This is a genomic window from Curtobacterium sp. MCBA15_016, assembly GCF_001865105.1.
GTDB lineage: Bacteria > Actinomycetota > Actinomycetes > Actinomycetales > Microbacteriaceae > Curtobacterium.
Genome location: NZ_MJGR01000020.1, coordinates 153,067 through 200,809, shown reverse-complemented (window position 1 = coordinate 200,809; position 47,743 = coordinate 153,067). Strand labels below are relative to the sequence as shown.

At 72.8% G+C, this 47,743-nt stretch carries 45 protein-coding genes; 21 read left to right on the top strand and 24 right to left on the bottom strand.

The features are described 5' to 3' along the window. Nucleotides 1-314 precede the first annotated feature (314 nt). The 3 genes from rlmN to BIV03_RS09540 all read right to left on the bottom strand — a co-directional run bounded on the left by rlmN (nt 315) and on the right by BIV03_RS09540 (nt 3,434). Complete coding sequence (rlmN, locus tag BIV03_RS09550; RefSeq protein WP_070416448.1) at nt 315-1,547, bottom strand: 23S rRNA (adenine(2503)-C(2))-methyltransferase RlmN; 1,233 nt, start codon at nt 1,545-1,547, stop codon at nt 315-317. 40 nt (nt 1,548-1,587) lie between these two features. Further along, nucleotides 1,588-2,502, bottom strand: a complete 915-nt coding sequence (locus tag BIV03_RS09545) for a C40 family peptidase (protein WP_071295487.1) — start codon at nt 2,500-2,502, stop codon at nt 1,588-1,590. Between the two features lie 179 nt (nt 2,503-2,681). Beyond that, the gene (locus tag BIV03_RS09540; RefSeq protein ID WP_071295486.1) at nt 2,682-3,434 is read right to left on the bottom strand and encodes a pyridoxamine 5'-phosphate oxidase family protein; all 753 of its coding nucleotides are present in this window, start codon (nt 3,432-3,434) and stop codon (nt 2,682-2,684) included. 58 nt (nt 3,435-3,492) lie between these two features. Between BIV03_RS09540 and BIV03_RS09535 the strand changes: the two genes are divergently transcribed. After that, a complete protein-coding gene (locus BIV03_RS09535) occupies nt 3,493-4,899 on the top strand; it encodes a PLP-dependent aminotransferase family protein (protein ID WP_175475785.1) in 1,407 nt (468 codons plus the stop codon). Here BIV03_RS09535 and BIV03_RS09530 read toward each other — a convergent pair. Genes BIV03_RS09530 through BIV03_RS09520 form a run of 3 tightly spaced genes read right to left on the bottom strand, consistent with a single transcriptional unit; the run spans nt 4,886 to nt 6,950 of the window. Then, a complete protein-coding gene (locus BIV03_RS09530) occupies nt 4,886-5,764 on the bottom strand; it encodes an alpha/beta fold hydrolase (RefSeq protein ID WP_071295485.1) in 879 nt (292 codons plus the stop codon). The genes BIV03_RS09535 and BIV03_RS09530 overlap by 14 nt on opposite strands. Continuing rightward, complete coding sequence (locus BIV03_RS09525) at nt 5,764-6,774, bottom strand: helix-turn-helix domain-containing protein (RefSeq protein WP_071295484.1); 1,011 nt, start codon at nt 6,772-6,774, stop codon at nt 5,764-5,766. Before BIV03_RS09525 ends, BIV03_RS09530 begins: the two co-directional genes overlap by 1 nt. Next, the gene (locus BIV03_RS09520) at nt 6,771-6,950 is read right to left on the bottom strand and encodes a hypothetical protein (protein WP_070416453.1); all 180 of its coding nucleotides are present in this window, start codon (nt 6,948-6,950) and stop codon (nt 6,771-6,773) included. The genes BIV03_RS09525 and BIV03_RS09520 overlap by 4 nt, the downstream gene beginning before the upstream one ends. 235 nt (nt 6,951-7,185) lie before the next feature. On the opposite strand from BIV03_RS09520, the gene BIV03_RS09515 reads away from it, so the two are divergent. Together BIV03_RS09515 and BIV03_RS09510 are read left to right on the top strand one after the other, a co-directional pair. After that, complete coding sequence (locus tag BIV03_RS09515; RefSeq protein WP_070416454.1) at nt 7,186-7,536, top strand: GntR family transcriptional regulator; 351 nt, start codon at nt 7,186-7,188, stop codon at nt 7,534-7,536. Continuing rightward, on the top strand, nt 7,533-8,501 hold the full coding sequence (locus BIV03_RS09510; RefSeq protein ID WP_071295483.1) for a DUF1648 domain-containing protein: 969 nt from the start codon (nt 7,533-7,535) through the stop codon (nt 8,499-8,501). The genes BIV03_RS09515 and BIV03_RS09510 overlap by 4 nt, the downstream gene beginning before the upstream one ends. A 140-nt stretch (nt 8,502-8,641) precedes the next feature. Here BIV03_RS09510 and BIV03_RS09505 read toward each other — a convergent pair whose 3' ends face one another. Continuing rightward, nucleotides 8,642-9,418: an SDR family NAD(P)-dependent oxidoreductase gene (locus BIV03_RS09505; protein WP_071295482.1), complete on the bottom strand. Its 777-nt coding sequence runs from the start codon at nt 9,416-9,418 to the stop codon at nt 8,642-8,644. A gap of 102 nt (nt 9,419-9,520) precedes the next feature. Here BIV03_RS09505 and BIV03_RS09500 point away from each other — a divergent pair, with 102 nt between their 5' ends. After that, the gene (locus BIV03_RS09500; RefSeq protein ID WP_071295481.1) at nt 9,521-11,146 is read left to right on the top strand and encodes a hypothetical protein; all 1,626 of its coding nucleotides are present in this window, start codon (nt 9,521-9,523) and stop codon (nt 11,144-11,146) included. Here the strand turns inward: BIV03_RS09500 and BIV03_RS09495 are convergent, their stop codons facing one another. From BIV03_RS09495 to BIV03_RS09470, 6 genes are read right to left on the bottom strand one after another with little or no spacing between them, the layout of a single operon-like run. Further along, nucleotides 11,147-12,064: a phosphogluconate dehydrogenase C-terminal domain-containing protein gene (locus BIV03_RS09495; RefSeq protein WP_071295480.1), complete on the bottom strand. Its 918-nt coding sequence runs from the start codon at nt 12,062-12,064 to the stop codon at nt 11,147-11,149. Continuing rightward, nucleotides 12,061-12,894 (bottom strand): sugar phosphate isomerase/epimerase family protein, encoded by an 834-nt coding sequence (locus tag BIV03_RS09490; RefSeq protein ID WP_071295479.1) that lies wholly within the window; start codon nt 12,892-12,894, stop codon nt 12,061-12,063. Before BIV03_RS09490 ends, BIV03_RS09495 begins: the two co-directional genes overlap by 4 nt. Continuing rightward, nucleotides 12,891-13,682, bottom strand: a complete 792-nt coding sequence (locus BIV03_RS09485) for a triose-phosphate isomerase family protein (protein ID WP_071295478.1) — start codon at nt 13,680-13,682, stop codon at nt 12,891-12,893. The genes BIV03_RS09490 and BIV03_RS09485 overlap by 4 nt, the downstream gene beginning before the upstream one ends. Then, nucleotides 13,682-14,167, bottom strand: coding sequence for a ribose-5-phosphate isomerase (locus BIV03_RS09480; RefSeq protein ID WP_071295477.1), 486 nt, complete (start codon nt 14,165-14,167; stop codon nt 13,682-13,684). The genes BIV03_RS09485 and BIV03_RS09480 overlap by 1 nt, the downstream gene beginning before the upstream one ends. A gap of 10 nt (nt 14,168-14,177) precedes the next feature. After that, nucleotides 14,178-15,896, bottom strand: a complete 1,719-nt coding sequence (locus tag BIV03_RS09475) for a dihydroxyacetone kinase family protein (RefSeq protein ID WP_071295476.1) — start codon at nt 15,894-15,896, stop codon at nt 14,178-14,180. Next, nucleotides 15,893-17,287, bottom strand: a complete 1,395-nt coding sequence (locus tag BIV03_RS09470) for an MFS transporter (protein WP_071295475.1) — start codon at nt 17,285-17,287, stop codon at nt 15,893-15,895. Before BIV03_RS09470 ends, BIV03_RS09475 begins: the two co-directional genes overlap by 4 nt. A 188-nt stretch (nt 17,288-17,475) precedes the next feature. On the opposite strand from BIV03_RS09470, the gene BIV03_RS09465 reads away from it, so the two are divergent. Further along, nucleotides 17,476-18,216 carry a FadR/GntR family transcriptional regulator gene (locus tag BIV03_RS09465; RefSeq protein WP_070416464.1) on the top strand — a complete coding sequence of 247 codons (741 nt, stop codon included), beginning with the start codon at nt 17,476-17,478 and terminating at the stop codon, nt 18,214-18,216. Nucleotides 18,217-18,414: 198 nt separating this feature from the next. Next, on the top strand, nt 18,415-19,101 hold the full coding sequence (locus BIV03_RS09460; protein WP_071295511.1) for a bifunctional 2-polyprenyl-6-hydroxyphenol methylase/3-demethylubiquinol 3-O-methyltransferase UbiG: 687 nt from the start codon (nt 18,415-18,417) through the stop codon (nt 19,099-19,101). Here the strand turns inward: BIV03_RS09460 and BIV03_RS09455 are convergent. The 4 genes from BIV03_RS09455 to BIV03_RS09440 form a co-directional block, all read right to left on the bottom strand. Beyond that, nucleotides 19,061-19,981: a sugar phosphate isomerase/epimerase gene (locus tag BIV03_RS09455; protein WP_175475783.1), complete on the bottom strand. Its 921-nt coding sequence runs from the start codon at nt 19,979-19,981 to the stop codon at nt 19,061-19,063. The two genes, BIV03_RS09460 and BIV03_RS09455, sit on opposite strands and share 41 nt — an antisense overlap. Next, on the bottom strand, nt 19,978-21,189 hold the full coding sequence (locus tag BIV03_RS09450) for a DUF993 family protein (RefSeq protein WP_071295473.1): 1,212 nt from the start codon (nt 21,187-21,189) through the stop codon (nt 19,978-19,980). The genes BIV03_RS09455 and BIV03_RS09450 overlap by 4 nt, the downstream gene beginning before the upstream one ends. Continuing rightward, nucleotides 21,186-22,496, bottom strand: coding sequence for a Gfo/Idh/MocA family protein (locus tag BIV03_RS09445; protein ID WP_254790841.1), 1,311 nt, complete (start codon nt 22,494-22,496; stop codon nt 21,186-21,188). The genes BIV03_RS09450 and BIV03_RS09445 overlap by 4 nt, the downstream gene beginning before the upstream one ends. 350 nt (nt 22,497-22,846) lie before the next feature. Beyond that, nucleotides 22,847-23,887 (bottom strand): LacI family DNA-binding transcriptional regulator, encoded by a 1,041-nt coding sequence (locus BIV03_RS09440; protein WP_071295472.1) that lies wholly within the window; start codon nt 23,885-23,887, stop codon nt 22,847-22,849. A gap of 248 nt (nt 23,888-24,135) precedes the next feature. On the opposite strand from BIV03_RS09440, the gene BIV03_RS09435 reads away from it, so the two are divergent. From BIV03_RS09435 to BIV03_RS09410, 6 genes are all read left to right on the top strand, one after another. Next, a complete protein-coding gene (locus BIV03_RS09435) occupies nt 24,136-25,419 on the top strand; it encodes an extracellular solute-binding protein (protein ID WP_071295471.1) in 1,284 nt (427 codons plus the stop codon). Nucleotides 25,420-25,497: 78 nt separating this feature from the next. Then, nucleotides 25,498-26,472, top strand: a complete 975-nt coding sequence (locus BIV03_RS09430) for a carbohydrate ABC transporter permease (protein WP_217637366.1) — start codon at nt 25,498-25,500, stop codon at nt 26,470-26,472. Further along, complete coding sequence (locus BIV03_RS09425; protein ID WP_254790837.1) at nt 26,469-27,383, top strand: carbohydrate ABC transporter permease; 915 nt, start codon at nt 26,469-26,471, stop codon at nt 27,381-27,383. Before BIV03_RS09430 ends, BIV03_RS09425 begins: the two co-directional genes overlap by 4 nt. After that, complete coding sequence (locus BIV03_RS09420; RefSeq protein WP_071295470.1) at nt 27,383-29,074, top strand: hypothetical protein; 1,692 nt, start codon at nt 27,383-27,385, stop codon at nt 29,072-29,074. The genes BIV03_RS09425 and BIV03_RS09420 overlap by 1 nt, the downstream gene beginning before the upstream one ends. After that, nucleotides 29,071-31,068 (top strand): DUF6807 family protein, encoded by a 1,998-nt coding sequence (locus BIV03_RS09415; RefSeq protein ID WP_071295469.1) that lies wholly within the window; start codon nt 29,071-29,073, stop codon nt 31,066-31,068. The genes BIV03_RS09420 and BIV03_RS09415 overlap by 4 nt, the downstream gene beginning before the upstream one ends. Then, nucleotides 31,065-31,550, top strand: a complete 486-nt coding sequence (locus tag BIV03_RS09410; protein WP_070416470.1) for a tetratricopeptide repeat protein — start codon at nt 31,065-31,067, stop codon at nt 31,548-31,550. Before BIV03_RS09415 ends, BIV03_RS09410 begins: the two co-directional genes overlap by 4 nt. Nucleotides 31,551-31,563: 13 nt before the next feature. Here BIV03_RS09410 and BIV03_RS19120 read toward each other — a convergent pair whose 3' ends face one another. Together BIV03_RS19120 and BIV03_RS09400 are read right to left on the bottom strand one after the other, a co-directional pair. Then, nucleotides 31,564-32,952: a serine/threonine-protein kinase gene (locus BIV03_RS19120; protein WP_071295468.1), complete on the bottom strand. Its 1,389-nt coding sequence runs from the start codon at nt 32,950-32,952 to the stop codon at nt 31,564-31,566. A 76-nt stretch (nt 32,953-33,028) separates the two neighbouring features. Next, entirely contained in the window at nt 33,029-34,909 is a 1,881-nt protein-coding gene (locus BIV03_RS09400) for a family 43 glycosylhydrolase (RefSeq protein WP_083403326.1), read from the bottom strand. Between the two features lie 89 nt (nt 34,910-34,998). Between BIV03_RS09400 and BIV03_RS09395 the strand changes: the two genes are divergently transcribed. Beyond that, nucleotides 34,999-35,601: a dihydrofolate reductase family protein gene (locus BIV03_RS09395; RefSeq protein ID WP_071295467.1), complete on the top strand. Its 603-nt coding sequence runs from the start codon at nt 34,999-35,001 to the stop codon at nt 35,599-35,601. On the opposite strand, the gene BIV03_RS09390 is transcribed toward BIV03_RS09395, so the two are convergent. The 3 genes from BIV03_RS09390 to BIV03_RS09380 form a co-directional block, all read right to left on the bottom strand. Further along, complete coding sequence (locus tag BIV03_RS09390; protein ID WP_071295466.1) at nt 35,602-36,084, bottom strand: hypothetical protein; 483 nt, start codon at nt 36,082-36,084, stop codon at nt 35,602-35,604. 70 nt (nt 36,085-36,154) lie between these two features. Next, nucleotides 36,155-37,000 carry an ABC transporter permease gene (locus tag BIV03_RS09385; protein WP_071295465.1) on the bottom strand — a complete coding sequence of 282 codons (846 nt, stop codon included), beginning with the start codon at nt 36,998-37,000 and terminating at the stop codon, nt 36,155-36,157. Beyond that, nucleotides 36,997-37,914 carry an ABC transporter ATP-binding protein gene (locus tag BIV03_RS09380; protein ID WP_071295508.1) on the bottom strand — a complete coding sequence of 306 codons (918 nt, stop codon included), beginning with the start codon at nt 37,912-37,914 and terminating at the stop codon, nt 36,997-36,999. The genes BIV03_RS09385 and BIV03_RS09380 overlap by 4 nt, the downstream gene beginning before the upstream one ends. Before the next feature lie 155 nt (nt 37,915-38,069). Between BIV03_RS09380 and BIV03_RS09375 the strand changes: the two genes are divergently transcribed. The 3 genes from BIV03_RS09375 to arr are packed head-to-tail and all read left to right on the top strand — an operon-like array spanning nt 38,070 to nt 40,275. Further along, complete coding sequence (locus tag BIV03_RS09375; protein WP_083403332.1) at nt 38,070-38,606, top strand: helix-turn-helix domain-containing protein; 537 nt, start codon at nt 38,070-38,072, stop codon at nt 38,604-38,606. Further along, nucleotides 38,603-39,826, top strand: coding sequence for an MFS transporter (locus BIV03_RS09370; protein WP_071295463.1), 1,224 nt, complete (start codon nt 38,603-38,605; stop codon nt 39,824-39,826). Before BIV03_RS09375 ends, BIV03_RS09370 begins: the two co-directional genes overlap by 4 nt. Nucleotides 39,827-39,864: 38 nt before the next feature. Beyond that, nucleotides 39,865-40,275 (top strand): NAD(+)--rifampin ADP-ribosyltransferase, encoded by a 411-nt coding sequence (gene arr / locus BIV03_RS09365; protein ID WP_071295462.1) that lies wholly within the window; start codon nt 39,865-39,867, stop codon nt 40,273-40,275. A 106-nt stretch (nt 40,276-40,381) separates the two neighbouring features. Here arr and BIV03_RS09360 read toward each other — a convergent pair whose 3' ends face one another. Continuing rightward, complete coding sequence (locus BIV03_RS09360) at nt 40,382-41,206, bottom strand: helix-turn-helix domain-containing protein (protein WP_083403325.1); 825 nt, start codon at nt 41,204-41,206, stop codon at nt 40,382-40,384. Between the two features lie 144 nt (nt 41,207-41,350). Here BIV03_RS09360 and melA point away from each other — a divergent pair, with 144 nt between their 5' ends. The 4 genes from melA (at nt 41,351) to BIV03_RS09340 (ending at nt 46,028) form a co-directional block, all read left to right on the top strand. Then, entirely contained in the window at nt 41,351-42,775 is a 1,425-nt protein-coding gene (gene melA, locus BIV03_RS09355; protein WP_071295461.1) for an alpha-galactosidase, read from the top strand. 127 nt (nt 42,776-42,902) lie between these two features. Then, complete coding sequence (locus BIV03_RS09350; RefSeq protein WP_071295460.1) at nt 42,903-44,207, top strand: sugar ABC transporter substrate-binding protein; 1,305 nt, start codon at nt 42,903-42,905, stop codon at nt 44,205-44,207. Beyond that, nucleotides 44,191-45,150, top strand: a complete 960-nt coding sequence (locus tag BIV03_RS09345; RefSeq protein WP_083403324.1) for a carbohydrate ABC transporter permease — start codon at nt 44,191-44,193, stop codon at nt 45,148-45,150. Before BIV03_RS09350 ends, BIV03_RS09345 begins: the two co-directional genes overlap by 17 nt. Continuing rightward, the gene (locus BIV03_RS09340) at nt 45,150-46,028 is read left to right on the top strand and encodes a carbohydrate ABC transporter permease (RefSeq protein WP_254790829.1); all 879 of its coding nucleotides are present in this window, start codon (nt 45,150-45,152) and stop codon (nt 46,026-46,028) included. The genes BIV03_RS09345 and BIV03_RS09340 overlap by 1 nt, the downstream gene beginning before the upstream one ends. 42 nt (nt 46,029-46,070) lie before the next feature. Here the strand turns inward: BIV03_RS09340 and BIV03_RS09335 are convergent, their stop codons facing one another. Further along, nucleotides 46,071-46,703, bottom strand: coding sequence for a TetR/AcrR family transcriptional regulator (locus tag BIV03_RS09335; RefSeq protein WP_071295458.1), 633 nt, complete (start codon nt 46,701-46,703; stop codon nt 46,071-46,073). A gap of 49 nt (nt 46,704-46,752) precedes the next feature. Between BIV03_RS09335 and BIV03_RS09330 the strand changes: the two genes are divergently transcribed. Further along, nucleotides 46,753-47,709 carry a zinc-binding dehydrogenase gene (locus tag BIV03_RS09330; RefSeq protein ID WP_071295457.1) on the top strand — a complete coding sequence of 319 codons (957 nt, stop codon included), beginning with the start codon at nt 46,753-46,755 and terminating at the stop codon, nt 47,707-47,709. Nucleotides 47,710-47,743: the final 34 nt, after the last annotated feature.

The window sequence follows — 47,743 nt, the reverse complement described above, 5'->3', positions numbered from 1 at the left end:
GGTTCCGCCAGAGAGGCTTTTGGCTTTCGTTGCCCGGGGAAGAACCGTGGTGGACAAGATCTCCGGGTCTGTGACCAGGTGACCGTCTCGGCCGTTCCGTTCTCCGCCTCAGCGGCAACGAGTGATTACTTTACGCAGAGGTGAACGGCAGCACCAACCCGGGCCACATCCCGGGCGTGTCGGGTCTGCGAGGCCCGGAAACACGCGGATCGCGCGGTGCGGGCCGAGCCGACCTGCGCCGGGAACGACGGAAGGCACGGTGCGAACCCGCACCGTGCCTCCCGAACGAACGAACCGAACCGAACCGGACCGACCTACTCGGCCGCAGCCAACTGCCCGCACGCACCGTCGATCTCCTTGCCGCGGGTGTCGCGCAGGGTCGTCGGGATGCCCGCGGCGTTGAGTCGGCGGACGAACTCGTCCTGCACGTGCACCTCGGACGAGGTCCAGACCGAGCCGGGCGTCGGGTTGAGCGGGATCGGGTTCACGTGCACCCACCCCTTGCCGCGCTTGTTCAGCTTCTCGGCGAGCAGGTCGGCACGCCACGCGTGGTCGTTCATGTCCTTGATGAGCGCGTACTCGATCGAGACACGTCGGCCCGTCTTGACGAAGTAGTTGTGGGCGGCGTCGATAGCCTCGTCCGCCTTCCACTTCGAGTTCACCGGGATGAGCTCGTCGCGGAGTTCGTCGTCGGGCGCGTGCAGGGAGAGCGCGAAGGTGACGGGGATGTCCTCGTCGGCGAGCTTGTTGATCGCGGGGACGAGCCCCACGGTCGACACGGTGATGCCGCGGGCGCTCATGCCGAGGCCGTTCGGTTGCGGCGCGACCATGATCCGGACGGCGTCCATCACGCGCTTGTAGTTCGCGAGCGGCTCCCCCATGCCCATGAACACGATGTTCGTCACGCGCTCGGCGTCGACGCGGTCCTTCCCGCCCTTGCGGGGATCACCGCCGAGCTCCCCCGCCGCGATGGCGGCGTTGGCACGGACGATCTGCTCGATGATCTCGGCCGTGGACATGTTCCGGGTCAGCCCGGCCTGCCCGGTCGCGCAGAACGGGCAGTTCATCCCGCACCCCGCCTGGGACGAGACGCAGAGCGTGATGCGCCCCGGGTACCGCATGAGCACCGACTCGACCAGCGCCCCGTCGTGGAGCTTCCAGAGGAACTTGATCGTGTCGCCCTTGTCGGTCGCCAGACGACGGGTCTCGGTGAGGAGGGGCGGGAGCATGCCCGCCACGAGTTCCTCGCGCTGGGCGGCCGGCAGGTCGGTCATCTGCGCGGGGTCGGACGTGTAGTGCGTGAAGTAGTGGGTCGAGAGCTGCTTGGCGCGGAACTTCGGCAGCCCCAGCTCGACGACCTTTGCCTCGCGCTCGGCGACCGTCATGTCGGCGAGGTGTACGGGCGGCTTGCCACGCTTCGGGGACGCGAACTGCAGCAGCGGCCGGCCGTCGGTCCCGGTGGCCTGCGTCCAGCCCTCGGTGCGCGGACGCACCTGCGGACGAGCAGAGCGCTGCTCTTCGAAGGGGGTGCGGGTCTCGGAGGCCATCACTCCAGTTTACGGGACGACGACGCCCCGCGGGTGCCGGTCAGCTGCCGGCGGGGAGCACCCGGGCGAAGTGGTGCGCCGCGGAGTACATCGGCACGATGTCGACGACCGCGCCGGGGTGCGGCGCCTGGAGCACCAGTCCGTCGCCGAGGAAGATGCCGACGTGGTCCTCGTTGTCGTACACGACGAGGTCGCCGGGCTGCGCCTCGGACTCCGGGATCGTCGTCGCGGCGGCGTCCTGCGTCGGGACGTAGTGCACGAGCGGGATCCCGACGGCCGCGTACGCGACCATCGTCAAGCCGGAGCAGTCGATGCCCTCGTGGCTCGCGCCGCCCTCGACGTACGGGTCGCCCATGTACTGCAGGGCGGTGGAGACCACGGTCGCCCGGTCGCCACCGGCGGAGAGGATCTTCGAGATCGCGTCCTCCGCCTGCTGGGTGCTGACGCCGAACTTCGTCACGATCGTCGGGTAGGACACCACGGTCGTGGTCGTCGTCATGCCGTCCGTCGACACCACCGGGACCTCGACGTCCCGGGCGACGGTGTAGGTCTGCGTGTGCTGCGAGGTGGTCGTCCCGTGGTGCGCGTCGGTCGACGGGGTCGCGGCGTTCGCCGGGACCGCGAGCGTCAGGCTCGAGGTGATGGCCAGTGCGGGCGCGAGGAGCACCGCTGCGCGCTTCGCGTTGGCAGCCCGGCGGACGTGCCGCGGGTCGACCGCCCGTTCGGCTCGGAGCGCCGCGGACCGGGACAGCACGGCCGCTCCGGCGACGGCCGTCGAGGCGACCGGGCGGGTGTTCGACAGGGACACGCTGCGCGCCGGCTTCTCGTGCTCCACGAAGGTCGAGCGGGCCACGGCGGGGCCGAACGCGGAACGACGTCCGCGGGGACGGCGCAGTTCGACGGCTTCGGTGGTGGCCGCGCCGTCGGGGGCTGCGGGCAGTGCGTGGCGTCCCATGGTTCCTTCCGGGTCGGACGAGCCGGCCCGAGCAGATGACGAGGCGACTCGGGAAGATAACGTATTGGTCACGAACCTGGGCCCCGCTGGGCACTCGCCGCGGGTTCCTGCGGTTCGTCACAGGCTCGGGCGTTCCTCGCAGCCCGTTCAGAACCGGCCCGCACCGCTCCGGACGCGGCTCAGGCGGGGGTGGGCCGCACGACGGCGGCGATCCGCGCCTCCCGAGCCCGTGCCAGGTCGTCGAGGCGGGCCGCCAGGGCGCGCACCGACTCGTCGACCGGCGCGTCCCCCGAGATGTCCCCCGGGAGCGGCGCCCCCGCGGTGACCGCGAGCGGAAGGACGCCCGCCCAGACCGCGTGGTCCTCGGCGTCGTCGACAGCCTCGCCGACGCCGGCGGCGCGGATCTTCACGCTCGCGTGCTCGAGGGGCAGCTGGAGGACCTGGGTGGCACGGACCTCCTTGGCGGTCATCTCGCGGACCTCGTCGCGGCGTCCGGGCATGAGGTGGTCGGCGACCTGCCGGAGCGCCTCGGTCCGCAGGTCGTCCGGCACCACGGTGGCGTTGCCGACGACCACGGCGCTGCGGTAGTTCGCGGAGCTGTCGAAGGTCGAGCGTGCGAACACCAGGCCGTCGACGTGGGTCACCGTGGCGCTGACGGGGACACCCGCGGTGCCGGCGTCGAGGAAGAGACCGCCGCCGGTCGAGCCGTGCAGGAGCAGGACGGGGCCGGCGCCGAGGTCGCCGACGCCGCAGAGGAACGGCAGGACGAGCGGGTGTCCGTCGCGGACGAAGCCGACGTGCGCGACGATCGCCTCGGCGAGGATCGCGTCGAGGTCGGCGGGGTCGTGGGACTGGCGGTCGCGGAGGCGGCGGACGGCAAGCGACGGTACGGCGGGGTCGGCGGGGTCGGACGGGAGGCTCGTGGTGCGCATGCGGGCAACGCTAGGGTCAGGACCGGTCCGGTTCGTGGACCAGATCGGGTGTGCTCAGGTGGACCAGTTCGGGAAGACCGCCGGGGTCGTCGCGCGCGTCCGGGCGATGGTGCAGGACGGGACGCTGGTGGCCGGGGACGCAGTGCCGTCGACCCGCGTCCTCGCGGCGGAGCTGGGGGTGGCCCGGCGGACGGTGGTCGCGGCGTACGAGCAACTCGACGGCGAGGGGTGGATCCGGACGCGGCAGGGTGCGGTGGCGCGGGTGGCGGCGGGGGTCGGTGCGGGCCACTGGCCCACCGAGCACACGGCGCGGGACGCAACGGGGCGCACGGACGGGCACGCCGACAGCGCGGCGGGTACCGGCGCGGACCTCCTCGACGCCCGCCCCGGGATCCCCGCGGTGACGGCGATCGCCGCCCGCGACTGGCGGGCCGCCTGGCGCGCCGCTGCGGACGCCCCGCTCCGCAACGCACTGTCCGACCCGGCCGGCCTCCCGGAGCTCCGCGCGCAGATCGCTGCCCAGCTCGGCCTCGCTCGCGGGTTCGCCCCGGAGATCGGCCGGGTCGTGGTCACCGCCGGCACGGCCGAGGCGCTCTCGCTCGTCACCGAGGGACTCCGGAACCGCCTGGGTCGGGCGCCGGTCGTCGCCGTCGAGGATCCCGGCTACCGCTCCGGACGTCGGGCGATGACGAGCGCCGGGGCCACCCTCGTGGGTGTCCCGGTGGACGGCGACGGCGTCAACGTGGACGTCCTCGGCCGCATCGGCCCGGTGGACGCGGTCGTCGTCACGCCGACGCACCAGTACCCGCTCGGCTCGGTGATGCCGGTGGCACGACGGCTCCGCCTGCTCGACTGGGCGACGCGCACCGGGGCGGTCGTGGTCGAGGACGACTACGACTCGGAGTTCCGGCACCGCGGCTCCCCCGTCCCGGCACTGGCGGCACTCGACGCGACGGGCGTCGTGGTGCACGTCGGCGGGTTCTCGAAGACCCTCGATCCACGGCTGCGCTGCAGCTACGTGGTCCTGCCACCGGGGCCGGTGCACGAGGCCGTCGCCGCCTCGCGCCTCGCTCGCGGACCCGTGGTGGCGGAACCCGTGCAGATCGCGCTCGCGCACCTCCTCCGCACGGGCGCCCTCCGCCGTCACCTCGGCCGCGTGCGCCGGGACTACACGCACCGGCGCGAGCGGGTCGCGACGCGCGTCGCAGCGGTCGCGGGCCTGGAGGCGCGTGCCCTGGACGGCGGGCTGCACGCGGTCCTGACATGGTCGGGTCGGGCGGCGGGGCGCGACGTGGTCGCCCGGATGGCGCGGTCCGGTGTGCTGGTGAGCGCGGTGGAGGAGTACGAGGTGTCGCCGGGGAGCGCACCGGCGGGGATCGTCCTGGGCTACGGCGCGCTGACGCTGCCGCAGCTCGATCGCGCACTCGACGTCCTGCTCGAGGTCCTGCGGGTCACGGGCGGCTGAGCCGCAGGTGGGCCCGCACCCGCTCCTGCACGGCGCTGGCGTCCGGGTGGTCCCAGAGCGCGAAGTGGGTGCCGCCGGGCAGGACGAGGAGCTCCGCTCCCGGCACCTCGTCCGCCGCCCGGAGGCTGTTGGACGGCGGGACGTCGACGTCCGCGTCACCGTGCAGCAGCAGCGTCGGGGCCCGGACGGCTCCGAGATCGAGGTCGGTGACCGCGCCGAGGTTCCGGACGTCGGCCTCCCACCCGGCACGGTGCGGGCCCGCGGTGTTGCCGGTGCGGGCGAGGTCGAGCAGGAACGTGCGACGCTCCGGGTCGCGCAGGATCCCGCGGACGTGCTCGCGGAGCCGTCGACCGCGCAGGGAGCTCACGCCCGAGACCGCGAGGCGCACGACGACGCCGGGCACCAGTCGCGCGGCGGCACGGGCGAGCGCGGCGCCGAGGAGGGTGCCGCCGACCAGGCGCTCCGGTGCGGAGACCTCCGGGGGCGTCCAGGGACCGGTCAGTCCGGCCGCCACGACGAGGGAGCGGACCCGCTCGGGGTGGCGGACGGCGAACCGGTAGGCGGCAGGGGCCCCGCCCGACCAGGCGAGCACCGCCACGCGGTCGATGTCCAGCGCGTCGAGGACCTCGGCGTACCGATCGGCCTCGTCGTCGAGCGAGTCGTGGCCCGGTCGGACCCGGGTGCCGAGGTACCCGGGACGTGAGAGCGTGACGACACGGAAGTCGGCGGACGGCAGGAACCGCGCCATGATCTCGGCGACGTCGATCCCGCCGGGGGTGCCGTGCACGACGAGGACGGGAGCGCCCGCGCCGCGGACGGCGAACTCGGTGTCGTCGGTGACGACGGGACGCGTCTCTGGTGGCATCACCCGACGATATCCGCGGCGGCGATGAGTCGTCTCCGACCGCGGAGGGTGTCCCCCGGGTACTCGCCGTACATCGAGAAGTACGACCCCGAGAAGCGCCCCATGTGCCGGAAGCCGCAGGAGTGCGCGACGGTGGCCACGGAGGTCTCGCGGGGGTCCGCGAGCTGCAGGCCGAGGCGGGCCTTCTCGAGGCGCAGGTCGCGGAGGTACGCCATCGGGGTGCTGCCCTCGCGCCGTTGGAACCCCTCCTGCAGGGTCCGGACGCTGACCTCGGCCGCGGCGGCGATGTCGGTGGCGGCGATGGTCCGGTCGAAGTGCGCGTACATGAACGCCTTCGCACGTTCGACCGTCCCGCCGGGCGCAGCGGTCCCCCGGCGGTCGGCATCGGAGCGGAAGGCGCCGAGCACCGCCTCGGCGAGCCGCAGGTCGAGCGCGGCCCGGTCGGCGTCGACCACGGCGACGTCGAGCAGCGGACGGGCGACCTCGCGCAGCACGGCCTGCAGCGGCGCGAGGCGTTCGGCGGACACGGTCACGGGGAAGGCGAGGGGGACGGGGGCGGCGTCGGTGCCCACGACCGCGACGGCCTCGAGGAAGTCCGCGTCGAAGTGTACGAGGTGCTTCGTCCCCGCCGGTGCCGAGACGTGGAAGGGGCGTCCGGCCGGGTACATCACGGGCACGCCGGCGCGGAGGAGCACGTCGTCGTCCACCACGATGCCGCCCTCGACCGACCACGCCAGCAGGTACTGCCGTTCGGGTGCGAGGAATCCGGACCGAGCGGCGGACACCGACGACGTCCGGAGACTCAGGCGACCGTCCCCGGTGGCGCGGTACCGGAAGCCGAACGGCGACGAGGAGGGGGCGAAGGCCATGTCGTGGCCGTCGTACACGCCGCGGTAGAACTCGAGTGCTTCATCGGGGTCGGTGCCGCTCTGGAGGACTTCCCGGACAGAGGTCCGACGGACCTCCGCGGTCGAGGACTCCGCCGGCGGCCGGTCCGCCGCGGGGATCACCGTCGCTCCGGACCACCAGGCGATCGCTCCCCGACGAGGTCGGCGAGCGACGGCTCGGACTCGACGGGGACGGCCCAACCGCGGCGTGTGGCCCGTCGGAGGTGTCGGTACGTGGTCACCCGCACCGGCTGGACGTCGGCGTTCGACTCGTAGCTGCTCAGTTCCTGGCTGCTCATGGCGTGCTCCCTGCTCGCGAGCCCGGCTCCGCCTCGGCCTCGTGGATGCCGACGTCCAGAACGGCCTCAGGGTCAAGGAGGTGCCATCGGAGCGTCGGGAGGACGCGGATCGATGCCGTCTTCTCTAGCGACGGTACGCGCGTGCCGGACAGCCCACGTGGACCGGACACCCAGCCCGCGCTATCCGGACGGACCGCTGTCGGCACGGACTGGATTGTTCGCATACAATGCAAACATGTTGATCACCGTCGACCCCGGAGCGCGGGCATCGCTCGCGGACCAGGTGGCCGCCCAGATCCGGCACGCGATCGCCCGCGGCGAGTTCCGGAACGGCGAGCGGCTGCCGTCCGCGCGCGAACTCGCGGCCGCCGTCGACGTCAACATGCACACGGTGCTGCGGGCCTACGCCCAGCTGCAGGACGACGGGCTCATCGAGCTGCGCCGGGGCCGCGGTGCCACGGTGCTGCGGTCGGGCAACGCGTCGTTCGACCGGCTGCGGTCGTTGGTGGTGGAACTCCGTGAGCAGGCGGAGACCCTCGGGGTCCCGCTCGACGACCTGTACGCGATGATCAAGGGGGCACGATGACGACTCGGACGATGGGGACCGGCGCACGACTGGCCGTGGTGGGACCGAGCGCGGCGGTGGCCGTCGCGCTGGTCGTCACGGCACTCGTGCTCGGACCCGCGCTGCCGACACGGGTGGCGACGCACTTCGGCGCGGACGGTGTCGCCGACGCCTGGGGGTCGCCGTGGCCGTTCTTCTGGGGGTCCCTCGTGCTGGCCCTGGTCGCCGCAGGACTCGCGGTGGTGGCGCTCGGACGCAGCGACCGCCGGACGTGGGCGACCCTGCTGCTGGTGGCGAACCTCCTGAGCGGGTCCGTCGCGACCGCGTGGATCGCCGAGGCGATCGTGAACCGCGTCGACGACCCGACGTTCCCGGTGTGGTGGGCCGTCCTCACGCTCGCGGTCGGTGTCGCCGTGGCGGTGCCGCCGACGATCGCGCTCGTCCGGACGGCAGCGCCGGTCCCCGCGCACGACGTCCCTCCGTTGGACGTCCCGACGGACGCCCGGGTCGCCTGGCGTGCACGGGTCGGCAGCCCCTGGTTCGCGGGGCTCGGCGTGGTCCTCGTCGTCGGCGGCGTCGTCGCGGCCTGGGCCACCACGTCGGCGTCCGCGTCCGCCGACATCGGCGCGGCCGCGGTGTCGGGCGGGCTGCTCGTCCTCGCCGGGATCGCGGTGGCGGTGCTCGCGCGGGTCGAGTGCACGGTCGATCGACGCGGCCTCCGGCTGACCTCGACGTGGACGCGGATCCCCCTCGTGCGGGTCCCGCTCGACCGCATCGAGTCGTGCGGGTGGGAGCAGGTGTCGCCCGGGCAGTGGGGCGGGTGGGGCTACCGAGTCTCCGGCCGGGGTGTGGCGTACGTGGTCCGTTCGGGGCCGGGGCTCGTCGTCCGGCTCCGGGGCGGCGGAGCGCGGGTGGTCACGGTCGCCGATGCCGAGCGCGGTGCGGCGGCGCTCGGCGCGCTGCTCGCGGCACGCGGGCACGCCTGACCCCCGGGCGCGTGCGCTCTTCGTGAGCAGGAGTGGTCGGGTCGGTCGAGCGGACCCGACCATTTCTGCTCACCATCGAGCGGCCGGGGGCGCGGGCGGACGGGGGCGCGGGCGCGCGGCGCGGGCGGCGCGGCGCGGCGCTACAGGCTCGTCATGCCGCCGTCGACGCGGAAGAGCGCGCCGGTGGCGTAGGACGACTCGTCGCTCGCGAGGTACACCATGATCCCGGTGACGTCGTCCGGGGTCCCCGCCCGGCCGAGCGGCGTCCGGGACACGATCGCCGCGCGGGACTCGGGGTCGCCCGAGATCGCCTGGACGAGCGCCGTCTCGGTGTAGCCCGGCACGACGGTGTTGGCGCGGATGCCGTCACGGGCGTAGGCCATCGCGGTCGCCCGGACGAGCGCGTGGACGCCGCCCTTCGTGGACGAGTAGGCGGCGAAGTCGGCGCCCTCGCCGTTCAGGCCGGTCGGCGACCCCGTCACGATGACGGACCCGCCACCACCGGCCGCGAGCATCGCCCGGACGGCGTGCTTCACGGTGAGGAAGGTGCCCGTCAGGTTCACCGCGAGCGTGCGGTTCCAGGTCTCGAGCGAGACGTCGGCGACCTTGGCGTCGTGGCCGAAGAGCTGCACGCCGGCGTTGGCGACGACGACGTCCGGCACGGCGCCGCGGGCGACCAGGGTGGCGAAGCCGGCCGCGACGCTCGACTCGTCCGCGATGTCCACGGTGAGCGCGATCGCCGAGTCGGCAGCGGCAGCAGCGGAAGCAGATGCGGCAGCAGCAGTGGCAGCCGCGGCGTCGCGGTCCGCGTACACGACCCGCGCCCCCTCCGCCACGAACCGGTCCGCGATGGCCCGCCCGATCCCCGATCCGGCCCCGGTCACCAGGGCGGTCTTCCCGGTCAGTCGTCCGGCCATGCGTGTACTCCGTCCTCGGGGCGGCAGTGCCCCGTCCTCGGAGCGACGTCGCTCCTGGACACATCATTGCGCAACCGGTTGACCGACTGGTAGCAAAGGGACATGACCGACGACGGTGCGTGGGCGGACTCGACCGCCGAGGACGTGCTCGTCGTCGGACCGTGGCGTGTGACCCTCCGTGGCGCCGAGCTCGCCGACGTCCGCCACGACGGGGTGCCGGTGCTGCGCGGCATCCGGTTCGTCACCCGCGACCAGGACTGGCGCACCGCGGACGACACCGTCACCCGCCGGACGACCGACGCCGCCGCCGAGGCCGAAGCCGAAGCCGACGCCGACGCCGACGCGACCGACGAACGCGGGCACGCGCGGGCCCGCGCCCGCGCCCGCATCGAGGTGACGAGCGCCTTCGACGACGCCGAGGTCCTCCGCACCACCCTCGACCTCACGATCGACGACGACACCCTGCACGTCGACGCGACCGCCACCACGACGGCGCCGTTCCGCCGCAACCGCATCGGCCTGGTCGTCCTGCACCCGCCGACCCTCGCCGGCACCCCGTTCACGGTCCGCCACCCGGCAGCGCCCGCCACGGCGCACACGTTCCCGCTGTGGATCGCCCCGCACCAACCCGCGACCGACGTCGCCGGGTACGCCTGGACGACCGGCGGCACGGACTGCACGCTCGACCTCACCGGCGACGTGTTCGAGATGGAGGACCAGCGCAACTGGACCGACGCCTCGTTCAAGACCTACTCGACGCCGCTGGCCGAGCCCTTCCCCGTCGCGCTCGACGCCGGTGCCGTCGTCCACCAGGCGCTCACGCTGCGCGCGGTGCGACGACCGGGAGGCGCGCCCTCCCCCGCCCCGGACCTCGCCGCGCTCGACGGGCCGGCCCCGACCTCCGTGGTCACCCCGCCCCCGACCCTCCAGCTGCTGGCCGCCTCCGCCCCGGCCGCTGCGCGCCCGGACGACGCGGCACTCCCCGGCGGCGTGCCGATCCTCGTCGAGCCCGTCCTCGGCGACCCCGACGTCGCCGCGGTGCTCGCCTCCGCCCGGCGGGACGCCCGAGGCGCGCCGCTCGACGTGCGGTTCGTCACCGACGACCCGGCCCTGCTGCGCGCCGCGGTCGACGAGGTCCTGGAGTCCGGGCCGGTGGTGCGCATCGGCGCGTTCGACCCGTCGTCGCACGTGACGACCACTGCGCTGCAGCGGGCGCTCCGGGAGGCGGAGGCCGCACACGAGGGACTCGACGTCGTGGCCGGGACACGCGCGCACTTCACCGAGCTGAACCGCACGATCGAGCTGTTCGGCGACTGGGACGGCCCGCTCACGTTCAGCGTGACGCCGCAGATGCACGACCGCAGTCGTGCCCAGGTGACCGAGTCGATCCGGATGCAGCGCTGGGTGGCGATGAGCGCCTCCAGGCTGGCCGGCGGCAGGCCGCTCCACGTCGGGCCGGTGACGCTGCGCCCGCGGTTCAACGCGGTGGCGACGTCACCGCGTCGGGCCGTGACCGACGCGTCGGTCGAGGCCGGCCACGGGCCGCAGTCCGTGCCGGACGCGACGGATCCGCAGCAGCACTCCGCCGCCGCCGCCGCGTGGTTCGCCGCGGCCGTGCAGGCGCTCACGGTGCCGGGAGTCGCCTCGATCACGCTCGCCGAGGTGTGGGGGCCGAGGGGAACGCCCCGCCGGAAGGGGGTCGGCGGGGCGTTCCGGTCTCAGGGGTGATCAGCGCTTGACGGCGTCGATCTTGAGCATCTTGGCGATGACGCTGTCGAGTTCGCTGTCGTCGAAGACCTGCTTCCAGTCCTCCTTGATGAGCTTCTCGCGGCCGTAGCCCATCGCGATGTGGCAGGCGTCCGAGAACGGGTTCGAGCCGCGCAGGCCGTTGGTCAACGCGATCCAGGTGTGGCCGTAGAGCATGGCGCGGGCGGCCTCGCGGGGCACGCCGACACCGGTGACGGTCTCCTCGAGGGCGTCGTTGAGGAAGTCGCCGATCATGCAGGCGATGGTCTCGACGAGCGTCGGCTCGAGGACGGCGAGCTGCTTCACCGTGACCCAGTGCACCTGGATGACGGGCGCGTACATGGTCGTGATGACGGCCTCGGCGACGGCCTTGGCGGCGTCACCCTCGTCGCCGAGCGACTCCGACGCGTCGAAGGCGGCGATGACCTCCTGCGGGGCGGCGATGCCACCGAAGGTGTCGTCCCACTCCTCCTTGGTGGTGCGCTCGAGGAACACCGACGGGTGGCACGGGTGCGCGACGGCGTAGTGGATGTCCTCGCGCTTCGCGAGCAGCCCGGCGTAGGCGGCGGCCGGGTCGAGGGTCAGGATGCTGGCACCCGACTTCATGACGGGGACGAGCTGCTCGGAGATGCTGCCGAGCAGGACGTCCGGCACGGCGAGGATCACGACGTCGGCGACCTTGGCGGCCTCGACGCTGTCGGTGAGCGACCGGCCGAGGGCCTCGATGCGCTCCTGGCCGGCGGGCGAGGCCTCGCTGTAGAGCGTCGTGTACTCGCTCTTGGTGAAGTTGTTCGAGACGCGGGTGCCCATCTTGCCGCCGGCACCGATCACGGCGACGGTGACGTCGGCCGTACCGGATCCGGCAGCGACGGTGTGGGGGGTGGTGACGGTGTCGGTCATGATTCCTTGCTCCTGATGTACTCGATGGTGTGTTCGGTCCACGCCGCCTCGATGCGGGTGGTGGTCTGTGCCGGGTCGCCCGTGGTGCCGAGGGCCTCGTCCTGCCAGGGCAGCCAGAACTCGATCACACGGTTGATGCCCCGTGCGTCGGGGTGGATCGCGGCGCGGACGGCGTCGTAGTCGAGGAGACCGGTGCCGGTGCGGACGCCGGTGTACTGGAACCCGACCCAGCCCGGTGAGCGGGTGAACCCGGAGTCCTTGACGTGCCAGTTGCGGGTGTACGGGGCGGCTGCGGCGACCACGTCGGCGGGGTGCTCCAGCCGCGCGACGGTGTTCGCCGGGTCGAGGCAGATCCCGAGGTGGTCGGAGCCGACGGCCCGGACGACGGCGACGAGGTCCTCGGTGGCGACGACCTCGTAGGTCTCGAGCGCGAGCGTCACCCCGGCTGCCTCGTACGCGGGGAGCGCCCGGCGCAGTCGACGTTCGGTCTCGAGGGCGTCGGGCTGGTCGTCGCCGCTCGTCCACATGCTCCGCACGAGGGTCGCGCCGAGCGCCTGCGCGACGTGCAGGTACCGCGCGAGGTGCTCCGGGTGGGTCCCACGGGTGCCGACCTCGAGCGCGAGGCCGAGCTCGTCGGCCAGTGCCCGGATCGCGGCCAGTCGGTCGTCCGAGGCGGTGTCGAGCGGCAGGTGGTCGCAGATCTGGAAGAGGTCGACGCCGTCGTGCGCCGCCGCGTCCCGCATCGCGTCATCGAGCGACATCGGGTCCGGCACGCGGTCGGACATCCGCCAGAAGTAGGCGTAGGTGGAGAGGCCGAGCAGGGAGGTCATGCGGTCGCCCCCAGCTGCGCGGCTTCGTCGAGGATGGTCCGGATCGCGGCGGGGTCGTGGGCGAACCGTCCGAGGAACAGCCCGCCGATGCGCCCCTGCCCACGGGTGAGCAGGCCGGGTCCGGCGCTGCCGCCGTAGATCGCGACGGAGCCGGCGAGCTCCGGTCGGGAGGCGAGGTGCTCCTCGATCCCGGCGAGGACCGCGACGATGTGCTCGTCGGGCGCGGGCGCCGGGGCGCCGATCGCCCACACGGGTTCGTACGCCGCGATGACCGGCCCGGCGAGGCCGTCCGCGGTCGCGGTCGCCAGGAACCGGTCGAGCTGCGCGGTCACGTCCGCCACGGCGGTCTCACTGGAGGCGCGGGTGGTCTCCCCGACGCAGATCAGGGGCCGCAGGCGGTTGCGGAAGGCGGCGTGCACCTTCCCGGCGATCTCCTCGTCCGTCTCGTGGAACAGGGAGCGCCGCTCCGCGTGCGCGATCTCGACGAGCGCGACGCCGATCTCGCGCAGCTCCGCACCGGACACCTCGCCGGTGAAGGCGCCGGTGTCCGCCCAAGCCAGGTCCTGCGCGCCGAGCGTCACGGGGGCGTCCCCGATCACCTCGCGCACCGGGACGAGCGCGGGGAACGTCGGGATGACGAAGAGCTCGACGGCGCCGGACTGCACCGTGGGGTGGGTCCGGGCGATGTCGGCCACGGCGGCTGCCCACTCGAGCGTCCGGGCGTGGGAGAAGTACATCTTCAGCGACACCCCGATCGTGAGCGGGGCGGCTGCCGTGGACGCGGGCATCAGGCGTCGGTCCCGACCGGGGCCGACCCGTCGTACTGGCAAATTGCCTGCACCTTCTCCGCGCTCGCGGACGACGTGTCGAAGGTGTAGCCGAGCCACTCGCGCGCCATGCGCCGGGCGACCTCGACGCCGACGACGCGCTGGCCCATGCAGAGGACCTGGGCGTCGTTCGACAGGATCGAGCGCTCGACGCTGAACGAGTCGTGCGCGGTGACGGCCCGGATGCCGGGGACCTTGTTCGCGGCGATCGCGACGCCGAGTCCGGTGCCGCAGATCAGGATCGCCCGGTCCGCCTCGCCGTTCGCGACCATGCGTGCTGCGTCGACGGCGACGTGCGGGTAGGCGGTGTGCCCGTCCGCGTCGACGCCCACGTCGGTGACGCTGACCACGCGCGGGTCCGTGGCGAGGTCGGCCTTGATGATCTCCTTGTAGTCGAACCCGGCGTCGTCGGAGCCGACGACGATGCGGAACTGCTGCTCGGTCATGGGGTCTTCCTTACTTCTCGGAGAGCGTCGCGAGGACCGCGGCGGTGATGAGGGCGAACGAGATCGCACCGGCGTCGGGGGTGCCGACCGCGTCCTCGCCGTGGGTCCGGGCGCGGCCCATCCGCGGCAGCAGGTCGGCGGTGGCGTCGGCCGCGGTCGTGGCGGCGGCGGACGCGGCGGACCAGGCGTTGACCAGGTCGTCGCCGGCCGCGATGCGGGCGGTGAGGACCTCGTCGAACGGGACGAGCGCGTCGACCATGGTCTTGTCGCCCGGGACGGCCCCGAACGCGAGGACGGCCTCGGCGGCCGCGTGCACGGCGCCGGCGACGGTGGTGGCCGTCGGGCGCGAGGTGTCCCCGAGGACGCGACCCAGTGCCTCCAGGGCCGCACCCCAGATCGCGCCGGACGTGCCGCCGGCCTTGTCGGACCAGGCGTCACCGGCGATCGCGAGGACCGAGCCGGCACCGGCGCCGCGTGCTGCGGCGTCCTGCGCCGCCGCGTCCGCCGCGGTGGAGCCGCGCTGCATGCCGATCCCGTGGTCGCCGTCGCCGGCCACCGCGTCGATGCGGCCGAGTTCGTCGGCGTGGGCGTCGATCGTCGCGCGCACGGCCGTGATCGCCGTCGCGATGCGGGTGGCGGACACCCGGGACTCGTCGGTGCCGACGGTCACCGGGACGACCACGCCGGCCTCGAGGACGTCGGAGGACACGGGCTCCTGCGGGACGGCACCGCCCTTGCGGTAGGCGGGACTGTCGGCCGGGGCGGCCCAGAGTTCCTCGAGCTCGTCGTCGAGCCAGAACAGCGTCAGCGAGACGCCGGCCATGTCGAAGCTCGTGACGAGTTCGCCGACCTCGGGCTCGACGACGACTGCGCCGGCCGCGGTCAGTCGGCGCTGCACGGCGTCGAACACGACGAAGAGTTCCTCGTACTTGACGGAACCGAGGCCGTTGAGGATCGGGACGACGCGTGCCCCGTCGACTGCGACACCGGACGGCAGCTCGGTGAGCAGCTTGTCGACGAGCAGGTCCGCCAGTCCGGACGCGGTGGGGACGTCGGCTTCGTCGATGCCGCGTTCGCCGTGGATGCCCATGCCGATCGCCATGCGCCCCTCGGGGACGGTGAACAGGGGTTCGTCCGCGCCGGGGAGCGAGCAGCCGGAGAACGCGACGCCGAACGATCGGGTGCGGTCGTTCGCCCGCTCGGCGATCGCCGTGACGGTGTCGAGGTCGTCGCCACGCTCGGCGGCGGCTCCGGCGACCTTGAACACGCAGAGGTCGCCCGCGATCCCGCGGCGCTTGTGGGCCTCGGCACTCGGGGCACTCGCGACGTCGTCGGTCACGCGGACCGTGCGGACGTCGATGCCGGCCGCGGTGAGTGCCCGTGCAGCTGCGTCGAAGTTGAGGACGTCGCCGGCGTAGTTGCCGTAGCTCAGGAGCACCCCGCCGCCGTGCTCGGATGCATTCGCGACCGACGTGACCTGCTGGGCGCTCGGGCTGGCGAACAGGTTGCCCATCGCCGCACCGGCTGCCAGGCCGTGCCCGACGAGTCCGCCGAACGCCGGGTAGTGCCCGGACCCGCCGCCGACGACGAGCGCCACGGTCCCCTCGGGGCTGGTGGTCGAGCGGGCGACGCCGCCGTGGACCTTCCGCACCCGGGAGCGGTTCGCGGCGACGAAGCCGTCCACCATCTCGTCCGCGAAGTCCGCGGGGTCGTTGAACAGGCGGGTCATGCGTGGGACTCCTGGGTCGTGGTCGTCGCGGCCTGCGCGGCAGCGTCGGCGTCGCGTCGCTCGTTCCGCTTCGTGGTCCGGCCGAGGACGAACATCAGGACGCTCGACAGCACCATGAAGAACCCGACGATGAACATCGGCACCTGGTACCCGCCGGTCCACTCACTGACGGCGCCGGTGATGTACGGCGCGGCGAACCCGCCGAGGTTGCCGACGGTGTTGATGAGCGCGACGCCCGCGGCCGCTGCGGCACCGGTGAGGAACTGCGTCGGGACGGTCCAGAAGTTCGGCAGCGCGGCGAAGATCGAGCACGCGGTGATCGCGATGACGGCGACCGTGGCGGCCGGGCTGTTCATGTAGAGGGCCACCGGGATGCTCAGGCCACCGACGAGGGCGGGGACCGCGATGTGCCACACCCGGACGCCGCGTCGGAACGCGTCACGCGACCAGAAGTAGAGGACGACGGCGGCGGGCACGTACGGGATCGCCGTGATGAGCCCCTTCTGGAACAGGTCGAACGTGGTGCCGAACTGCTCCTGGAAGCCGTCGATGATGGTCGGCAGGAAGAAGCTCAGGGCGTACAGGCCGTAGATGAAGCCGAAGTACACCGCGGCGAGCATCCAGACGCGACCGGAGCCGAACGCCGCTCGGAGGCCGCCCTTGCCGTGCGCGTTCCCCTCCTTCTGGCTGTTCTCCTTCGCGAGGGCGCCCTCGAGCCAGAGTTTCTCGTCCTCGTCGAGCCACTTCGCCTGCGACGGCTTGTCCTTCAGCACGAAGAGGCACAGGATGCCGACGATGATCGCGGGGATCGACACGCAGAGGAACATGAAGCGCCAGCCCGCGAGGCCGCCGAGCAGTCCCTCGTGGGTCATCAGCCAGCCGGCGAGCGGCGAACCGATCACGCTGGTGAGCGGCTGCGCCAGGTAGAAGAGCGCGAGCATCTTGCCGCGGTGCCGGGCGGGGACCCAGGTCGACAGGAACAGGATCGCACCGGGGAAGAACCCGGCCTCGGCGATGCCGAGCAGGAAGCGCAGGCCGACGAGCTGCGGGTAGTTCTGCACCCACGTGAAGAGCAGCGAGACGATGCCCCACGTGATCATGATGCGGGCGAGCCAGACGCGAGCGCCGAACTTGTGCAGCGCCAGGTTGGACGGCACCTCGAGCACGAGGTAGCCGATGAAGAACACGCCCGAGGCGAACCCGAACTGTGCGGCGGTCAGGCCGAGGTCGGCCTCCATGCCGTTCGGGGCCGCGAAGGAGATCGCGGTGCGGTCGAGGAAGTTGATGAAGAACATCAGCGCCACGAAGGGCACGATGCGGATCGCGATCTTGCGGATGGCCGTCTTCTCGACGACCGAGGTGGGGATGCCTCGCGTGGCGGGGATGTCCACGATGACTCCTGCTCGGGTGGGGTGGTGCTCCGGTCGGCTGCTGCGCCGGGGACGGAGGTGACGCATCGGTGCGCACGGACCAGTGTGCGCGGTCACTGCAAACTTGTCAACCGGTTGACCATTCCGCCCCACCGCGGCTCGGCAGGGAGTCCCACCGCAACCGGTTGACCGACCGGTACGCTCACTGCATGCCCGCGTTCAGCCCGGACGACCCGCTCAACATCCGCCTCGAACTCGAGTCGGTGCCGACGGGCTCCCCCGCCTCCGAGGTCGCCCGACAGCTCGTCTCCCTGCTGACCGCCGGCGACCTGGCACCCGGCTCGCGGCTGCCCTCGGAGCGGGTGCTGGCCGAACGGCTCGGGGTCGGCCGGTCCGCCGTGCGAGAGGCCCTCGCGGCGCTCGAGATCCTCGGCATCGTGCAGATCCGCCCGGGTTCCGGCACGTACCTGCAGGGCGGGACCTCGGACCTGCTGCCGACGACCCTGTCGTGGGGGCTCATGCTCGCGTCGAACCGGACGCGGGAGCTGCTCGAGGTCCGGTCGTCGCTCGAACGCACCGCGGCGATCCTCGCCGCCCAGCGTGCGACGCCGGCGCAGCTCGACGAGCTCCAGACCTACATCGACCGGCAGCACCAGGCGCTCGACGACCCGGACGCCTTCATCGACGCCGACGTCCGGTTCCACGTGCTGCTCGCCCGCTCCGCCGGGAACGACGTGCTCGCCGACCTGCTGCAGAGCCTCCGCTCGATGCTCAGCGTGTGGGTCGGCCGTCGTGTCCGGACCCGCCAGGCCACCGAGGCCGCGTACGAGGAGCACCGTGCGATCCTCGAGGCGCTCCGGGCCGGGGACGTGCTCGCGGTGCAGCGGGCGATGGACGACCACATGGCCACGGCGAGCGCCCGCATCGAGCACGCCGGCCCCGCCGACTGACGGGCGGGGCCCGGGCGCGCGGGGGCCCGCGCGGCGCTTCGTGAGCAGAAATGGTCGGGTCGGGGAGAGCGACCCGACATCTTCCGCTCACGATCGGGCGGCCAGGAGGCGCGGCGCGGCCCCGCCACGCACGGTGCGACGTTGCCGGGGTGGCAACACCGCTTGGGGTCCGGCCGGTCCGTGCGGTGGAGTGACGGCATGCACACGCACCGGGAGCCGACCGACACGACCGCACGCAGCTGGTGGGAGGCCCGCTACGCCGAGCACGACGGGATCTGGTCGGGGCGGGTGAACGCAGTGCTCGCCGACGTCGCGTCGTCGCTGCCCGCGGGACGCGCGCTCGACCTGGGCTGTGGCGAGGGCGGAGACGTCGTCTGGCTCGCCCGGCAGGGGTGGGCGACCACCGGGGTGGACCTGTCGGTGACGGCGGTCACCCGCGGTTCCCGGGCTGCCGTCACCGCCGGGGTCGAGGAGCGGACGGCGTTCGTCGCGGCGGACCTCGGCTCGTGGGACACCGCGGCGCGGTTCGACCTCGTCACGGCGTCGTTCCTGCAGTCCTGGCCGGTCGAGATCCCGCGTGCGGCGATCCTGCGGCGGGCGGCCGGGTTCGTGGCGTCCGGCGGGCACCTGCTCGTGACGGCGCACGCCGCGCCCCCGCACGGGGACCTGCCCGAGGAGATGCGGGCGTACCGCTTCCCGACGCCGGCGGAGGACCTCGCGGCGCTGGGGCTCGACGACGGGTGGGAGGTCGTCGCCGCCGAGCTCCGACCGCGCACCGCGGTGACGCCCGAGGGAGCGCCGCACGAGGTGCTCGACAGCGTGGTGCTGGTCCGCCGCCGCCCCCTCAGCGAGGCAGGGGCAGCGGCAGCGGCACCGAGGCCGTGAACGCCCGGACCACCCGGTCGACGACGTCCGTCGCCGGGGCGTCCCACACGGCCTGGTTGAAGATCTCCACCTCGACGTCCCGGGAGTACCCGGCGGCGCTCACGGCAGCGGTGACCGGCCCGAAGTCGATGTGCCCGTCCCCCATCACACCGCGGGAGAGCAGCGGGTCGGCGGCGATCGGGGTGAGCCAGTCGCACACCTGGTAGCTCGCGATCCGCCCGGCGGCACCGGCGCGGGCCACCGAGGCCGCGAGTGCCGGGTCCCACCAGACGTGGAACGTGTCCACGACCACACCGACGGCAGCAGCCGGGAAGGGCGCCGCGAGGTCGAGGGCCTGCGCGAGGGTCGACACGACGGCCCGATCGGCGGCGTACATCGGGTGCAGGGGCTCGACGGCGAGCTGGACGCCGGCATCGAGGGCGTGCGGAACGAGGTCGGCGAGGGCGTCGGCCACGCGGTCCCGGGCGTCGATCAGGTCACGGGACCCCTCGGGCAGTCCTCCGGCGACGAGCACGAGCACCGGCGCGGACCCGGGCGCGCCGGCCTCGGCCAACGCCGCGGTCTCGTCGATCGCCCGGCGGTTGTCGTCGAGTGCCCGCTGCCGTTCGGTGCCGGCCGGGAGGGTGAAGAAGCCGCCGCGGCAGTGCGAGGAGACCCGGAGGCCGGAGTCGGCGACCATCCGCACGGCCTCGGACAGCCCGACCTCGGCGACGGGCTCCCGCCAGGTGCCGATCGCCTGGACGCCGGCGGCGCGGACGGTGTCGAGGGCGTCCCGGAGCGAGGCGTACTTGATCGTCGCCTGGTTGATCGAGAGCCGTGGATGCGGGTGTGCAGAGCCAGCGGCCGCACCGGTCCGCGAGGCCTGCACCGAAGGGCTCACGCGACCACCCCGGAGAGCGGGCGGTCGGCGGGGGTCGAGCCGCGCCTCCTGGCCGTCACGGGCACACCGGACACGGTGAGCAGGTCGTGCCACCGCGACGCCGCGAGCGACGGGTCCTCGAGCGCGCCGCAGGCGTTCGCGAGCCGGACGGTCTCGGACAGGTGCGGCAGGGAGCGGCCGGCGTGCTGACCGCCCACCATCGCGAAGGCACCCTGGTGGCCGTTCAGCCAGGCGAGGAAGGCGATGCCGGTCTTGTAGTGCCAGGTCGGGGCGCTGAAGACGTGGCGGGACAGGGCCTCGGTGGGGCCGAGCAGCGCGCGGAAGGCGGTCTCGTCGGGGAGGGCCCGGACGGCGGCGGAGGCGATCGGCGCCACGGCGGCGAACGCGCCGAGCAGGGCGTCGGAGTGCGTCCGATCGGTCCCGGCGACGAGGTCGACGTAGTGGAAGTCGTCGCCGGTGAACATCCGGACGCCGGCGGGCAGTTGGGAGCGGAGGGCGACCTCGGCCCGGGCGTCGAGCAGGCTCATCTTGATGCCGGCGACCTTCGACCCGGCGTCGCCCATGATGTCGAGCACGGTGTCGGGGCCGTGCTGACCGCCGAAGTAGCCGGCGAGGGCGGGGTCGAACGCCTCCCCCAGCCAGTGCAGGACGACGGGGGCGCTCGCCCGCTCGATGACCCTGCGGTAGACGCGGCGGTAGACGGCGGGATCGCTGCCCGCCAGGCGCGCCAGGTGTCGGCTCGCCATGAGCACGACCCCCGCGCCGGCGTCCTCGGCGTGGTGGAGCTGGGCGACGTAGGCATCGACGACCTGCTGCTCGGTGGCGACCTGGTCCGGGAGGTCGTCGGTGTTCACGCCGACGACGATGCGGCCGCCGACAGACTGCGCCTCGCGGGCGCTGCGGGTGATGAGCTCGCGCGTGGCGGCCGGGTCGAGCCCCATGTTCCGCTGCGCGGTGTCCATCGCGTCCGCGACGCCGAGGCCCCACGACCAGAGGTGGTGCCGGAACGCGAGGGTGGCGTCCCAGTCGAGGTCCGCCGGTGCACCCGGCGTGTTGTCGGCGGCGGTGCGCGGGACGACGTGGGCGGCGGCGTAGACGACGCGCTCGGTGAAGGGGGCGGTCGGCTTCGCCGTGGCCGCGACGGCCGGCTCGCGCAGGTCGACCCGGCTGGTCGTGCCGTCGGGCGCGAGCAGGGTCAGGGTGGTCATGCGCGTGCTCCGACGGTCTCGGCGTCGTCGGCGCGGTCGGCGCGGTCGGCGCGGTCGGCGCGGTCGGTGCGGTCGGCGTTGTCGGCGCGTTCGGTGCGGTCGGCGTTGTCGGCGCGTTCGGTGCGTTCGGCGCGGTCGGCGCGGTCGGCGCTGTCGCCCTGGAGGCGCGGCTCGGCCCCGGTGGGCAGGGTCAGCTCCGGCAGGTCGATGCGTCGTCCTTCGGCGCTCGATCGCAGACCGGCCTCCGCGAGCGCCACGCCGCGGGCACCGGACAACAGGTCGTAGGGGTGCGGGCGGCCGGCCACGAGGTCGCGCAGGAAGTCCTCCCACTGCGCGCGGAAGCCGTTGCCGAACACCTCGTTGTCGGGGACCTCGAGCCACTGCGCCCTGTAGTCGCGGTCGTCTCGCAGGTCGGGGTTCCACACCGGCTTCGGCGTCGCCGTCCGGGGCTGGATCCGGCAGCCGAACAGTCCCGCGACGGCGCTGCCGTCGGTGCCGTCGACCTGGAACTCGACGAGCTCGTCACGGTCGACCCGGACCGCCCAACTCGAGTTGATCTGCGCCGTGATGCCGCCGGCGAGGTCGAACACGCCGTAGGCCGCGTCGTCCGCGGTCGCCGCGTACCCGGTCCCCTGCTCGTCGGTTCGCTCGTCGATGTGCGTGACCGCGCGGGCGTACACCGACTCCACGCGGCCGAACAGCTGCTCGAGGACGTAGTTCCAGTGCGGGAACATGTCGACGACGATGCCGCCGCCGTCCTCGCGGCGGTAGTTCCAGCTCGGCCGCTGCGCGGTCTGCCAGTCCCCCTCGAACACCCAGTAGCCGAACTCGCCGCGGACGGAGAGGATCCGGCCGAAGAACCCGGAGTCGATGAGCCGGCGGAGCTTCCGGAGGCCGGGCAGGTAGAGCTTGTCGTGCACGACGCCGTTCGGCACGCCGGCGTCGGCGGCGAGGCGGGCGAGCTCGAGCGCCTCGTCGGAGGTCTCGGCCGTGGGCTTCTCGGTGTAGACGGCCTTGCCGGCGGCGATCGCCTTCCGCAGGGCGTCGGCGCGGGCGCTCGTCACGGCGAAGTCGGCGAAGACGTCCCAGCGGGGATCGGCGAGGGCGGCGTCGAGGTCGGTCGTCCAGTGCTCGAGGCCGTGCCGGGTGGCGATCTCCTCGAGCTTCGCGGCGTTCCGGCCGACGAGGATCGGTTCGACCTGCAGCCTCGTGCCGTCCGGGAGCGGGAGCCCGCCGTCGTCGCGGATGGCCAGGATCGACCGCACGAGGTGCTGGCGGTAGCCCATGCGTCCGGTGACGCCGTTCATGATGATGCCGATGGTGCGCGTGGTCAACGCGTGCTCCCTTGCTCGCTGTGGCCCGCTCGCCACCGTGGTGGAAAGCGCTTGCCGGAACCGTACACCACGGCCCGTGCCGACCGCACGCGCGTGTTCGGGTGTGTGCGATCGGGGCCGGGCGTGCGGCGCGGGCGCGCGGGCGCGGGGCGTGGGCGCCCCGCGCCACTTCGTGAGCAGGAATGGTCGGGTCGCGCCACGGCACCCGACCGTTTCTGCTCACGATCCGGGCGACGGGGACGGGCGCGGGCGACGAGGACGAGCGCGGGGACGAGCGCGGGGCGCCCGGGCGCGGGGCGCCCGGGCTCGGCGCGCCCGGCCCGCTAGCGCGCCGTGCTCGCGCGCAGCACGACCTCGCCGTCGATGGCGCCGTCCGCCTCGAGCCCGAGGGCCCGCCGCACCGCCCGCTCCCCGATCTCCTCGAGGGGCAACCGCACCGTGCTGAGCGCCGGCACGACGTCGGCGAGCATCCGCACGTCGTCGAACCCCGCGACCCCGACGTCCACCCCCGGGACGAGCCCGCGCTCCCGGATCGCCGCGACCGCCCCCACCGCCATGAGGTCCGTGACCGCGAACACGCACCGCGGCAACACCCCCGAGCCCGCCGCAGCCCGGTCGAGCAGCGACACCATCGCCCGGTACCCGCCGTCCCGCGTGAACTCCGACGGCACCACGGCGTCGTCGGGCACCCGGATCCCGTGGGCGGCGAGGCCCGCGACGAAGCCCTCGTAGCGCGCGTGCGCGGTGGCGAGCGACGGATCCCCGGCGAGCACCGCGAACGAGTCGTGCCCCTGTTCCACCAGGGCGCCGGCGAGCGCCGCAGCACCGCTGAGGTTCCGGATCACGAGTGGTTGCACTCCCGACACACCTGCCACGGCGCCGTCGAGGTCGGACACGAGCGCCGACACCCCCGCCCCGGCCGCGACGAGTCCGGAGACGGCCGACGCCAGCTCGGCGCCACCACCGAGGCGACGGCTCACCGCGAGCACCACGGCCCGCGGCCGGAGTCCCGCGACGACGCCGAGGACGGCCGCCTCGCGCGACGGGTCCCCTCCCGTCGACGTGATCGTGACGACGAGCCCGGCGTCGTCGGCGGCGCGGATGGCCCCGGCGGCGATGGCCGCGAAGTACGGATCGGCGATGTCGCCCACGACGAGCGCGAGCGTCGTGGTGGTCCCGCGGGCGACCGCCTGGGCCTGCACGTTGGCGGTGTACCGGAGCTCCTGGGCCGCGGCGTGGACGCGGTCGACCGACTCCTGCCGGACCTTCCGCACGCTGCCGTTGAGCGCGCGCGACGCGGTCGCGAGCGAGACGCCTGCCCGCGCAGCCACGTCGGCCAGGGTGACCGAGCTCCGTTCGGGCATGTCGCGCCTCCAGTCCGTCGGCTCCGCGCTGTGTGGCGAGGGCTGTCTGTGGCGAGGATAGCGATTTCCCGCGCGCCGGGGCGGAGCCGCGGCAACGGACCGAGCCGTCACGTCACAATGTCCAAACATTCTGCAGGAAAGCGCTTGCCAGAATCACCGGGCGTCGTGTAGACCTTGTCTCCTCGGCCGAGACACCCCGAACGCTCGCCCACGGCAGACGCCAGTGGTCCCGAACGAAAGCAGTGACGATGAAGTCATCCAAGAAGATGCTCGCGCTCGCCGGCGGCATCGCCGCACTGGCGCTCCTGAGCGGCTGCGCCTCCGGCAGCGGTTCCGGCGACGGCGGCAAGGTCGACCAGCTGACCTTCTGGCTCTCCACGTCGACGGCGCAGGAGAAGGGCTACCAGGACCTCGCGACCGACTACGAGAAGAAGACCGGCGTCACGGTCAAGATCGTGAACCTGCCGTACGACGGGCTGCAGACGAAGCTCCGTGAGTCGGCGCAGGCGAACTCGCTGCCCGACGTCGTGCGAGCGGCGGGCATCGACCCGATCTGGACCGGCAAGACCGTCGACCTGGCCTCGATCGTGGACGACGACGCGAACAAGATCGACAAGGACATCATCGCGAAGGACGACGACGGCAAGGTCACCTCGATCCCGTCCGACGTCACCGCGGCGGGCCTGTTCGTGAACAAGTCGCTGTTCGACAAGGCCGGCATCGCCTACCCGACGGACCCCGCGAAGGCCTGGACCTGGGACGAGTTCCTGCAGGCCGCCGACCAGGTGAAGGCGAAGACCGGCGCGAAGTACGACCTGGTGTTCGACTCCTCGCCGTCCCGCCTGCGCGCCTACATGTTCACCAAGGGCACCGACTTCATGCAGCAGGAGAAGGACGGCTCCTTCCCGACCGACTCGAAGACCGTCTCGGCGCTGCAGGACTTCGCCGACATGAACGACGACTCCACGATGCCGAAGTCGGTGTGGACGAGCGGGCAGGACCCGAACGCCCTGTTCAAGAGCGGCCAGGTCGTCGCCTACTTCTCGGGCGTCTGGCAGTCGTCGGACTTCGCGTCGAACATCACCGACTTCGACTGGGCCAGCGCCGCGACCCCGGCCGACCCGACGCACGCCACCGAGATCAACTACGGCGGCAACATCGTCGGCTTCGAGAACTCGGACGCCCGCGGGACCGCGGCGAAGAAGTTCATCGACTACATGTACGAGCCGACGAACTACGCCAAGCTCGTGACGACGAACGGCTTCCTGCCGGTGGAGTCCGGGCTGGACATCAGCTACCCGTTCGAGTCGCAGGCCGCCAAGGACTCCTTCGCGCTCTACCAGAAGGAGATCGACGCGGCGGACCCGATCTCGAGCTCCTACGCCAAGGAGAGCGCGAAGTGGGCGGTCGAGGGCAAGGAACTCGGCACCGACCCCACCACCGCCGAGGTCGGCAAGCTCATCAACGGGCAGCAGTCGGCCAAGAAGACCCTCGAGACGATCACGAAGTACTACGAAGAGCACGTCGGATGACGGATCGGGGTCGGGTGCACGCACCCGACCCCGGCGTCTTTCCCCCCAGCAACACCGCGACGAACGAAGAGGATCATCGTGAGCATCCCCACCGCAGCCGGCGACGTGCAGACCGCCGTGCCCACCCCGGTGCCGCCCCGCCGGCCCGGCGCCGCGAGGACCACCAAGCGCCGCCGCTCCGGCGTCAGCAAGCCCGTCCTCGCCCCGATCCTCTTCGTCAGCGTCAACGCGGTGCTGTTCGTCGTGTTCTTCGTGTGGCCCGCGGTCATCGGCCTCGGCTACTCGTTCACCGACTACAACGGTGTCGTCGCCCCGAAGTTCATCGGGCTCGAGAACTACTTCGAGCTGTTCGCCGACGACACCTTCTACGCGGCGCTCCTCCGGACGTTCCTCTACGCGATCGTGGCGGTGCCGCTCGGCTTCGTGCTCTCCCTGTCGATGGCGCTCATGCTCACGAGCCCCGCGGCGAAGGGCCGGAGCGTCGCCCGCATCGTCTTCTTCGTGCCGTGGCTCATCTCGCCGATCGTGACCGGCGTCATCTGGCGGTGGATGTTCGGCGAGAACTTCGGGCTCGCGAACTTCGTCATCGAGTCCTTCGGCGGCAAGGCCGTCCCGTGGCAGTCGAACGCGGACCTGTCGCTGCTCGTCGTGGTGTTCGCCACCGCGTGGGCCGGAGCCGCCTTCAACATGCTGCTGTTCGTGGCCGCGATCCGGAACGTGCCGCAGTCCTACTACGAGGCGGCGTCCCTCGACGGCGCCGGCGCCTGGCACCAGTTCCGCTACATCACGCTGCCGAGCATCGCACCGACGTCGTTCATCGTGGTCCTGCTGTCGTCGCTCGGCGCCTTCAAGGAGTTCGCGACGATCCAGGCACTCAACGGCGGCGGTCCCGGCACCGACAACAACCTGCTCGTGCAGTACATCTACACGAACGGGTTCCAGAACGCCCACATCGGCTACGCGAGCGCGGCGTCGATGGTCCTCATGCTCATCCTCATGGCCATCGCGCTCATCCAGCTGGCCGTGAACCGTCGGACGGAGGCCCGCCGATGACCGCCACCCTGCCCAGCGCCTCCGGCGCACCCGCGACCGACGTCACGTCGGGGACCACCAGGAACACGACCAGGACCAAGCGCCTCGACGGCCCGCCCCGCCCCAGGGCCATCGCCGCCACCGCCCTGCTCTGGGTCTTCATCATCGCGTTCGGCTTCCCCGTGCTCTGGTTCGTCCTGAGCGCGTTCAAGCCCGGCGGCGAGCTGTTCTCCTACCCGCTCACCCTGTTCCCGAAGACGTGGTCGGTCAGCGGCTTCACGGAGGCCTGGGCGAGCTACGACTTCGCCCGCTACTTCGGCAACACCGTGATCGTCGCGCTGGTCACCACCGTCCTCACCGTGCTGGCGAGCGCGGCGACGGGGTACGCGCTGGCGAAGTACGACAACAGGTGGCTCAAGGTCTTCTTCGTCTGCATCCTCGCGACGACGATGCTCCCGACCGAGGTCATCCTCGCGCCGACGTTCATCGTGATCCGCGACCTCGGCATGTACGACTCACTCGCCGGCATCATCGTGCCGTCGGTCATCACCGCGACCGGCATCTTCATGTTCCGGCAGTTCTTCCTCACCGTGCCGGACGACCTCGTCGAGGCCGCCCGCATCGACGGCGCGAGCGAGTTCGGCATCTTCTGGCGGATCATGCTGCCGATCTCCCGCCCGATCATGCTGACGCTCGCGATCTTCTCGTTCCAGTGGCGGTGGAACGACTACATCTGGCCGCTGCTCGTCCTCAACGACCCGCACCAGTTCACGATCCAGATCGCGCTGCAGAGCATCGTCGGCGCGGAGAACGTCAACTGGACGGTCCTGCTCGGCGCGTCGGTGATCTCGATCATCCCGCTCGTCCTCATCTACCTGGTCTTCCAGAAGTACGTGAACGGCGCGGACCTCAACGCGGGCCTCAAGGACTGATGGGCTTCCTCGACCTCGCCGGCACCGCGGCCGACGCCGACGCGGCCCGGCTCCGGCAGGCCACCGACGCCCCGGAGACGCTGCAGCACCGCGAACTCATGGCGCGCGCCCTCACCCTGGTCGGAGCGTGGGTCCGGAACGAGCGGACGGGAGGCGCGGCTCGCCCCACCGACGACGACCTCGCCACCGCGCACGGCTGGGTCCGGCACCTCGCCACCAGGCAGTCCCCCGGCGGCACGTTCGTCGGCGGCGACAACGTGCTCTCCCCACCCGACTCCGCGTTCACGGTCAACGACGTGTGCGACGCCCTCGAGCTCCTCGCGCCGTACCGTGCGACCGTGCCGACGGCCGCGGCGCTGGCCGACGACCTCGACGAGATCGTGCACCGCGCGACCCCGGCGTTGCTGACGGGTGGCGTGCACACACCGAACCACCGGTGGGAGATCGCGGCCGCACTCGCCCGCGTCCACCGGCTCCACCCCGACCCGGCCCTCGTCGAGCGGATCGACGAGTGGCTCGCCGAGGGACCGGACATCGACGCCGACGGCCTGTGGTCCGAGCGCAGCCCGAACTACGCCGCGGCGGTCTCGTGCCCGTCCTTCCTCGTGCTGGCGTCGGTGCTGGGTCGACCCGAGCTGCTCGACCCGGTGCGCCGCTCGCTCGACGCGACGCTCGCGCTGCTCCTGCCCGACGACACCGTCGAGACCGTGCAGTCCCGACGGCAGGACCAGTCGCAGCCGTTCGGGATCGGACCGTTCGCACCCCTGCTCTGGCACGTCGCGGTGCTCGACGGCCGAGCCGACCTCGCCGCCGTCGCCGCCCGGGCAGCGGTCGCCGACACCTGGCAGCCCGGCGCGGTGGCCGCACGGGCGATGACCGACCCGGTGCTCGAGCGGCCGCTGCCGGCGGGCGCGACACTCCCCCGGGACACCTCGACGTTCCGGGCGGCACGGCTCGTCCACGTCCGCGAGGCCGACCGCGACGTCGTGCTCTTCGCCGGCTCGGACGTCCCGGCGGCCGGACACGTCCGCTCCGGGCTCGCGAACAGCCCGACGTTCCTGCGGGTACTCGCCGGCGCCGTCGTCCTCACCGACGTCCGGCTCTCGCGGGAGTTCTTCGGCCTCGGCCCGTTCCGCCCGACGAGGCTCGAGGACCTCGGCGCCGGCCGGTTCCGGCTGACCGAACGCGTGTCGGCCGGCTACCACCAGCCGCTCGCACCCGAGCACCGGCTGGCCGACGGTGACTACGCGCTCGCCGACGAGGGGCGGTTCTCGGCGTCGATGGCGTTCGGCAGCCGGACCGCCGACGAGGTGGCGCTCACGACGACGATCGACGTCGCCCTGACGGCCGACGCGGTCACGCTCGACATCGAGACCGCTGGGGCCGACGTCCCGTGGTCGCTCCAGCTGACGTTCCGCGACGGGGGTACGTTCTCCGGTGTGAGCACCGATGCCGCCACCGCCGAACGCGTCCTCGTCACCGGGACCGCTTCGTACCGCGTCGGCACCGACACCGTGACGTTCGGGCCGGGCAACGGCTCCGGCCCCGGGCAACCCGCGTTCTACGCGCCCGGTCAGGACTACGCGTTCCTCGGCGGGACGGACCGGCCGACGGGCTCGCACGTCCACGTCACCGGACGCGCGCCGGGCCGGACCCGTGTCGTGATCGGGACCCCGTCGGTGGGGTCGTGACCACGGAGCGACCGGCGGCCGGAGACCCGAGCCGCACCGCGCCTCCCGGCATCGTCCTCGTCGGCGCGCGCGGCTACGGTCTGCACCACCGGGCGACCATCGACCGGCTCGTCGGCCTCGGGGCCTGCACGCTGACGGCCGTCGTCGACCCGACCCTCGACGCCGACGAGGACGGCGGCGTGCCGGTCGTCCACGACGTCGCCGCTGCCCGCGCGACCGGCCCGGTCGACGTCGTCGTGGTCGCCGCCCCGATCGCCGCGCACCTCCCCCTCGCCCTCGCCGCCCTCGAGAGCGGCGCAGACGTCCTCCTCGAGAAGCCGCCGGTCACGACGCGCGCGGACCTGGCGACCCTGCTCGACGCCGAACGACGCAGCGGGCGCGTGGTCCAGGTGGGGTTCCAGAGCCTCGGGTCGCACGCGCTGCCCGCACTCCGTGACGGGTCGCTCGTCGGGACCGTCCGGTCTGCCGCGGCCGTCGGCACCTGGACGCGCGACCAGGCGTACTGGGACCGCTCCGCCTGGGCCGGCCGCCGCAGGGTGGACGGGGTCGACGTCCTCGACGGCGTCGTCACGAACCCGCTCGCCCACGCCGTGGCGACCGCCCTCGCGCTCGTCGGCTGCCGTCGAGCCGACGAGGTGGCGCGCGTCGAGGTCGAGCTGTACCGGGCGAACGCGATCGAGGGCGACGACACCTCGGCCGTCCGGGTCACGACGACCGCCGGACGCGAGGCGACCGCGGCGCTCACCCTGTGCGGGCCGACCGAGGTCCTCCCGAGCGTGCGGGTCCGCGGCACGACCGGGAGCGCGGTCCTCGGGTACACGACCGACGAGGTCACGATCGACGGGGTGACCCACGGACTCGGGCGCACCGACCTGCTCGAGAACCTGCTCGCCCACCGGTCCCGCGGCGACGCGCTGCTCGTGCCGCTCGCGTCGACCGGCGCGTTCGTCGAGGTGCTCGAAGCCGTGCGGGCGACCGAACCGGTGCAGATCGACCACCCGTGGGTGACGTGGGACGGCGAGGGGCCCGCGCGTCGGCCGCTCGTCACGGACGTCGAGTCCGTCGTCGACCGCGCGGCGGACCAGGGCGCGCTGTTCTCCGAGGTCGGCGCGCCCTGGGCGCACGCGGACCGCGACGAGGTGCTCGACGAGCTCGTCGTCGACGGCGTCCCGGTCGCGTCGGTCCTCGACGGCGCGGGGACGATCCCGACGTCGTCGCCCCGCCCGTACCTGCACCCGGTGCGGACCCTCGGCGGCACGGTCGTGAGCGCCCACCACCCGCCGGACCACGACTGGCACTGCGGCGTGGGGTTCGCGATCCCCGACCTCGACGGCGTGAACTGCTGGGGCGGACGGACGTACGTCCACGGCGAGGGCTACGTCTGGCGCGACGACCACGGGAGCGCAACGGTCGTGCACGCCGAGCACCACGGCCCCTCCCTGCGGCAGGAGGTCGTCTGGCGCGGTCCCGACGACCACGTCGCCCTGCTTGAGGACCGGGCCCTCGCCTGGCGGGCGGTCGACACCGGGTGGGAGCTCACGTGGTCGTCGTCGTTCCGTGTGCCCGGGGACGCGGTCGTCCGACTCGGCGGCCCGGGCAGCAACGGTCGGATCGGGGCCGGGTACGGCGGCTTCACCTGGCGCTTCCCGCCGTGCGCCGACATCGCGGTCCGGACGGCGACGGCCAGCGGCGAGGACGCGGTGCACGGGTCGGTCGCGCCGTGGGTCGAGTGGTCGGCGACGTTCGAGGGCGTCGGCGCCACGGTCCGGTTCGAGGCCCTCGACCACGACGACCCGTGGTTCGTCCGTGCCGCCGAGTACCCCGCGGTCGGCTCGGCGCTCGCCTGGCGCACCCCGACGCTCGTGCACCCGGGGGTGCCCCTCGTCCGGTCGTTCCGGGCGACGGTCTCGGACGGCCCGGTCGAGCACGGCCCGGACCGATCCGGCCCGGGCGAGTACGGCCGGGGCAGGTCCGCCAATACGCTGGTGGGATGAGCACCGAGGACTGGGAAGCCCGCGTCGCCGCACTCTGGGCCGACGACACCATCGACGACCAGGAGCGCATCGACCGCATGCGGGTCCTCGCCGACGCCGCACCCCACCCGGCGCTGGGCGCGTTCGAGCTCGGCGGGGCGAACGACTCCGGCGGCCACGAAGCCGAGGCCGACGTCCACTACACGGCCGCGACGGCAGCCGGGCTCGACACCGTGGACCCGACGAGGGCGGCGCAGATGGTCGTCCAGCACGCCTCGACGCTCCGCAACCTCGGCCGGGTCGACGAGGCGATCACGATGCTCCGCGACGCCCCCGAGCACCCGGCGACCGGCGCAGCGCCGAAGGTGTTCCTCGCACTCGCGCTGCACAGTGCCGGTCGCCACGACGAGGCGCTCCGGGTCGCGATCGAGGCGGTGGAGCCGACGCTCCCCCGGTACCACCGGTCGGTCCGGGCCTACGCGGCAGCCCTCACCGACGCCTGATCGCGACCACCCGTCAGGGTGCCAGCGGCAGCGCGTCGCTCGTCGTGCGGAGCGACTCCTGACTGATCTCGAGCTGGGTGACGGCGAGCGCGGCGAGGTCGTGCAGGTTCGCGAGGTCCGCCCCGGTCGTCTGGCGCGGCTTCGTGTCGAGCACCGCGAGCGTGCCGATCGGGGTGCCGTCGTGCTTCACCAGCGGGACGCTGACGTAGAACCGGATGCCGAGCGGGCCGGTGACGAGCGGGCTGTGCTGCATCTCGGGGTGCGTCTGGCCGTCCGGGATCACGACGGGCACCGGCACCGGGGCGAACCCGTTGCGGAAGTTGATGTGGCGCGCCGCGTCGTCGACACCGGGAGCGATGTACGACTGCGACCAGGCACGGTCCTCGTCGAGCACCTCGACCAGGGCGATCGGGGCGTCGAACAGTCGCGCGGCCATCGCCGTCGTCCGCTGCAGCGCCTGTTCGGGCAGGCTGTCGAGCGTCGCCGGGCGGGCACGGTCGGTGTCGACTGTCGTCTGGGCCGCGGACGTCGTCTCGACGACGTGGTCGGCGGCGGTGGTCTCCGCGATGACGACGTCGCGGAGCATGGTCACGAGATCGGCGCCGGCCGGGCGCGCTGCCGGGTCCTGCGCGGTCATCGCCCGGAGCAGGACCTTCCAGTGCTCGGGCAGCGGCTCGGGCAGCACCGGGTCGCGGGACAACCGCGCGACGGCGGACTCGACGAGCGACCCCGGGAACTCCCGACGGCGTGTGAAGCACTGCAGCAGCACGAGCCCGAGCGAGTAGACGTCGCTCGGCGGACCGACCTCGCCGCCCCGCGCCTGCTCGGGGCTGAGGTAGGCGGCGGTCCCGGTGGTCACGCCGTCGGCCGTCAGCCGCTCGACACCGGCGGCGAGCGCGATGCCGAAGTCGGTCAACCGGGCGCGTGCGCGGTCGGAGTCGTTGCCGTAGTCGACGAGCAGGATGTTCGACGGCTTGATGTCGCGGTGCACGACACCGTGGCTGTGGATGTAGTGCAGCGCCTCGGCCATGTCGTAGCCGATCTCGGCGATGTGGCGGGAGGCGAGCGGGCCGACGGAGAGCCGGTCCTCGAGGTCCTGCCCGGCGACCAGCGCCATCACGAGGTACCGCTGGCGGGTGCCGTCGTGGCCGGTGACGACGCCGGTGTCGAGCAGGCTCACGAGGTTGTGGTGCTCGAGGGACGCCAGGACGCCGAGCTCGGCCTCCTGCCGGGCGACGTCGACGGTGCCGGCGTGGAACACCTTCACGGCGACGGGCCGGTGGAGGCTCTCGTCGACCCCGCGGTACACGACGGACATGCCGCCCTGGCCGATGGCGTGTTCGAGCCGGTACCGCCCGTCGAGCAGTGGGGCCGTGGACGCGGTGTCCTCGGTCGGACTCATCTGACCCTCGTTCTCGGTTCCGGCAGGCAACGATGCATCTTCGCATCCCGGCGGGGATCGTGTTCCGTCGACGCGCTCAGCGGCCCGTCGCCACCGTGCTCACCCGCAGGTCGTCGAAGGTGCTCGTGAAGCCCGCACCGCCGAGGGAGATCAGCCCGATCCGCGACTCGGCCCCGAGGTCCGCCGTCCACGTCCCGCCGCGCACGAAGTGCCGTCCGTCGACGCTGGTGTACGCGGTGTAGCGGTGCTCCCCGGCCACGAACCGGTGCACGATCCGCAGCGTGGTGGTGTCCCCGACCGGCCCGACGACCATGTTCCCGTAGGTCGGGGCACCGGCCGGCGGCCCGGAGACCTGCTTGCCGAACTCCGTCTGCCGGGTGTCGAAGATCGAGTTCGACGTCAATCGGAGGTAGTCGCTGTCGCTCCCGTACACGATGAGCCCGCCCTGCACGTAGTTCACGCCGTCGCCGGTCGCCGGGGTGTCGACCGCGACGGTGGTCTCGGCCACCCAGTCGCCCCGGGGAGCCGGTTCGGACAGGACCGAGGCGAGCGGTGTCTGCGGCGGGTGGATGTCGGCGTCCTGCGTCCGCCACCGGAAGGCGCCCCCGGCGACCGTCCACGCGGAGGCATCGGGCTCACGGGTCCAGCGGAGCGCCGGCGGCAGGGTCGTCCCGTCGAAGTCGGTGGACAGCGCACGGATCGTCCGACCGGGCACGTCGACCGGTGCGGCGGTGGCGCGGTACGTCGGCCGTTGACCGGGCTGCGCCACCGGCCCCGGTTGCACGCCGTCCGAGGGGCCGGCTCCGCCGCGGACCACGGGCCAGCCGTGCACCCAGTCGAGCGGGTCGATGAGCACGGGCCGCTTCGTGTAGGTGCCCTGGCCCGCGTAGTACGGGTCGTCCCGGTCGACGGCGTGGTAGACGATCCAGTCCTGCCCGGCGAGGTCGGTGACGACCGTGTTGTGCCCGGTGCCGACCCAGCGGTTGCCGTTCTGGGCGAGCAGGGGCGTGCCACCTACCCGGGTGCTCGTGATCCGCACGCCGTCCTGGTCGGTGAACGGGCCGAGCGGGCTGCGCGACCGGGCGACGAACACGCCGTACCCGGTCAGGGCGCCGTTGCAGCAGTTCGTGGCGGACCCCATGAAGTACCACCAGCCGTCGTGCCGCATCAGGTACGTGCCCTCGTAGCGGTTGTCGATCGCGATCTGCCGCTCGGTCGAGGGGATCGACCGCAGGCCGTCGGTGCTCAGCCGGCGGACGTTCACCCCGCCGAAGTAGCTGCCGAAGTACAGGTACGTGCTGCCGCGGTCGGTGATGACCTCGGGGTCGAACTCCCACCGCTGCCCGGTGCCGTTCGGTGCCGCCTGGGGTGCCACCACGGGTCCGCCGGAGTCCGTCCACGGTCCGGTCGGGCCCGGGCTCGTCGCGACACCGACGGCCGATCCGCCGCCGGTCGGTGCCGTCCCACTGGGGGTGTCGGACGCCGCGTAGTAGAGGTACCAGGTGCCCGGGCGCCCGTGCGTCCCGGCGCGGTACACGACGTCCGGCGCCCAGATGCCGTTCGCGTCGCCCACCCAGGCCGGCTTCGTGGGGAAGGCGTCGTCGACGTACGTCCAGTGCGTCAGGTCGGTGGACCGGTACGTCGGGACCCCGTGCTGCACGAGCGACCCGTCCGGGTTCTGTTCCGTCGCCGTGAGGGCGTCGGTCGTGCAGTAGAGGTACCAGTTCCGGTCGCGTCCCACCCCGCGCACGACGGTCGGGTCGGCGCAGCTCGCCGCGGTCTGGCCGTCCGGCAGGGCGAGCGTCATCGGGTTCTGGTGGGTCGGCGCGGCACCGCCCCGTGCGGACGTGGTCTCCGCGGCGACGGCGGGCGCACCGCTGGCACCGATCTGGAGGAACGGGGTCGCGAGTCCCGCGACCGTCGCGATCGCGAGGACTGCTCTGAGTGACCGGCGCACGGTGGACCTGCTCTCGTCGTCGAGGAGCGTGCGGACGAGCGCGAGCGTACGCTCACGCCCACCGGCCCGTCCGACGAAGGAGTCGCGAGATGCCCGCACGGTTCGTGTACTGGATCAACGCCTCGCTCGACGGCTTCGTCGAGACCGAGGCCGGTGAGCACAGCGGCGTCGAGGGCCCGGAGTGGATCCGGATCGACGAGACCGTGCACCGCGAGTTCAACCGCCGCGCCCGGGCGATGACGCTGTCCGTCGAGGGCCGCATCGTCCACGACATGATGGACCCGTTCTGGCCCGACGCCCGCGCCGACGAGTCCCTGCCCGCGTACATGCGCGAGTACGGCGAGATCTGGACCGAGCAGCCGAAGGTCCTGGTCTCCCGGTCGCGGACGGCGGCGGACCACAACACGCGGATCATCGGCCGCGACGAGGACGCGATCGACGAGCTCGCCCGCATCCGCGCCGAGTCCGAGGGCGACGTCGGTGTCGGCGGTCCGAGCATCGCGACGCAGCTGCTCGACGCCGGACTCCTCGACGAGCTGATGGTCTTCACGCACCCCGCCGTCCTCGGGCGTGGGCGTCCGCTGTTCGACCCGCCGCCGTCGGGTGCGCGACCGCCGTTGGTCCTCGACCTGCTCGAGCAGCAGCGGTGGGACAACGGGGTGACGCTGCACCGGTACGACCTCCGGCGCTGATCAGCCGGCGGACGGTGCCGTCCCGACGATGACCAGCCGCCACGCGCTCGACCGGTCGCTGTCGAAGCCGTTGAACGCGACGGAGTCGACGTCCGTGCTCGCGAGCCGCGTCAGACGGATCGGGTTCGGGCTGTCCCGGCAGGCCACGGGGTCGACGGTGAAGTCGCCGGATCCGCCCCGGGACTCGATGCGGACGATCCCCCGCATGTGCCCGTTGCCGAAGCAGGAGAACTCGAGGTGGTCGATCGCCTTCGAGGCCGGGAACCGCAGTGTGACGCCGGTCCCGACCTCGGACGGGTCCTCGTCGCCGGGTTGGATGTCCGCGGTCAGCACGCCGAGGACGTCCGGGTCGGTCTCGGTCGCCGCCTCCTGCGCGCTCCGCCAGTCGGCGAGCGCCTCCTCGTCGACCGTCGGCGTCGCCGTGCAGCCGGCCAGCAGGAGCAGGACGGCGAGCGGCGGGACGAGGAGGTGGGGGCGGCGCACGGTGCGAGCCTACGGAACTGGAGGCGCGGCGCCAGCTGGCACCGCGCCTCCCGTCCGGGGGATGGTGGCGTCAGACGTCGCGTCGGCGTGCGACCACGAGTGCGAGTGCGCCCACCACGGCCACCTCGGCCGCGAGCACGCCGAAGCCGCCCCAGCCGTTCAGGACGATGCCCTCCTGCGGCGCGGCGTCGCCGGCCGAGTAGGTGAACAGCTGCATCCCGGCCTGGTCGGGCAGGAACTTCGTGACGTCGAGGAGCCACTGCGCCTGCAGCACGTTCGCGATGAGCGACAGCACGATCGGGACGACGAGCAGGAGCCCGAGGGTGATCGCGATCCCGCCGGCGCTCGACCGGACGAGGAGTCCGATGCCGTACGCGAGCAGGGCGAGGAGCGTGACGTACACCGAGGCGCCGAGCAGCGGCATGAACACCGACGGATCGGCGAGGTCGGCGTGCACGCCCTTGCCCGCCTGCAGGGCTGCCGAGGCGAACACCCCGATCCAGATCGACACCGCGCTGACGACGAAGGTGGTGACCGCGAGGACCGAAGCCTTCGCGAGGATCACACCCGTCCGACGGGGGTCGGCGGTGAAGGTCGAGCGGACCTGGCCGGTGCCGTACTCCCCCGTGATGATGAGCACGCCGAGCACCGCGACGACGAGTGCCGTCAGGGAGACGCTCGCGGTGTTGATCGTGACGAGGGTGCCGTTCGCGGAGTCCTGGGCGACGGGCGTGCCGACGTCGAGGGCGTTGCCGATGAGGACCGCCATCGCGATCGTGACCACGACGAGGATCGCCAGGCACCAGATCGTGGAGCGGATGCTGCGGAGCTTGATCCACTCGCTGCGGACGAGCCGGCCGAAGCCGAGCCCGATCGTGGGCGGCAGGTTCGTGGGCGGCAGGGTCGTGGCGGTCATCGGGTGCCCTCCGATCGGTACTCGACGTCGTCGCGGGTGAGCGCCATGTAGGCCTCTTCCAGGCTGGCGCCCACGGGTGTGAGCTCGTGGAGCGGGACGCCGACCTGTGCGGCGATGTTCCCGACCGTGGTGGCGTCCGGGCCGACCACCATGAAGGTGCCGTCCTCGCGCGGGGTCACGGACGCGTTCGGGCCGATCGCCTGGAACAGCTGGTCGGGAGCCGGCGTCCGGACGACGACGCGGCTGCCGCCGGTGCCGCCGCCCGCGGCGACGAACTCTTGGATGGGGGCGTCGGCGAGGACCCGGCCGCGGCCGAGGACGACGACGCGGTCGGCCGTCTGCGCCATCTCGCTCATGAGGTGGCTGGACAGGAACACGGTGCGCCCGTCGGCGGCCATGCGGCGAGCGAGCTGCCGCACCCAGAGCACGCCGTCCGGGTCGAGGCCGTTGACCGGCTCGTCGAGGATGAGCGTCTTCGGGTCGCCGAGCAGTGCCGCGGCGATGCCGAGTCGCTGCCCCATGCCGAGGGAGAACCCGCCGACGCGCTTCTTCGCGACGGAGTCGAGGCCGGTCATGTCGATGACCTCGTGCACGCGGGACTTCGGGATCCCGTGGGTCGCCGCGAGCGAGAGGAGGTGGTTGTAGGCGCTGCGGCCCTGGTGGACGGCCTTGGCCTCGAGGAGCGCCCCGACCTGCCGGAGTGGGTCGCGGAAGGACGTGTACGGCTGCCCGTTCACGATCGCCCGCCCGGCCGTGGGGCGGTCGAGCCCCATGATCATGCGCATCGTGGTGGACTTCCCGGCGCCGTTCGGCCCGAGGAAGCCGGTCACGCTGCCCGGCCGCACGACGAACGAGACGTCGTCGACGGCGGTCTTCGGACCGTACTGTTTGGTGAGGTGCTCGACTTCGATCACGGCGGCCACGCTACGGGGACCTGGGAGTCGGCCGCGTCCACCCTGAGGGGGAGATGGGGTGGACCGCTCGGGGGACCCCGTCGCGAGATCGACTCGGCGCGCGACCCCCAAAGACCCGTTTGACGGTCACGCCGGGTCCGACCACGATGGCCTCCGTGTCCACCATCGAGAGCCTCCGGGCGACCGCGCACCCCGTCCGCCTGCGACTGCTGTCGCTCGTCACGGGTGCGGCGATGAGCGCTGCCGAGGCCGGTCGAGAGCTCGGCGTCTCCCAGGCCGCGGCGAGCTACCACCTGCGGGTGCTCGAACGCGCCGGGCTCGTGCGGGTCGTCGAGACCGTGCGGCTCCGGGGCGGCGACGCGAAGCGGTACCGGCACGAGTCGTCGGCACGGCGCTTCCGGCTCGACGACGGCGACGAGGGTGCCGCTCCGGAAGTCGTCCCCGCGGACGACCAGCGTGTCTACGTCGAGGCCCTGGTCCAGGAGCTCCTCCGGCGCACCGACGACCGCGCGACCGGTCCGTCGACCTCGACCGACGCCGAGCTCTGGGTCGGACCGGAGACGTGGCGCCGCGTGGTGCAGCACGTCGGCGACGCGGCCGCGCTCCTGCACGCCGCGGCCCGACCACCGCGGACCCCGGGAACGGTACCGGTCTCGATGACGGTCTCGATGTTCCCGCTGCGGCGACCGTGAGGACGCCGAGGGGCACCGGGCCGCTCCGGCACGCCCCGTTCCGGTGGCTCGTCACCGCCCGGACGGTGAGCATCGTCGGGAACGCGGTCGCACCCATCGCCCTCGCGTTCGCGGTCCTCGACCTCGCCGGCTCCCCCGTCGACCTCGGTCTCGTGGTGGCGGCGCGATCGGTGGCGAACGTCGCCGTCCTGCTCTTCGGCGGCGTGCTGGCCGACCGGCTGCCCCGTGACGTGCTGCTCGTGGTCACGTCGCTCGCGGCCGCGGCCACCCAGGCGACGATCGCCGTGCTCGTCCTGACCGGCAACGCCACCGTCCCGCTGCTCGTCCTGTTGAGCATCCTGAACGGCGCGGTCGCCGCGGTGAGCCTGCCGACGACCGCGGCCATGGTGCCGGAGACCGTCCCGGCGACGGAACTCCGCCCCGCCAACGCGGTGATCCGGCTCGCGCTGAACGGCGGCACCATCGTCGGTGCGTCGGCGGGTGCGGCGGTCGTCGCCGTCGTCGGTGCCGGCTGGGGGCTGGCGATCGACGCGGCGGGGTTCGCGCTCGCCGCGCTGCTCTTCACACGGATCCGGCTGCCGAGACGCGTGCGGGACGTCGACGCCGAGCCGACGTCCGTGCTCGCCGACCTCCGGGACGGCTGGGCGGAGTTCACCCGGCGCCGGTGGGTCTGGACCGTGGTGGCGCAGTTCACCGTCCTGAACGCCGCCTTCGTCGGTGCGACGACCGTGCTCGGCCCCGTGGTGGCCGACGGGTCCTTCGGGCGGGCCGCCTGGGGGCTCGTGGTGTCCGCGCAGACCGTCGGGCTCGCGCTCGGCGCGGTCGTGGCACTGCAGTGGCGGCCCCGGCGAGCGCTCGGCATCGGCGTCGCGACGATGGCGGTGACCGCGCTGCCCGCAGCCGCGCTCGGACTCGTGCCGACCCTCCCCGTGCTCCTCGTCGCGTTCCTGCTCGGCGGCACGGCCCTCGAACTGTTCTCCATCGCCTGGGACCACGCGCTGCAGACGAACGTGCCGCGGGAGCTGCTCTCGCGGGTGTACTCGTACGACATGGTCGGGTCGTTCATCGCCGTGCCGCTCGGCGAGGCGCTCGTCGGACCCCTCGGGGGGGTGGTCGGCACCCCGGCGACGCTCGTCGGGTGCGCGGTCGTGATCGTGTTGGCCACCGCCGTCGCCGCGTCGACCCGGAGCGTCCGGCGCGTCGAGGTCGCCACGGCCTGACGTGCCGCCGCAGCCTGCGCCGGCGCTACCCTGACGCCGTGAGCGACGCACTGGACGACGGGCCGTTCTTCCACGGGACCAAGGCGGACCTGCACGTCGGCCACCTGCTGACCGCCGGGTTCCGCTCGAACTACCGGCCCGAGGTCGTGATGAACCACGTGTACTTCACCGCGCTCCGGGACGGCGCCGGGCTCGCGGCCGAGCTCGCGGCGGGCGACGGACTCCCCCGGGTGTACGAGGTCGAGCCGACCGGCGCCTTCGAGGACGACCCGAACGTGACGGACAAGAAGTTCCCGGGCAACCCGACGCGCTCCTACCGCAGCACGGCGCCGCTCCGGATCACCGGCGAGGTGACGGGCTGGCCGCGGTTGACGCCCGAGGCACTCCAGGCGTGGCGCGATCGGCTGGCGGCGCTGCGCGCGGACGAGCGGGGCGAGATCATCAACTGACCGCCGCGCCCTCGGACCGGGATTTCGCGCTGCGCGACAGTTCACGGGATCGGGGCGCCGTGAAGTGTCGTTCATCGCGAAAGCCCGCGCTCGCGCGAGCCCGGAGTCAGCGCGACCGCGCCCGGTACTCCCCCGGGGGCCCGCCGCACGCCCGGGTGAAGTGCGCGTAGAAGCTCGACTGCGACCCGAACCCCGCCGCGTGCGCGATCTCCGACGTCGTCATCGAGGTCGTCGCGAGCAACCGCTGTGCCTCGGCCACCCGGCACCGGGTGAGGTACTCGAGGATGGTCGTCCCGACGTCCTGCCGGAACACCGACATCGCGTAGTGCGGGTGCAGGTGCGCCGCCGCGGCCACGTCGGCCACCTCGATCGGCTCACGGAACCGGTCGACCACGAACCGCACCATGTCGATCGCCCGGTGCATGGCGTCCGCGGTGCCGTGCCCGCCGCCCGGGCGGAGGTCGACGGCGTCCCGGTGGTGCCGCAGCAGCCGTCGGACGAGCGCTTGGGCCTCGAGGTTCGCGATGGTCTCGGCGCCCTCGTCCGCGAAGTCCCGCTGCCACGAGCCGAGCATCGACTCGACGTCACGTCCGGCGGCCTCGGTCGGCACGACGACCGGCCGGTTGAGCAGCATCGCGCCGAGGTCGTGGTCGGGCAGCCCCCACGCGAGCACCTCGCCGAGCGGGATGTGCACCCACCGGAACTCCCCGGTCCCCGTCCCGTCGCCGACGAGCTGGTGCGGGGTCCAGCCCCAGAAGAGCGCGATCTCGCCGGCGTGCACGCTGACCGGGGCGCCGCCGAAGCGGTAGTCGAGGTGCCCGTCGAGCACGAGGTTGATCTCGAGGTCGTCGTGCCGGTGGGACGACGGCATGAGCGGCGCCGGGCCACGGTGGCTCCAGTACGCCGCTTCCATCGTCTCCACGTCGAGCACACCGCGAGCCTACGACAGCGACCCGCGGGCCCGACAGCGACCCCCGGGCCCGACAGCGACCCGAGGGCGCCCATCCGAGGATCCTGGAACCCCGCCGTCCGAAGCCGGAGGCCCGCACCCGCCCCCGCTTCCTACCGTCGTGGCATGACCAAGATCACCATCATCGGCGCCGGCGGCTTCGTCTTCCCGTTCCGCCTCATCGGCGACCTCGTCTCCTTCCCCGCACTGCAGGGCGCGACGCTGCACCTCATGGACCTCGACGCGGGCAGGGTCGCCCGCACCGCGAGCGCTGCCCGCGAGCTCGTCGCCCACCACGGCCTCGGCACCGAGGTCCTCGAGACCACCGACCGCCGCGAGGCCCTCGCCGGCGCAGACGTCGTCATCATCACGTTCCAGGTCGGCGGCGTGGAGTCGTACAGGTGGGACGTGGAGATCCCCCGGAAGTACGGCATCGACCAGGCCGTCGGCGACACCGTGGGACCCGGCGGCGTGTTCCGCTTCCTGCGCTCCGTGCGCGCCTACGAGGACATCGCCCGCGACGCGCTGGAGCTCTGCCCGGACGCGCAGTTCATCAACTACGCGAACCCGATGGCGATGGCCACGGCGTTCCTCAACGCGAAGGGCCTGCGCACGGTCGGCCTCTGCCACAGCGTGCAGGGCACCACGCGCATGCTCGCCCGGACCCTCGACGTGCCGTACGACGAGGTCGAGTACGTCAGCGCCGGCATCAACCACCAGGCCTGGATCCTCGAGTTCAAACGGCGGAACGGCGAGGACCTGTACCCGCGCCTCCGCGAGGTGATGACCGCGAAGCACCGGCGCGGCGTCGCGGCGGCCGACCTGCACGACGACGACGGCGACCACAGCGAGGCGGCTGCGGCGGCGAGCAACTACGAGGGCGGCAACGAACAGGTCCGCACGCAGCTGATGCGGTCGTTCGGCTACTTCGAGACCGAGTCGAGCCACCACGCGAGCGAGTACGTGCCGTACTTCCGCAAGGACCCGGAGACGGTGCTCGAGTACATCCCGGAGCGCTGGGACTACTACGAGATCTGCCTCGCCCACGACGAGCAGGGCGACGTCGACCAGCAGCTCGAGAAGCTCAAGGCCGACCTGTCCCCGTCGGTCGAGTACGGCGCGAGCATCGTCAACGCGATCGTCACCGGCGTCCCCGCGGTGGTCTACGGCAACGTCCCGAACCGCACCGGCGTGATCGCCAACCTGCCGTCGGACGCCTGCGTCGAGGTCGCCTGCCTGGCCGACGGCAACGGGGTCACCCCGATCTCGTTCGGCGAACTCCCCCCGCAGCTCGCGGCGATCAACCGGACGAACACGAACGTGCAGACGCTGGCGGTCCGCGCGGCACTGACCGGCAGCGTCGAGCACGTCCACCACGCGGTCGCGCTCGACCCCCTCACCGCGGCGCACCTCACGCTCGACCGGATCGCCGAGATGACCGACGAGCTGCTGCACGCACACGCCGCGCTGCTCCCGGAGTCGCTGCGTCCGGCGACCGCGGCACCGGCCGAGCAGGGTGCCGTCCAGGAGGCGCGACCCGCCCTCGTCTGACCGCCCCGTCCGCCGACGGGGCCGGGTCCACCGCGCGACCCGGCCCCGTCACGGACGCACCCGGACCCCGGGACGCGCACCGCGCCTCCTGGACCACCACGGCACCACGACCTCGAAGGAGAGGACCATGCCGACCCGACCACCCACCCAGCTGGCCCGACGCGGGTTCCTCGCGCTGGCCGGCATCTCGATGGCCGGCGCACTCGCCGCCTGCGCCGGCCAGGGCACCGCTGCCCACGGCGGCACGAAGCACATCCGCCTCTCGACCTGGAACATCCCGACGGACATCACGAGCTACCAGCAGATCGCCGACGAGTTCGTCGCGGCGCACCCCGGCACCAGCGTCGCCGTCGAGGTCACCACGGGCCAGTTCCACCAGTGGTTCATCACCCGGCTCGCCGCGGACCTCGCGCCCGACGTCATCCGGATCACCCCGCAGCAGATCGGCCGGTACGCCGCGAACGGCAGCCTCGTCGACATCTCCGGCTCGATCCCGAAGGACTACCAGCAGGACTACAGCACGCCGTTCTGGGCGATCGGTGCCCGGGACGACGGTGTGTACGGCGTCTTCCAGCACACCGACAACTTCATCACCTACTACAACCGCGAGGTCATGGACCGGATCGGGGTCACCCCGCCGGAGAGCCTCGCGGACGCGTGGACGTGGGACGAGTTCCTCGACGTCGCGAAGGAGGTCAAGCAGGTCACCGGCAAGTACGCGTTCGGGTACGGCTGGTCCGCGCCGGAGACCGCCTACCGGTGGCTGCCGTTCGTCTACCAGAACGGGGGCGCGTTCCTCGGCGAGGACGGTGCCACCCCCTCGATGGACACCCCCGAGGCGATCGACGCCCTGGCGTTCGGGCGCAAGTGGTACGCCGACGGCCTCGCCACCACCGGCAACCTGTCGAAGAGCGGCGGCGGGGACGTCTCCCGCAACCTGTTCCTGACCGGGCAGATCGGCATGATGCTCAACAACCCGGAGTCGATCGTGCAGCTCGACACCGACATGCGGGACAACTGGGGCACGGCGCCGATGATCCGCAACGTCGGTGAGGCGAGTGACCTCGGCGGCAACGCCCTCGCCGTCACGAAGTCGAGCAAGCACCCCGAGCTCGCGGCCGAACTCGTCGCGATGATCACCTCGCGGCCGAAGATGCAGCAGTTCTGCCACGACGGCAACTGGCTGCCCGCCCGCGAGTCCCTCGACGCGGCGGACATCGGGTACGCCGCGAACTCGGACACCATGCAGCGGTTCATCGACCAGGGGTCGACCATCCCGCTGTCGATGGTGAAGGCCGAGAGCGGGCAGTACTTCTCGTCGCTCAACGCGGTGTTCGCCGACTACCTCGACCTGTGCCTGCTCGGGCAGCTCAGCCCGAAGGAGGCCTCGAGCCAGATGATGGAGGCGATGCGCAGTGTCACTGCGAACTGAGACCGCGCCGGTCCGGACCACGGCGTCGACCGCACCGCCCACCGGTGGGCTCCCCGCCGGTGGTGCCGCACGACGACGTCAGGGCCGGTTCGTCCCCTGGGTGTTCGTCGGCCCCGCCGCACTGCTGTTCCTCGGCTTCTCGCTCATCCCGATCGTGACCGCGATCGCCCTGAGCTTCCAGGACTCGAGCACCTCGCTCGGCGACGGCACCTGGGTCGGCGGGAAGAACTTCGTCGACATGGGCTCCGACCCGCTGATCGGGACGGCGCTGCGGAACACGCTCGTCTTCACGATCGGGACCGTCCCGACCGCGATGGCGATCGGCCTCGCCCTGGCGGTGGCGCTGAACCGACCGCTGCCCGGGCGTTCGGTGTTCCGTGCGCTCTTCTTCGTGCCGATGGTCGCCGCCGGCGTCGTGGTCGGGGTCATCATGTCGTGGATCTTCAACGGCGACTACGGCGTGGTGAACAACCTGCTCGAGGCGCTCGGTCTCGGCCGCGTGCCCTGGCTGACCGCGCCGGGCTGGGCGATGGCGACCCTGGTGATCGTCGTCGTGTGGACCCGGATCGGGTTCTGCATGGTGATCTACCTCGGTGCGCTGCAGTCCGTGCCCGCCGAGCTCAAGGAGGCAGCCGCGATCGACGGTGCCTCGCGGTGGGCGCGGTTCCGGACGATCACGTGGCCGCTCCTGCGACCGACGACGTCGATCCTGCTCATCCTCAACGTGGTGTTCTCGCTGCAGGCGTTCGACGTCATCTACGTGATGACCGGCGGCGGCCCCGGCTTCTCCACCACGGTGCTCATCCAGTACGTGTTCCGGTCCGCGTTCATCGACGCGCGGATGGGGTACGCCGCGGCGCTCGGGCTGGTGCTCGTCGCGATCCTGCTCGTGTTCACGCTGCTCCGGCAGCGGGCCAACAAGAAGGCTGAGGAGGCCATCTGATGGCACTGTCCGTTGCGGGGTCGACCCGCGCCTCCCGTCCGACCGCCGCGCGGCGGAAGCCGCGCCCGGGCCGCTGGGTGCTCGTCGCCGCACTCACCGCGTTGGCGATCCTGATGGTCTTCCCGCTGTACTGGATGGTCGTCTCCGCGCTCACCCCTGGCGGCCAGTCGCAGAGCGGCACGTTCTCGCTCTTCCCGACCCGGCCCACCTTCGAGAACTACACGCAGGTGTTCAGCACGCAGCCGGTCTGGCGGTGGCTCGGGAACTCCGCGCTCATCACCAGTGTCGGCACCGCGCTGAGCGTCGTCGTCTCGCTGATGGCCGGGTACGCCCTGGCGAAGTTCCGGTTCGTCGGGCGGGGGCTGCTCTACTCGGCGTTCCTCGTCACGATCATGATCCCGATCCAGGTCACCCTCGTGCCGAGCTTCCTCGTCGTCGCGAAGATCGGGCTCGTCGACTCCCCCTGGGCGGTCATCCTGCCGACGGTGTTCGACGTGGTCGGGATCTTCATCGCCCGGCAGTTCATGCTCGGGGTGCCGGACGCCCTGATGGAGGCCGCGCGGCTCGACGGCGCCGGTGAGTTCCAGACCTTCTTCCGGGTCGTGCTGCCGACCTGCGGTCCCCTCGTCGGGGTGCTCGTGATCCTCGGCTTCATGACGCGGTGGAACGACTTCCTCTGGCCGCTCGTCGTGCTGCAGGGGAACGAGAACCTCACGGTGCCGGTCGCGCTGTCGACGCTGACGAACAACCCGGCGTTCAGTTCGCCGTGGGGCGCCGTGATGGCGATCGCCACCGTCACGGTGCTGCCGCTGCTCGTGGTGTTCCTGGCGTTCCAGCGGCACTTCGTGCAGGGCATCGCCTCGACCGGGATCAAGTAGGCCGCGGGCGCGCGGGCGTACCTGGTCGGGACGGCAGCACGGTCAGACCGCGGCGCGGAGCACGGCCCCCACGACGCGAGCGGGCTCGGGCAGCCGCTCGTTCGTGGCCGACGCCCGGAAGGAGTCGAGTGCGAGCGCGGCGAACCGCCGCGCGGCACCGAGTCGCTCGGCCGGGTCGTCCCCGCCCAGCCCCCGCGCCGCGAGCAGCACGAGGAGCAGGTCGTCGACGACGAAGTCGGGCCGCAACCGTCCCTCGGCCTTGGCTCGCAACGCCAGGCCCGCCATCGCGTGCAGGAGCTCGGCGCGGTGCCGGGCGAGCCGGTCGGACACCTGGCCCGCGGCGACGAGCGCATCGACGAAGCCCTGGTTGCGGGCGTTCAACTCGACGGTCCGCTCGACGACGGAACGCAGGCCCAGCCAGGGGTCCGGGAGCGCGGCACCCTCGAGGACGATGCGCCGGCAGAGCTCGAGCTCGTCCTCGAACGCGGCGTCGACGAGGTCCTGCCGGGTCGGGAACCGCCGGTAGAGCGTCGCCGGCCCGACCCCCGCGTGCCGGGCGATGTCCCGCATCGTCACGTCGAGGCCGCGCGCGCCGAACAGCTCGCGCGCGGCCTGCACCACGCGGTCGCGGTTCTCGCGCGCGTCGGATCGGAGGTGAGACGTCTCGTCGGTCATCGCTCCCACTTTAGTCAAGTGGACGCGGGCGTCCGTTAGCGTCGCGAGCATGCACGCAGTCACCATCCAGTCCTTCGGCCCGCCGGACGGCCTCGTCCCCACCGAGCTCCCGGAACCCGTCGCCGCACCCGGCCAGGTCCTCGTCGACGTCGAGGCGATCGGCGTCGGCGGCGTGGACGCCGTCATCCGGCGCGGGACCATCGCGCGCCCAGGCCTCGAGCCCGGGTACGTCCCGGGCAGCGAGGTCGCCGGGCGCGTCGTCGCCGTCGGGAACGAGCGGGACGCCGACTGGCTCGGCCGTCGGGTCTGGGCGTTCACGGGCGTCGGTGGCGCGTACGCCGAGCGTGTCGTCGCCGGGACCGGGGACCTCACACCGCTCGACGACGGGTTCGACGCCGTGGACGCCGTCGCCCTGGGGTCGGCCGCCCCGGTCGCCCGGTTCGCGCTGGCGCACGCGCACCTCGCCCCGGGCGAACGGGTGCTGGTACGCGGAGCCGCCGGCAGCATCGGGATCGCCGCCGTCGAGCTCGCCGCACAGGCCGGTGCCGCGGCGGTCGCGGTGACGACGGGTTCGGCCGAGCGAGGCGACCGTCTGCGCGGGTTCGGCGCCACCCACGTGCTCGACCGACAGGGCGCGGGCGACGGGCCGGAGTCGTACGACGTGGTCATCGACGTCGTCGGCGGCCCCGCGATGCCCGCGTTCATCGACCGTCTGGCACCGAACGGTCGGCTGGTCCTCGTCGGCGCCGTGGCCGGCATGCCCCCGGCGGACTTCGGCGCGCACCTGCTCCGCGGCTTCCAGCAGTCGCGGTCGGTCGCGACCTTCAGTCTCGACTCCGTGCCGCGCGACGCCCTGGCGTCGGCGCGGACGGAGCTCTTCCGCGCGGCCGCCGCGGGGACCCTGTCCCCGGTCATCGACGCGGTGCTGCCGCTCGCAGACGCTGCGGAAGCGCACCGCCGCATGGACGACGGCGAGGTCTTCGGACGGATCGTCCTGACGCCCTGATCCCGGTCATGGAAAGACGGGAGGCGCGGTGCCA

Excerpts from the sequence above, each read along its gene's own strand:
- rlmN (WP_070416448.1), bottom strand. The coding sequence starts at position 1,547 with ATGGCCTCCGAGACCCGCACCCCCTTCGAAGAGCAGCGCTCTGCTCGT.
- BIV03_RS09545 (WP_071295487.1), bottom strand. The coding sequence starts at position 2,502 with ATGGGACGCCACGCACTGCCCGCAGCCCCCGACGGCGCGGCCACCACC.
- BIV03_RS09540 (WP_071295486.1), bottom strand. The coding sequence starts at position 3,434 with ATGCGCACCACGAGCCTCCCGTCCGACCCCGCCGACCCCGCCGTACCG.
- BIV03_RS09530 (WP_071295485.1), bottom strand. The coding sequence starts at position 5,764 with ATGCCACCAGAGACGCGTCCCGTCGTCACCGACGACACCGAGTTCGCC.
- BIV03_RS09520 (WP_070416453.1), bottom strand. The coding sequence starts at position 6,950 with ATGAGCAGCCAGGAACTGAGCAGCTACGAGTCGAACGCCGACGTCCAG.
- BIV03_RS09515 (WP_070416454.1), top strand. The coding sequence starts at position 7,186 with ATGTTGATCACCGTCGACCCCGGAGCGCGGGCATCGCTCGCGGACCAG.
- BIV03_RS09510 (WP_071295483.1), top strand. The coding sequence starts at position 7,533 with ATGACGACTCGGACGATGGGGACCGGCGCACGACTGGCCGTGGTGGGA.
- BIV03_RS09505 (WP_071295482.1), bottom strand. The coding sequence starts at position 9,418 with ATGGCCGGACGACTGACCGGGAAGACCGCCCTGGTGACCGGGGCCGGA.
- BIV03_RS09500 (WP_071295481.1), top strand. The coding sequence starts at position 9,521 with ATGACCGACGACGGTGCGTGGGCGGACTCGACCGCCGAGGACGTGCTC.
- BIV03_RS09495 (WP_071295480.1), bottom strand. The coding sequence starts at position 12,064 with ATGACCGACACCGTCACCACCCCCCACACCGTCGCTGCCGGATCCGGT.
- BIV03_RS09490 (WP_071295479.1), bottom strand. The coding sequence starts at position 12,894 with ATGACCTCCCTGCTCGGCCTCTCCACCTACGCCTACTTCTGGCGGATG.
- BIV03_RS09485 (WP_071295478.1), bottom strand. The coding sequence starts at position 13,682 with ATGCCCGCGTCCACGGCAGCCGCCCCGCTCACGATCGGGGTGTCGCTG.
- BIV03_RS09480 (WP_071295477.1), bottom strand. The coding sequence starts at position 14,167 with ATGACCGAGCAGCAGTTCCGCATCGTCGTCGGCTCCGACGACGCCGGG.
- BIV03_RS09475 (WP_071295476.1), bottom strand. The coding sequence starts at position 15,896 with ATGACCCGCCTGTTCAACGACCCCGCGGACTTCGCGGACGAGATGGTG.
- BIV03_RS09465 (WP_070416464.1), top strand. The coding sequence starts at position 17,476 with ATGCCCGCGTTCAGCCCGGACGACCCGCTCAACATCCGCCTCGAACTC.
- BIV03_RS09460 (WP_071295511.1), top strand. The coding sequence starts at position 18,415 with ATGCACACGCACCGGGAGCCGACCGACACGACCGCACGCAGCTGGTGG.
- BIV03_RS09450 (WP_071295473.1), bottom strand. The coding sequence starts at position 21,189 with ATGACCACCCTGACCCTGCTCGCGCCCGACGGCACGACCAGCCGGGTC.
- BIV03_RS09445 (WP_254790841.1), bottom strand. The coding sequence starts at position 22,496 with ATGAACGGCGTCACCGGACGCATGGGCTACCGCCAGCACCTCGTGCGG.
- BIV03_RS09440 (WP_071295472.1), bottom strand. The coding sequence starts at position 23,887 with ATGCCCGAACGGAGCTCGGTCACCCTGGCCGACGTGGCTGCGCGGGCA.
- BIV03_RS09435 (WP_071295471.1), top strand. The coding sequence starts at position 24,136 with ATGAAGTCATCCAAGAAGATGCTCGCGCTCGCCGGCGGCATCGCCGCA.
- BIV03_RS09425 (WP_254790837.1), top strand. The coding sequence starts at position 26,469 with ATGACCGCCACCCTGCCCAGCGCCTCCGGCGCACCCGCGACCGACGTC.
- BIV03_RS09420 (WP_071295470.1), top strand. The coding sequence starts at position 27,383 with ATGGGCTTCCTCGACCTCGCCGGCACCGCGGCCGACGCCGACGCGGCC.
- BIV03_RS09410 (WP_070416470.1), top strand. The coding sequence starts at position 31,065 with ATGAGCACCGAGGACTGGGAAGCCCGCGTCGCCGCACTCTGGGCCGAC.
- BIV03_RS19120 (WP_071295468.1), bottom strand. The coding sequence starts at position 32,952 with ATGAGTCCGACCGAGGACACCGCGTCCACGGCCCCACTGCTCGACGGG.
- BIV03_RS09395 (WP_071295467.1), top strand. The coding sequence starts at position 34,999 with ATGCCCGCACGGTTCGTGTACTGGATCAACGCCTCGCTCGACGGCTTC.
- BIV03_RS09385 (WP_071295465.1), bottom strand. The coding sequence starts at position 37,000 with ATGACCGCCACGACCCTGCCGCCCACGAACCTGCCGCCCACGATCGGG.
- melA (WP_071295461.1), top strand. The coding sequence starts at position 41,351 with ATGACCAAGATCACCATCATCGGCGCCGGCGGCTTCGTCTTCCCGTTC.
- BIV03_RS09350 (WP_071295460.1), top strand. The coding sequence starts at position 42,903 with ATGCCGACCCGACCACCCACCCAGCTGGCCCGACGCGGGTTCCTCGCG.
- BIV03_RS09340 (WP_254790829.1), top strand. The coding sequence starts at position 45,150 with ATGGCACTGTCCGTTGCGGGGTCGACCCGCGCCTCCCGTCCGACCGCC.
- BIV03_RS09335 (WP_071295458.1), bottom strand. The coding sequence starts at position 46,703 with ATGACCGACGAGACGTCTCACCTCCGATCCGACGCGCGCGAGAACCGC.
- BIV03_RS09330 (WP_071295457.1), top strand. The coding sequence starts at position 46,753 with ATGCACGCAGTCACCATCCAGTCCTTCGGCCCGCCGGACGGCCTCGTC.